Annotated in this window: 49 protein-coding genes, 2 other RNA genes and 1 pseudogene (2 of these 52 only partly in view); 23 read left to right on the forward strand and 29 right to left on the reverse strand. The window is 59.2% G+C overall.

Going from position 1 to position 57671, the window contains the following annotated elements; genetic code table 11:
- From fliF to ACZZ0Q_RS15435, 10 genes are all read right to left on the reverse strand, one after another.
- Nucleotides 1-179: the start of a flagellar basal-body MS-ring/collar protein FliF gene (gene fliF, locus ACZZ0Q_RS15390; RefSeq protein ID WP_463382275.1), read on the reverse strand. Its footprint begins 1618 nt before the window's first position; 179 of the gene's 1797 nt are visible here — the first part of the coding sequence; it begins with the start codon at nt 177-179; the stop codon falls past the left edge of the window.
- 72 nt (nt 180-251) lie between these two features.
- Nucleotides 252-581, reverse strand: coding sequence for a flagellar hook-basal body complex protein FliE (fliE, locus tag ACZZ0Q_RS15395; RefSeq protein WP_122496946.1), 330 nt, complete (start codon nt 579-581; stop codon nt 252-254).
- A 455-nt stretch (nt 582-1036) separates the two neighbouring features.
- Nucleotides 1037-2185 carry an acyl-CoA dehydrogenase family protein gene (locus ACZZ0Q_RS15400; RefSeq protein WP_463541708.1) on the reverse strand — a complete coding sequence of 383 codons (1149 nt, stop codon included), beginning with the start codon at nt 2183-2185 and terminating at the stop codon, nt 1037-1039.
- Nucleotides 2186-2326: 141 nt separating this feature from the next.
- Entirely contained in the window at nt 2327-4831 is a 2505-nt protein-coding gene (locus ACZZ0Q_RS15405) for a TonB-dependent siderophore receptor (RefSeq protein ID WP_463541707.1), read from the reverse strand.
- Between the two features lie 111 nt (nt 4832-4942).
- A complete protein-coding gene (locus tag ACZZ0Q_RS15410; protein ID WP_463541706.1) occupies nt 4943-5896 on the reverse strand; it encodes a FecR domain-containing protein in 954 nt (317 codons plus the stop codon).
- Nucleotides 5893-6402, reverse strand: coding sequence for a sigma-70 family RNA polymerase sigma factor (locus ACZZ0Q_RS15415; protein WP_463541705.1), 510 nt, complete (start codon nt 6400-6402; stop codon nt 5893-5895). Before ACZZ0Q_RS15415 ends, ACZZ0Q_RS15410 begins: the two co-directional genes overlap by 4 nt.
- Nucleotides 6403-6489: 87 nt before the next feature.
- Entirely contained in the window at nt 6490-7089 is a 600-nt protein-coding gene (gene recR, locus ACZZ0Q_RS15420) for a recombination mediator RecR (protein ID WP_463541704.1), read from the reverse strand.
- Between the two features lie 227 nt (nt 7090-7316).
- Nucleotides 7317-7643: a YbaB/EbfC family nucleoid-associated protein gene (locus tag ACZZ0Q_RS15425; RefSeq protein WP_122451450.1), complete on the reverse strand. Its 327-nt coding sequence runs from the start codon at nt 7641-7643 to the stop codon at nt 7317-7319.
- Between the two features lie 27 nt (nt 7644-7670).
- Nucleotides 7671-9725 carry a DNA polymerase III subunit gamma/tau gene (gene dnaX / locus ACZZ0Q_RS15430; RefSeq protein ID WP_463541703.1) on the reverse strand — a complete coding sequence of 685 codons (2055 nt, stop codon included), beginning with the start codon at nt 9723-9725 and terminating at the stop codon, nt 7671-7673.
- 197 nt (nt 9726-9922) lie between these two features.
- Nucleotides 9923-10468: a WG repeat-containing protein gene (locus tag ACZZ0Q_RS15435; protein ID WP_463541702.1), complete on the reverse strand. Its 546-nt coding sequence runs from the start codon at nt 10466-10468 to the stop codon at nt 9923-9925.
- Nucleotides 10469-10582: 114 nt separating this feature from the next.
- Between ACZZ0Q_RS15435 and ACZZ0Q_RS15440 the strand changes: the two genes are divergently transcribed.
- Together ACZZ0Q_RS15440 and ACZZ0Q_RS15445 are read left to right on the forward strand one after the other, a co-directional pair.
- Nucleotides 10583-11977, forward strand: a complete 1395-nt coding sequence (locus ACZZ0Q_RS15440; protein ID WP_463541701.1) for a DUF1254 domain-containing protein — start codon at nt 10583-10585, stop codon at nt 11975-11977.
- Nucleotides 11978-12285: 308 nt separating this feature from the next.
- On the forward strand, nt 12286-13569 hold the full coding sequence (locus ACZZ0Q_RS15445; RefSeq protein ID WP_463541700.1) for an arsenic transporter: 1284 nt from the start codon (nt 12286-12288) through the stop codon (nt 13567-13569).
- A gap of 17 nt (nt 13570-13586) precedes the next feature.
- Here ACZZ0Q_RS15445 and ACZZ0Q_RS15450 read toward each other — a convergent pair whose 3' ends face one another.
- Both ACZZ0Q_RS15450 and ffs (ACZZ0Q_RS15455) read right to left on the reverse strand, forming a co-directional pair.
- A complete protein-coding gene (locus tag ACZZ0Q_RS15450; protein ID WP_463541699.1) occupies nt 13587-14279 on the reverse strand; it encodes an endonuclease in 693 nt (230 codons plus the stop codon).
- 229 nt (nt 14280-14508) lie between these two features.
- Nucleotides 14509-14605, reverse strand: an RNA gene (gene ffs / locus ACZZ0Q_RS15455) — signal recognition particle sRNA small type.
- Nucleotides 14606-14844: 239 nt separating this feature from the next.
- Between ffs (ACZZ0Q_RS15455) and ACZZ0Q_RS15460 the strand changes: the two genes are divergently transcribed.
- Nucleotides 14845-15315, forward strand: coding sequence for an endonuclease VII domain-containing protein (locus tag ACZZ0Q_RS15460; protein ID WP_463541698.1), 471 nt, complete (start codon nt 14845-14847; stop codon nt 15313-15315).
- Nucleotides 15316-15461: 146 nt separating this feature from the next.
- Entirely contained in the window at nt 15462-16064 is a 603-nt protein-coding gene (locus tag ACZZ0Q_RS15465; protein WP_463560728.1) for a hypothetical protein, read from the forward strand.
- Nucleotides 16065-16130: 66 nt separating this feature from the next.
- Here ACZZ0Q_RS15465 and ACZZ0Q_RS15470 read toward each other — a convergent pair whose 3' ends face one another.
- Complete coding sequence (locus tag ACZZ0Q_RS15470; RefSeq protein WP_463541696.1) at nt 16131-16871, reverse strand: toll/interleukin-1 receptor domain-containing protein; 741 nt, start codon at nt 16869-16871, stop codon at nt 16131-16133.
- Between the two features lie 8 nt (nt 16872-16879).
- Nucleotides 16880-17128, reverse strand: a complete 249-nt coding sequence (locus tag ACZZ0Q_RS15475) for a hypothetical protein (protein WP_463541695.1) — start codon at nt 17126-17128, stop codon at nt 16880-16882.
- Between the two features lie 1518 nt (nt 17129-18646).
- Between ACZZ0Q_RS15475 and ACZZ0Q_RS15480 the strand changes: the two genes are divergently transcribed.
- A complete protein-coding gene (locus tag ACZZ0Q_RS15480; protein WP_463541694.1) occupies nt 18647-19336 on the forward strand; it encodes an ImmA/IrrE family metallo-endopeptidase in 690 nt (229 codons plus the stop codon).
- On the opposite strand, the gene ACZZ0Q_RS15485 is transcribed toward ACZZ0Q_RS15480, so the two are convergent.
- From ACZZ0Q_RS15485 to ACZZ0Q_RS15495, 3 genes are all read right to left on the reverse strand, one after another.
- A complete protein-coding gene (locus tag ACZZ0Q_RS15485) occupies nt 19333-20184 on the reverse strand; it encodes an AbiJ-NTD4 domain-containing protein (protein WP_463560730.1) in 852 nt (283 codons plus the stop codon). The two genes, ACZZ0Q_RS15480 and ACZZ0Q_RS15485, sit on opposite strands and share 4 nt — an antisense overlap.
- A gap of 50 nt (nt 20185-20234) precedes the next feature.
- The gene (locus tag ACZZ0Q_RS15490) at nt 20235-21953 is read right to left on the reverse strand and encodes an ATP-dependent nuclease (RefSeq protein ID WP_463541692.1); all 1719 of its coding nucleotides are present in this window, start codon (nt 21951-21953) and stop codon (nt 20235-20237) included.
- 202 nt (nt 21954-22155) lie between these two features.
- Nucleotides 22156-22941 (reverse strand): abortive infection system antitoxin AbiGi family protein, encoded by a 786-nt coding sequence (locus tag ACZZ0Q_RS15495; protein WP_463541691.1) that lies wholly within the window; start codon nt 22939-22941, stop codon nt 22156-22158.
- Nucleotides 22942-23433: 492 nt separating this feature from the next.
- Between ACZZ0Q_RS15495 and ACZZ0Q_RS15500 the strand changes: the two genes are divergently transcribed.
- The 5 genes from ACZZ0Q_RS15500 (at nt 23434) to ACZZ0Q_RS15520 (ending at nt 26647) form a co-directional block, all read left to right on the forward strand.
- The gene (locus tag ACZZ0Q_RS15500; RefSeq protein ID WP_463541690.1) at nt 23434-24003 is read left to right on the forward strand and encodes a recombinase family protein; all 570 of its coding nucleotides are present in this window, start codon (nt 23434-23436) and stop codon (nt 24001-24003) included.
- Nucleotides 24004-24290: 287 nt separating this feature from the next.
- The gene (locus ACZZ0Q_RS15505; RefSeq protein ID WP_463541689.1) at nt 24291-24548 is read left to right on the forward strand and encodes a hypothetical protein; all 258 of its coding nucleotides are present in this window, start codon (nt 24291-24293) and stop codon (nt 24546-24548) included.
- Complete coding sequence (locus ACZZ0Q_RS15510; RefSeq protein ID WP_463541688.1) at nt 24545-25345, forward strand: hypothetical protein; 801 nt, start codon at nt 24545-24547, stop codon at nt 25343-25345. The genes ACZZ0Q_RS15505 and ACZZ0Q_RS15510 overlap by 4 nt, the downstream gene beginning before the upstream one ends.
- 353 nt (nt 25346-25698) lie before the next feature.
- Nucleotides 25699-26199 (forward strand): ribonuclease H family protein, encoded by a 501-nt coding sequence (locus ACZZ0Q_RS15515; protein ID WP_463541687.1) that lies wholly within the window; start codon nt 25699-25701, stop codon nt 26197-26199.
- Between the two features lie 181 nt (nt 26200-26380).
- Nucleotides 26381-26647, forward strand: a complete 267-nt coding sequence (locus ACZZ0Q_RS15520; protein ID WP_463541686.1) for a type II toxin-antitoxin system Phd/YefM family antitoxin — start codon at nt 26381-26383, stop codon at nt 26645-26647.
- A 54-nt stretch (nt 26648-26701) separates the two neighbouring features.
- Here ACZZ0Q_RS15520 and ACZZ0Q_RS15525 read toward each other — a convergent pair whose 3' ends face one another.
- The 5 genes and pseudogenes from ACZZ0Q_RS15525 to ACZZ0Q_RS15545 all read right to left on the reverse strand — a co-directional run.
- Complete coding sequence (locus tag ACZZ0Q_RS15525; protein ID WP_463560733.1) at nt 26702-28111, reverse strand: DUF6538 domain-containing protein; 1410 nt, start codon at nt 28109-28111, stop codon at nt 26702-26704.
- Between the two features lie 82 nt (nt 28112-28193).
- Nucleotides 28194-28290: signal recognition particle sRNA small type (gene ffs, locus ACZZ0Q_RS15530), an RNA gene on the reverse strand.
- A gap of 123 nt (nt 28291-28413) precedes the next feature.
- The gene (locus ACZZ0Q_RS15535; protein ID WP_463541685.1) at nt 28414-29847 is read right to left on the reverse strand and encodes a PAN domain-containing protein; all 1434 of its coding nucleotides are present in this window, start codon (nt 29845-29847) and stop codon (nt 28414-28416) included.
- A gap of 155 nt (nt 29848-30002) precedes the next feature.
- Nucleotides 30003-30782, reverse strand: coding sequence for a methyl-accepting chemotaxis protein (locus ACZZ0Q_RS15540; protein ID WP_463561028.1), 780 nt, complete (start codon nt 30780-30782; stop codon nt 30003-30005).
- A gap of 126 nt (nt 30783-30908) precedes the next feature.
- A pseudogene (locus ACZZ0Q_RS15545) lies at nt 30909-31763 on the reverse strand (MCP four helix bundle domain-containing protein); the annotation flags it as partial.
- 121 nt (nt 31764-31884) lie between these two features.
- On the opposite strand from ACZZ0Q_RS15545, the gene ACZZ0Q_RS15550 reads away from it, so the two are divergent.
- Nucleotides 31885-32163 (forward strand): HU family DNA-binding protein, encoded by a 279-nt coding sequence (locus ACZZ0Q_RS15550; protein ID WP_463541684.1) that lies wholly within the window; start codon nt 31885-31887, stop codon nt 32161-32163.
- Nucleotides 32164-32255: 92 nt separating this feature from the next.
- Here the strand turns inward: ACZZ0Q_RS15550 and ligA are convergent, their stop codons facing one another.
- From ligA to ACZZ0Q_RS15570, 4 genes are all read right to left on the reverse strand, one after another.
- The gene (gene ligA / locus ACZZ0Q_RS15555) at nt 32256-34628 is read right to left on the reverse strand and encodes an NAD-dependent DNA ligase LigA (protein ID WP_463541683.1); all 2373 of its coding nucleotides are present in this window, start codon (nt 34626-34628) and stop codon (nt 32256-32258) included.
- 135 nt (nt 34629-34763) lie between these two features.
- Nucleotides 34764-35597, reverse strand: coding sequence for a cell division protein ZipA (gene zipA, locus ACZZ0Q_RS15560; protein ID WP_122496915.1), 834 nt, complete (start codon nt 35595-35597; stop codon nt 34764-34766).
- 199 nt (nt 35598-35796) lie between these two features.
- Complete coding sequence (smc, locus tag ACZZ0Q_RS15565) at nt 35797-39294, reverse strand: chromosome segregation protein SMC (protein ID WP_463541682.1); 3498 nt, start codon at nt 39292-39294, stop codon at nt 35797-35799.
- Between the two features lie 26 nt (nt 39295-39320).
- Entirely contained in the window at nt 39321-39977 is a 657-nt protein-coding gene (locus tag ACZZ0Q_RS15570) for a GntR family transcriptional regulator (RefSeq protein ID WP_463541681.1), read from the reverse strand.
- Between the two features lie 293 nt (nt 39978-40270).
- On the opposite strand from ACZZ0Q_RS15570, the gene ACZZ0Q_RS15575 reads away from it, so the two are divergent.
- Nucleotides 40271-41404, forward strand: coding sequence for an alkane 1-monooxygenase (locus tag ACZZ0Q_RS15575; RefSeq protein ID WP_463541680.1), 1134 nt, complete (start codon nt 40271-40273; stop codon nt 41402-41404).
- 496 nt (nt 41405-41900) lie between these two features.
- On the opposite strand, the gene ACZZ0Q_RS15580 is transcribed toward ACZZ0Q_RS15575, so the two are convergent.
- The gene (locus ACZZ0Q_RS15580; RefSeq protein WP_463542313.1) at nt 41901-43520 is read right to left on the reverse strand and encodes a phosphoethanolamine transferase; all 1620 of its coding nucleotides are present in this window, start codon (nt 43518-43520) and stop codon (nt 41901-41903) included.
- A gap of 368 nt (nt 43521-43888) precedes the next feature.
- On the opposite strand from ACZZ0Q_RS15580, the gene xdhA reads away from it, so the two are divergent.
- From xdhA to guaD, 5 genes are all read left to right on the forward strand, one after another.
- Nucleotides 43889-45340, forward strand: coding sequence for a xanthine dehydrogenase small subunit (gene xdhA / locus ACZZ0Q_RS15585; RefSeq protein ID WP_463560735.1), 1452 nt, complete (start codon nt 43889-43891; stop codon nt 45338-45340).
- Nucleotides 45333-47729, forward strand: a complete 2397-nt coding sequence (xdhB, locus tag ACZZ0Q_RS15590) for a xanthine dehydrogenase molybdopterin binding subunit (protein ID WP_463541679.1) — start codon at nt 45333-45335, stop codon at nt 47727-47729. Before xdhA ends, xdhB begins: the two co-directional genes overlap by 8 nt.
- A gap of 112 nt (nt 47730-47841) precedes the next feature.
- Nucleotides 47842-48009 (forward strand): hypothetical protein, encoded by a 168-nt coding sequence (locus ACZZ0Q_RS15595; protein WP_463541678.1) that lies wholly within the window; start codon nt 47842-47844, stop codon nt 48007-48009.
- Nucleotides 48006-48839 (forward strand): xanthine dehydrogenase accessory protein XdhC, encoded by an 834-nt coding sequence (gene xdhC / locus ACZZ0Q_RS15600; RefSeq protein WP_463541677.1) that lies wholly within the window; start codon nt 48006-48008, stop codon nt 48837-48839. The genes ACZZ0Q_RS15595 and xdhC overlap by 4 nt, the downstream gene beginning before the upstream one ends.
- Nucleotides 48840-48915: 76 nt before the next feature.
- Nucleotides 48916-50217: a guanine deaminase gene (gene guaD / locus ACZZ0Q_RS15605; protein ID WP_463541676.1), complete on the forward strand. Its 1302-nt coding sequence runs from the start codon at nt 48916-48918 to the stop codon at nt 50215-50217.
- Between the two features lie 447 nt (nt 50218-50664).
- Here the strand turns inward: guaD and ACZZ0Q_RS15610 are convergent, their stop codons facing one another.
- Nucleotides 50665-51432 carry a GntR family transcriptional regulator gene (locus tag ACZZ0Q_RS15610; RefSeq protein WP_463542312.1) on the reverse strand — a complete coding sequence of 256 codons (768 nt, stop codon included), beginning with the start codon at nt 51430-51432 and terminating at the stop codon, nt 50665-50667.
- A gap of 611 nt (nt 51433-52043) precedes the next feature.
- Between ACZZ0Q_RS15610 and ACZZ0Q_RS15615 the strand changes: the two genes are divergently transcribed.
- Nucleotides 52044-53387 (forward strand): NCS2 family permease, encoded by a 1344-nt coding sequence (locus ACZZ0Q_RS15615; RefSeq protein WP_463541675.1) that lies wholly within the window; start codon nt 52044-52046, stop codon nt 53385-53387.
- A gap of 79 nt (nt 53388-53466) precedes the next feature.
- Nucleotides 53467-54096, forward strand: coding sequence for a LysE family translocator (locus tag ACZZ0Q_RS15620; RefSeq protein ID WP_463541674.1), 630 nt, complete (start codon nt 53467-53469; stop codon nt 54094-54096).
- A gap of 148 nt (nt 54097-54244) precedes the next feature.
- On the opposite strand, the gene uraH is transcribed toward ACZZ0Q_RS15620, so the two are convergent.
- Nucleotides 54245-54598, reverse strand: a complete 354-nt coding sequence (gene uraH / locus ACZZ0Q_RS15625; protein WP_463541673.1) for a hydroxyisourate hydrolase — start codon at nt 54596-54598, stop codon at nt 54245-54247.
- Nucleotides 54599-55004: 406 nt separating this feature from the next.
- On the opposite strand from uraH, the gene puuE reads away from it, so the two are divergent.
- The 4 genes from puuE to ACZZ0Q_RS15645 form a co-directional block, all read left to right on the forward strand.
- The gene (puuE, locus tag ACZZ0Q_RS15630; RefSeq protein ID WP_463541672.1) at nt 55005-55934 is read left to right on the forward strand and encodes an allantoinase PuuE; all 930 of its coding nucleotides are present in this window, start codon (nt 55005-55007) and stop codon (nt 55932-55934) included.
- A complete protein-coding gene (gene uraD / locus ACZZ0Q_RS15635; RefSeq protein WP_463541671.1) occupies nt 55931-56446 on the forward strand; it encodes a 2-oxo-4-hydroxy-4-carboxy-5-ureidoimidazoline decarboxylase in 516 nt (171 codons plus the stop codon). Before puuE ends, uraD begins: the two co-directional genes overlap by 4 nt.
- A gap of 56 nt (nt 56447-56502) precedes the next feature.
- Nucleotides 56503-57498 carry an allantoicase gene (gene alc, locus ACZZ0Q_RS15640; RefSeq protein WP_463541670.1) on the forward strand — a complete coding sequence of 332 codons (996 nt, stop codon included), beginning with the start codon at nt 56503-56505 and terminating at the stop codon, nt 57496-57498.
- A gap of 157 nt (nt 57499-57655) precedes the next feature.
- Nucleotides 57656-57671, forward strand: partial view of an ureidoglycolate lyase gene (locus ACZZ0Q_RS15645; RefSeq protein WP_463560737.1) — the beginning only. It continues 488 nt past the right edge of the window; the window shows 16 of its 504 coding nt (coding positions 1-16); its start codon is at nt 57656-57658; its stop codon lies off the right edge, out of view.

Below are 57671 nucleotides of genomic sequence, written 5' to 3' on the forward strand. Positions count from 1 at the left end.
GACCACAGCACCACGGCAAAGCCAATGGCCACGCTCGCCGCCAGACCGACCAAGAGGCCGACCTGCCGCAGCATGGTCATCTGCGACAGGTTGTCCAGGAACGCCAAGCCGAACAGCGGCTTCTTGGGCTCGTTGGAATCTGCCTTGACGGGTACGTTGCTGATCGCTGCTTCTGCCATGTTTTAACTCACTGTTGCGTCTTGCTGCTTAACCCGTTGCGGGCCCTGAGTTTGCTGGATAACGCCAACCACTCAGACGGGCATTTGCATGATGTCTTGGTACGCCTGAACCAGCTTGTTGCGCACCTGCGTAATGGCCTGGAAGGACACGCCGGCCTTCTGCGAGGCGATCATCACGTCAGTGATATCCACGCCGCTCTTGCCGATTTCAAAGGCCTCGGCCAGTTGGCTAGAAGCTTGCTGGGTTTCGTTCACCTTGTTGACGGCTTGGCCGAGCATGTCCGAAAAGCTCGGCGCCCCGACTTCTGCCGGTGCTGCCGCGACTTTAGGACGGGCCATGGCCTCCATTTGCATGGAGCGCATTTCCAACATTAGGCGATTGAACTCGACACCCTGACTCATGACGCTTCTCCGGTGACCGCAGGTTTTTTGACGCAATGCGGTAGGTAACCGGGTGAGTGCAACAAGAGTGCCAAAAGAGGAAACGGACTACAGGGTTTGGGGAATAGAGATGGTTTTGTTGGTGAAAACCACCCTGCCCTGTGGGAGCGGCTTTAGCCGCGATGCTCTTGGTTTCTGGCCGTAAGTGGGGCGGTGGGCCAAAGGCGAAGCCCGACAGTGCGGGGTGGGTGTGATTAACGACCGAAGATTAGTCCGAAACTCTGGATCCCCGCGTTCGCGAGGATGACGGTGGGCTTAAGAAAAACTCCTTCATTCCTGCGAAGGCGGCCCTCCACAAGGATGACGGTGAGCTTAAGGAAAACTCCGTCATCCTCGCGAATGCGGCGGTCCGACGATTCGGGATCCAGAATTTCAAGCCAAGCGCAAAAGCTGAACCCAGCGCTCTAGCCCCACCCCTAAATCCCCATCTGCTTACTAATAATCTCGTTCATCACCTCCCGCGTCCCTCCCCCAATAGAAAGGATGCGGTTATCGCGATACAGCCGCTCCACCAGGCTCTCGCGCATAAAGCCCATGCCACCGGCCACCTGCACCGCGTCATAAACGATGCGGTCGGCAACATCAGTGGCGAAGTTCTTGGCCATGGAAATTTCCTTAATCACCGACTTGCCCGCCGCCATCTTCGCCGCCTGGCGGTAGGTGAACTCTCGGGACACTTCCAGCTGCGTGGCCATTTCCGCCAGACGGTGTTTCAACACTTGGAATTTGCCGATGGGTTTGCCAAACGCCTCGCGCTGCCGCGCCCAGCTCAGGGATTCTTCCAAGGCCAGCTCGGCGGTCATGTTGGCCATGATCGCCAGCGCCAGTCGCTCCGACTGGAAGTTGGCCATGATGCCGGCAAAGCCCATGTTCTCGGCGCCGATCAGGTTGCCCACCGGCACTTTGCAGTCGTCGAAAAACAGCTCGGCGGTGTCGGACGCCCACCAGCCCATTTTTTTCAGCTGCCGGCCCACGGTGAAGCCGGGCGTGCCCTTCTCCACCATCAGCAGACTGACGCCACCAAAGCCTTCGCCGCCGGTGCGCACGGCCACGGTGTAGTAGTCGGCGCGTACGCCGCTGGTGATAAAGGTTTTGCTGCCCGTCACGCGGTAAAAATCACCGTCGCGCACGGCGCGGGTTTTCAGGCTGGCCACATCGGAGCCGCCGCTGGGCTCGGTAACGGCCAGCGCACAGATTTTTTCGCCGCTGAGCACTTGCGGCACCACCCGGTCGCGCACTTCCGGGCGGGCCCATTTGAGAATTGGCGGCAGGCCGATATCCAGCGAGCCCAGGCCGGCGACCAGGCCACCGGAGCCGCAACGCATCAATTCCTCGCTGGCCGCGACCTTGGCGAACAAGTCGCCTTCATGGCTGCCGCCGAACTGTTCCGGGTAACCAATCCCCAAAATGCCCGCAGCCCCAGCTTTCAGGTACAGCTCGCGAGGAAAGCTTTCCGCCTCTTCCCAGTCCGCTACATGAGGAAGGATTTCGCGCTCAACGAACCGGCGTACCGAGTCGCGAACCAGTTGGTGCGAGTCGTCGAAGTATTCTTGAAAGGCAGACATGGCGAGCTCTCGGAAAGGTTTGGCCGACCTTACCGAGCGCTTGCTTGGTTTTCAACACGGATCTGGCGGCAGTTCGGCCAAAGTCGAGATCGTGGTTCGCCATTGGGTTGAGCCGCAGGCGAAGCCCAACAGCTGGATCAGTCAAAACTTCTGAATAACCGTCGCCATCACGTTGCGTTCTTCGCCGTAGTAGCAAAAGTTGAGGTTGCCGCAGGAAGCCACGTATTTCTCGTCGGTGAGGTTGTTGGCGTTAACGCGCACAGACGTGCCCTTCAACCCCACTTCGGAAAGGTCATAGCTGACGGAAGCGTCATACAGCGTGTACGACGGCACATAAACGGTGTTCTCCGCATCCGCCCAGCTTTTGCCGACGTAGCGCACGCCAGCGCCCACGCCCAAGCCGGCAAGCCCGGTGCCGTCAAAGCGGTAATCGGCCCACAGGCTCGCCATATGTTTTGGCGTTTGCGACGGCGTGTTGCCCTTCACGTCGCTCTCGACGCCGAGGCTGTCAAAGCTGAAGTAGCTCTTGGCGTACTCGACCTTGGTGTAGGTGTAACTGCCGAGCAACCGCAGGCTGTCGGTAATGTGCAGACGCCCTTCCAGCTCGACGCCTTTGGATTCCACTTCGCCGGCATTGCGGTAGAAGTTCTCGTTGGCCAGCTTGGTCGCCACGTTTTCTTGGCGAATGTCGAACAACGACAGCGTGTACAGATCGTCGGTGTCGGTCGGCTGGTATTTCAGCCCCACTTCCCACTGTTTGCCTTCCGACGGCTCGATCAGGCTGCCGGCCGCGTCGCTGTAGGTAGACGGATTGAACGACTCGGAATAGCTGATATACGGCGCAATGCCGTTATCGAACTGGTACAGCACGCCCGCGCGGCCGGTGACTTTGCTGTCGGTCAGCGAATTCTCGGTGCCGGCCGGACGGTTCACCAACCCGGTGCTGGCGCTGAATTCATCGACGCGGTTTTCTTCCGACACGTCGAACCAGTCCTTGCGCAGCCCCAGCGAGATATTCCAACGGTCGAGTTCGATCAGGTCCTGCACGTAAGCGCCAGTCTGCTCTTTGCGGCGCAGGTAGCTGTTGAGCTGGAAGTTGGGCGTGAAGGTGATGCTGTCGTCGCCGTATTGCGGGTCGAAGGCGTTCAGCGTGCTGGCCGTGCCGTAGGGCCAGTCGACGACGTTTTTGATCCGCTGGTAGTCCAGGCCGGTGACCACCGTGTGCTCGGCGGCGCCGGTGAAGAATTCGGCTTGCAGCATGTTGTCGACGATCCAGGAATGCAGCTTTTCATCCGCTGCCGAATACGGCCGGTACAGCTCATCGCCCGCCGCATAGCCATAGGCGTAAACCTGCTTCTGCTCCAAGTCGGAATCCAGGTAACGGAAGTTTTGCCGCACGCTCCATACGTCGTTGAAGCGGTGCTGCAACTCGTAGCCGAACATTTGTTGCTCGCGCTTGGCGGTGTCGTTGCCCGGTTCGCCCTCGAAAAACGAGGTGGAGATGCGCTTGCCGTTGCGTGTGTACAGCGTGCCCGAGGCCGGCAGACCGCCGTGGTAGCCGGCTTGCGGGTCGCTCTGCAAATAGGCGTAAACATTCAACGAGGTGTCTTCGCTGAAGTTGACCAGCAGGCTCGGCATCAGGGTGTAGCGGGTTTCTTCGGTGTAATCGAACTGGGTGTCGGTGTCTTTGGCAAAGCCCACCAGGCGATAGGCGATGTTCTCGGTCAGCGGCCCGGTGGTGTCAAAACCCAGCGCTTTGTAGTCGTGGCTGCCGGCTGAAAGTTGCACCTCATTGCTGGCCTCGAACTTGGGCCGCTTGGTGGTCAGCGCCACCAGGCCGCCGGGGTTGCTGCGGCCGTACAGCACGGAGGACGGGCCTTTGAGCACGTCGATGCGCTCGATGAAATAGGGGTCGACTTGCAGGCTGCTGTAGGTGCCGGCGTCACTCATCGACTTGAGGCCGTCGACGATGATGTTGTCGACCGAGCCGTCGTTGAAACCGCGCATGGCCACGTAGTCGTAGCGATGCGTCGCGCCGTAGGGGTTGGTCAATACGCCCGGCACATAACGGATGGCTTCGGAAACGGTTTGCGAACCCTGATCGTCCATTTGCTCGCGGGTCACCACCGACACCGATTGCGAGGTGTTGACCAACGCCTTACTGGTTTTGGTCGCCACGCTGCTGTGGGTGGCGTTGTAGCCTTCCATGCTGCCGAGGGCGTTGCCCAGGGCGAAGGCCTTGACCGACGCCGCAGGCAATTCCACCGCGGCCCCGCTATCGCCGCCGCTCAAGCTGTAGCCGCCCTGGCCATCGCCAATTGCGCGCAAACCGCTGCCGGCGAGCAAACGGTTAAAGCCTTCGTTAACGCTGACGCTGCCTTGCAAGCCCGGCGTAGTTTTACCTTCGGTCAAGCGGCCATCCACCGACAGCAACACGCCCGCCTCGGCGGCGAAACGGCTCAGTGCTGAGGACAGCGGCCCGGCCGGAATCTGGTAACTGCGTACGGTTTGCTCGCTGGCCGGCGCTTCGGCGGCCTGGACCACAAGCGGCGCCAAGACGGTCATGGGAAGTGCAAGCAGCGCCAGGCGCACAGCCGGGCGCAGGCGGCGGGTGGTGACAGCTAACGCGAAGGTATTGGAAGCCATGGACTGTTCCGTTTGGTGGGTGGCTGCACGCGTTGCGCATGCCCTACGCACCTGAAGCCAAGCGAACGGCAAAAAGGGGAACCGCCAGGTGAAAATAATTTTCGCGCCGCCTTAGGCGGGCTCAACCGTGGTCCACCAAGGCGTGCGTTGGCGAATGCGCACCGGCAGGCTGGTTTGCAAGGCGGCGAAAATCTTTGCGCGGTCGGCCAAGGGATACGCGCCCACCAGGCGTAAATCGGCAATACGCGGATCGCAGCCCAGATACCCCGGCGTGTACTCGGCCAGTTCGGAAATGAAATCGCCCAGGCGCATGTTGTCGGCCAGCAGCACGCCCTTGCTCCAGGCTTGGCGCCCGGCCTCGGCGAGCTGCACCGCGCCATCGCCTGAAGCGGCGAAACGCAGCTGTTGGCCGGCGTCGATAACCCGGATGGCGCCACCTGCTGCTGGCGTAATTTCTACTGCGCCGTTGAACACGCTGAGCTGGGTGATGCCCTCGCCCTGACGCACGCTGAAGCGCGTACCGAGCGCCCGCAGACGGCCTTGCAGCGTATCGACCACCAGCGGGCGTAAGCCGTCGTGGGCGCTTTCGAGCAACAGCTCGCCACGGAACAACCGCACGCGACGCAGGCTGGGGCTGTAGTCGATGTCGGCGGCGCTGTTGCTGTTCAGCCACAGTTGCGTGCCGTCGGCCAGGCGCGTTTCGCGCACTTCGCCAACCGCCGTACGTTCGCTTGCCACCCACGCTTGCAAGGTGCTGCGGCGAACGGTGGCCAGGCCTAACACGCCACCACCGCAGAGCAGCGCCAGCATGCCAATCGCCCGGCGCCTGCTCTGGCCGGCGACGCTTAGCGCCTGCCCGGCCGCGCGGCGGCGCTCGCTGGGCAGGCGCTCGAATTGACCGCTAATGGCTTCTACCCGCTGCCACGCGGCGGCGTGGTCCGGGCTGGCCGCCAGCCACAAGCGCCACGCTTGGCGTTGATGCTCGCTGACGCCACCGTCACTCAAGGCGGCAAACCAGTCGGCGGCCTGTTGTAGCACTGCATAGTCGAGCGTGGACGAGGTCATGCGCCCTGCTCCAACATCAGGCAATGCAACATCGCCTGCGCCATGTACTTCTTTACCATGCGCTCGGACACCTGCAAGCGCGTGGCAATGGCGGCGTAGGTCAGGCCGTCCAGCTGAGACCAGAGGAACGCCTGGCGCACCTTGCTCGGCAAGCGCAGCAGCATGGCGTCGATGGCCAGCAAGGTTTGCATGATCAATTCGCGCTCCTCCGGCGAGGGCGCGTAGTGCTCGGGCTGGGCGGCCAGGGCGTCGAGATAGGCGCGCTCAAGGGCTTGGCGGCGCCAGAAGTTGACCAGCAGCGAATGGGCGATGGTCGACAAGTAAGCGCGCGGCTCGCGCAGCGTCGGCAGGTCGCTGTCTTTGCTGAGCACGCGCAGGAAGGTGTCTTGCGCCAGGTCCGCCGCATTCTCGGCGCAGCCCAAACGCTTGCGCAGCCAGCCGCTCAGCCAGCCGTGGTGCTCGCGGTAAAGCTGCTGCAGGGATTGCTCGGCGGCGTGTGACTGCACCTGAAGATCCATTGCCCAAGATTAATGCGCAAATGGTAATTCTTCTCAAGCGCGAATTGCTAGCTCTAGATGTGCCGAGCCGCAAAACTACAGATTGATCGGCCGCCGCCCCGCCAGCGCGTGCGCCAGGGTGCCGCCATCGACCAGCTCCAGCTCGCCGCCCAACGGCATGCCGTGGGCAATGCGCGAGGCGATCAGGCCTTTGTTGCTGAGCAATTGAGCGATGTAGTGAGCCGTGGCTTCGCCTTCAACCGTCGGGTTGGTGGCCAGAATCACCTCGGCGAAAGTGCCCGCCTCGATGCGAGCCAGCAGCTCGGGCACACCAATGGCTTCCGGGCCCAGGCCGTCGAGCGGCGAGAGGTGGCCCTTGAGCACGAAGTAGCGGCCACGAAAGCCCGTCTGCTCGACCGCGTTTACGTCCATCGGCCCTTCCACCACGCACAGCACGCTGTCGTCGCGACGCGGGTCTTGGCAGGTTTGGCAAATGGCATCTTCGCTCAGCGTTCGGCATTGTTGGCAATGGCCGACGCCCTCCATCGCCTGGGTCAACGCCTGCGCCAGGCGCAATGCGCCGCTGCGATCACGCTCCAACATCTGCAACGCCATGCGCTGCGCAGTCTTCTGCCCAACGCCGGGGAGAATGCGCAGGGAATCGATGAGTTGGCGGATCAGCGGGCTGAAGCTCATGGGTGGGAATCCAGAATGAACAATAACGGGACATAAAAACATCGCGGCTAAAGCCGCTCCTACAGGATCAGCGCTTTGTTGCGAGAGAGGCTTCAAGCATCCGGCGTGCTCAGGCGATGTACAGGGCAAGGCGCCGGTGAACGAGGCCCCGCAGTGGGCTCAAGCCCATGAGGACGCCGAGCTCACCGGCAACGCCGCCCTGTGCATCGCATGGGCGCGTCGAACAATTAGAAAGGCATTTTGAAGCCGGGGGGGAGCTGCATGCCGGCGGTCATGCCGCCCATTTTCTCCTGGCTGCTCTGCTCCACCTTACGCACCGCATCGTTAACGGCCGCAGCAATCAGGTCTTCGAGCACTTCCTTGTCTTCTTGCATCAGGCTGTCGTCGAGGGTGATGCGTTTGACGTCATGACGCCCGGTCATCACCACGCTCACCAGCCCAGCGCCGGCTTGGCCGGTCACTTCGGCGTTGGCCAGTTCTTCCTGCATCTTGGCCATCTTTTCTTGCATCTGCTGCGCCTGCTTCATCAGGCCGGCCATGCCACCTTTCATCATGGGAATCACCTCAGGTTAAGTAATGCTTCACGACGCCACGGGGGCGTCCACAGGCTCAATAGTGCCGTCGCGAATGGTCGCGGCGAATTGCTGAATCATTTCTTTGATCAGCGGATCGTCATGAATCGACGCCTCCGCCGAACGCTGCCGGTTGGCGCGCTTGCGAGCTGCGGCCTGGGCCGGGGTTTCCTGCTCGGGCGTGCGCAGCTCGATTTCCAGTTTGATCGGGCGCTTGTGATAGGCGTCCAGCGCCTCGTTCAAACGCCGCTGCTGAGTGGCATTAAAGAGTGCGCTTTGGCCGGGGTCCAGGTGCAGCGTCCAGGTGTCGCCGTCTACCGCCACCAGGCTGCAGTTGGCGGCAATGCTGCCGGTCAGGCCGGTAATGCCCAGACGCGGAAACAGCTCCAGCCACTCGGCAGCCAGACCCGTGGCCGGTTTGGCGGCAGGCAATGGCGCCAGTTCCGCCGGGGCTGGGGCATCAATGCCCATGGAATCCAGCGCATCGAGGTAGGCGTCGGTTTCGCCTTCGGCAATGTAGTAATCGTCGTCGCCGGGTGGCGGCTCGTCGTCATCGTCGTCGCTGACATCGACCGGCGTGTTGATGACCACGGCGGCTTCGGTTTGCACGGCAACTGGCGCAGGCGTAGGCAGCAATGGCGCCGGCGCGACGTCGGCTGGCACGTTGATCAATTCGGGAACCGGCACCGCAGCCACGACGGCAGGCTTCTGCTCTTCCCACGGCAAATCGATAGGGGCAGCGGCGACAGGTTCGGGCTGCGCTTGCGGCTCTGGCTCTGGCTCTGGCTGAGGCTCGACCACGGCCGCGACGGGCTCAGGCTCAGGGATCGGCGCTGGCGGCGGCGCGGCCGGTTCAGGCGCTGCAATAGGAGTAACCGGCGCGGCCATAGCTGCGCCGGCCACTGGTTGAGGTCGGGGATCAGCAGTGGCCTGGCTAATCCCGAGTGGCTTTAGCGCCACCCTCGGCACATCGCCCGTATCCGCCGGGCGGAACGCCAACATGCGCAGCAGCACCATTTCAAAGCCACCGCGCGGGTCCGGCGCCAGCGGCAAATCGCGGCGGCCGATCAGGCCCATCTGGTAATAGAACTGCACGTCTTCGGCGGGCAATGCCTGGGCCAGCGCCAGCACGCGATCGCGGTCGCCCTGGCCGTTGTCCACCGCTTCGGGCAAGGCCTGGGCGATGGCGACGCGGTGCAACACGTTAAGAATTTCTGCCAGCACGCCGGCCCAGTCCGGGCCCTGCTCGGCCAGGTGGCGAATGGCTTCGATCAGCGCACGCGCATCGCCTTCCAGCAGCGCGTGCAACACGCCGTATACCTGGCCGTGGTCCAGCGTGCCGAGCATGGCGCGTACGTCGGCGGCCAATACTTTGCCCTCGCCAAAGGCGATGGCCTGGTCGGTGAGGCTCATGGCGTCGCGCATCGAACCATCGGCGGCGCGGCCCAGCAACCACAGGGCATCGTCTTCAAATGGCACCTGTTCCACGCCCAGAACGTGAGTCAAATGCTCCACCACACGCTCAGGCGGCATGTTCTTCAGCGAGAACTGCAGGCAGCGGGAAAGGATGGTGACGGGCAGCTTCTGCGGGTCGGTGGTGGCCAGCAGGAATTTAACGTGGGGTGGCGGCTCTTCGAGGGTTTTAAGCAAGGCGTTGAACGAGTGCGACGACAGCATGTGCACTTCGTCGATCAGGTAAACCTTGAAGCGACCACGGCTGGGCGCGTATTGCACGTTGTCGAGCAGCTCGCGGGTGTCTTCCACCTTGGTGCGGCTGGCGGCGTCGACTTCAATCAGGTCGACAAAGCGGCCTTCATCAATCTCTTTACACACCGAACAGGTGCCACACGGCGTAGAGCTGATGCCGGTTTCGCAGTTCAAGCATTTAGCGATGATGCGCGCGATGGTGGTTTTGCCCACCCCGCGGGTGCCGGTGAACAGATAGGCGTGGTGCAGGCGCTGGCTGTCCAGCGCGTTGATCAGAGCCTTGAGCACATGGGTCTGGCCGACCATTTCGCGGAACGAGCGCGGACGCCATTTACGTGCAAGAACCTGATAACTCATCGAAAACCGTCGCAACTGGGGGGCAAGAAAAGTGGGGGTAATCCTAGCGGAGCACGGGGCAAATTGCATCCGACTTGGCGCACAGCCCGGCAGGCCGTGGCTTAACGCCTTGGTATGTCCTTTCTCGGTGGCAGCGAGGGGGCGGCCCAATCAAAAAAGCTTCGCGAGCACGCTCGCTCCTACAGGGACCGAGGGGCCTAACGCAACGGCTCCACCAACTTCCCGGTACGGTCAATTACGCCCCACTTCCCGCCGCCCATTGCCCAATGCCCATCGCCATCGGACGGGCCGCGGCTGCAGCCCTGGCACACCTGCGCGCGGCCTTGTTCGAATGGCGTGCCCCAGTCGTAGGTGGCTGCAATAACGGGGTTCAGGTTTACGTCGTAATAACCGACCTTGCCGTTGACCCAGGCGCGCACCAGCCCCTCTTCGAAATAGTCGGCGCCGTTGTCGAAGGTCAGCACATGCAGGAGCTTGGCCTGGCGGTTGATGTAGTACATGTCGCCGTCGATGGCCACGCTGGCAAGGCCGTTTTTGTCAAAGTCCATGCGTTTGAAATGCTCAGGCGCCAGTTCTACGGCAGTGCCGGTGCGCCGGGCGCAGTGTTCAAATGGGGTCAGGCCTTCGTCGCTATCGCCCGGCGAATAAAAGCACTGCAGCGGCCACTCGGCTGCCTGCGCGCCGCTGATAAAAAGCACAAACACCAGCGCCGAGCGCAAGAGTGCGGCGGGAATGCTAGACATATACACGGAACCCCCTCAACGGAACGCTGCTCTTTATCCCTGAAGCCAGGACGGTTCGACAATGGCAGTGCAGCGAATACGTGAAACCGCCCTCATCTGCTACAGGCGCCCTGCATGAAATCACTCGCGTTGCTTGCGCTGTACCTTGGCCTGTCGTTGGCCAATAGCGCCCAGGCCGAAGTAAAAGTTGAGCCATTGGAGGCCGAGGCCATCGCCAAAGACGCCTACATTTACGGCTACCCCATGCTGGAGATGTACGAGACGCTGTACATCCAGGCCGTGGACACCGAAAGCACCGCGTACCAGGCTCCGTTCAATCGGGTGTCGCACAACAGCGATGTCTACAACGGCAAAACCACGGCGGTGCAGTCACCCATTGCCGACACCCGCTATTCCTTCGCCTGGCTTGATCTGCGCGCCGAACCCATCGTCATGACCTTGCCGGCAGTGGACAGCAACCGCTATTTCTCGGTGCAACTGACCGATATTTTCACCCACAACTTTGCCTACCTCGGCAGCCGCACCACCGGCCGCAAAGGCGGACGCTACCTGATCGCCGGCCCCGAATGGCAAGGCGCGACACCGGCAGACGTTGACCAGGTAATCCGCAGCGAGAGCAGCATCGTTTACGCGCTCTACCGCACCCAACTGTTCGACCCCAGCGATATGGCCAAGATGCGCCGCGTGCAGCAGGGTTACACCCTGAAACCGCTGAGCAGCTTCCTCAAGCTGGAGGCCCGGCCCACGGCGCCAAGACTCGACTGGCCGGTGCCAAGCCCCGACACCACTGCCACGCCGACGGCCTTTCGGCTGATGGATTTTCTGCTGCGCTTCGCACCGCCGCACCCATCTGAAGTCGGCTTGCGTCGGCGCTTTGCCAATATCGGCATCGACAGCGACCAGCCGTTTATCGAAGACCGCCTGACGGCCACGCAGTACAAAGCGCTGCAAGCCGGCATCGACGCGGCGCGAGCCGAATTCGCCGCGTTTAAAAGTTCGGAAGTCGACACCGGGTTGATTCCCACCACCGAGCTGTTTGGCGACCGCGAGCATCTGGCCAACAACTACCTAGGCCGTTACGCCGGCGCCGCTGTTGCACCGTTTGCTGCCTCGGCCGACGAGGCGAATTTCATCGGCTACTTCAACGACGAATACCAGCAACCGCTTAACGGCCTGCGCAAGCGATACGCCCTGCACTTCGCCAAAGACCAATTGCCGCCCGTGGATGCGTTCTGGTCGCTGACGTTGTACGACGCCAACACCAAACTGCTGATCGACAACCGCTTGAACCGCTACCTGGTGAACTCGCGAATGCTCAACCGCCTGCAACGCGACCCTGATGGCGGCCTGACGCTGTACCTGCAACGCCTCACGCCGGGCATCGCGCTTGAAAGCAACTGGCTGCCCGTGCCGCCAGGCCCGTTCTACGGCGTACTGAGGTTGTACCAACCCCAACCCGAAGTGGCCAACGGCCAGTGGAAGCCACCGGTCATTACCGTGCAGCCCTAACTGCTGCGTAAAGACAGCAAGCCAAAACTCCAAATCGTCCGCCCGCCGCCTACGCAGAAATAACGAAAGTTCCCGACACAACCACCGTCATCCTCGCGAACGCGGGGATCCAGAATTCCGAACCGGACCACGCCTCCGAAAATCCCGCGCCACCCTGTAGGAGCGGCTTCAGCCGCGATGCCTTTTAGCGCGCCACCGCTCCCGAATCACGTCGACCACCCAGCCACCCCCGCCTCCCAAACAACGCCGCTTGCGAACCCGCACGAAATACGCTGATATCCCCCACCCGCCCCCGCCCGAGCCAAACCATGCTGACCGCTTTCCTCATCTTCGCCTTCACCATGCTGCTGGTTATCTGGCAACCCAAAGGCCTCGGCGTCGGTTGGTCGGCGTCGGTTGGCGCGCTGCTGGCGCTGGCGTTTGGCGTGGTCGGACTGCATGACATTCCCACGGTATGGGCGATTGTCTGGAATGCCACCGCCACCTTTATTGCCCTGATCGTGATCAGCCTGATTCTCGACGAGGCCGGTTTTTTCGAGTGGGCGGCGCTGCATGTGGCGCGTTGGGCGCGGGGCAATGGCCGGCGACTGTTTGCCTTTACCGTGCTGCTGGGGGCGGCGGTGTCGGGCCTGTTTGCCAACGACGGCGCGGCACTGATTCTGACCCCTATCGTTATTTCCCTGCTGCTGGCCCTGCGCTTCTCCCCGGCCGCGACCCTGGCATTTGTGATGGCAGCCGGCTTTATCGCCGATACCGCCAGCCTGCCGCTGGTGGTGTCGAACCTGGTGAACATCGTCTCGGCCGACTATTTCAAGCTCAGCTTCAACGACTACGCCGCCGTGATGGTGCCGGTGAACGTGGTCAGCGTCGCCGCCACGCTGGGCGTGCTGTACCTGTTTTTCCGCCGCGACATTCCGCTCAACTACGCCACCGAAGACCTCAAGCTGCCGGCCGATGCCATTCGCGACCGCCCGACCTTTGCCGTCGGCGTCGGCGTGCTGGTGGTGTTGCTGATCGGCTTGTTTGCGCTGGAACCGCTGGGCATTCCGGTGTGTGTAATTGCCGGTGTCTGCGCCGCCGCGCTGTACGCCGTGGCCGCCCATGGTCATGTGATTCCCACACGCCGCGTGCTGCGCGACGCACCGTGGCAAATCGTGGTGTTTTCGCTGGGTATGTATTTGGTGGTGTACGGCCTGAAAAACGCCGGCCTTACCGCCTACCTGACGCAACTGCTGAATTATTTCGCTGAGCATGGCGTGTGGGCTGCGGCCATGGGCACCGGCGTGACCACGGCGCTGCTGTCATCGGTCATGAATAACCTGCCCAGCGTGCTGATCGGCGCCTTGTCGATTCAAGACTCCGCCGCCGTTGGCGTGGTGCGCGAAGCGATGATTTACGCCAACGTCATCGGCTGCGACCTGGGCCCGAAAATCACCCCCATCGGCAGCCTGGCCACCTTGCTCTGGCTGCATGTGCTGGCGCGCAAAGGCATTCGCATTACCTGGGGTTATTACTTCAAGGTCGGCATCGTGCTGACCTTGCCGGTGCTGCTGATCACCCTCGCCGCCCTGGCCGTGCGCCTGGGCGGCTGACAGCGCTCAAGGCGTGTTCAGCGACACGCCTTGAGGTCGACCTTGCCGACATACGGATTGCCGCGCCCCATCACGCACGCCACCTTCTGATTGCGCGCCAATTCCCACGGCTTCACCGGGTACTGCTTATTCCACGCCGCATAAAGCTGCTTGTCCTGCTTGGACAAACGCAGGCCGTAACGCTGGCTCATATAAAAATACGTGCGCGCCACCATGCCGCGCACCTGCGGCCGGGGCATGGCCTTGCGCGCCTTGAAATCCACCACCATCGGGCAGGCGCCGTACTGCGTTGGTTTTTGCGGCAGCCAGCCGTAGCCGAAATTGCTGCGGTCGCCGTTCACCTCGCCAACGCTGGGCACCAAATTGTGCAAATCGGCCTCGGCCAGGCGATAGGTCTGGTCGGAGCGCGCACAGTTGGAACGTCCACCCTTCTGCCAACACTGGCGCTGATGCCCAATCACCCACGCCGGCACAATATGCTCCCACTCCACCCGCGAAGCCCGCTGGGCATTCTTGCGCGGCACGTACCCGCAGCTTTTCAAATCCACCTTGTTCCCGGAAAACCGACACCCGCAATAGAACTCAACCGGGTTGGAGGCATACAGCTTCCAACCGGCTTTCTTGGCTTCGGCAAACGTACGGGGCGCGGCGTGGGAAACATTCAGGGCGAGGGAAAACAGCAGGCACAACAGGAGCAAACAACGCGACATCGGGGCGTGTCCTTGGCAGCGAGGGAGAAAGCGAAAGACTGTATGCGCATACAGCTATTTCGTAATCTTCCTACAAAGCTGTAGGACCGTTCAATGGTGGCAGATTAGTTTCCGGGCGCTGGATAGCGAGACACGCACACGCGGGACGACAAAACGCGCGCCGGACAAAGCGTTTTTACAGGAGAGGGAAACAAGAGAGAAAAAAACCAGGACTTCAGAAGGAGGCAACCCCCACCAGCCACACCCCGGCACACAATGTTCCCGCTGTGGCTGCTTCCTTCCGGACCTGACCAGGTTAACGGGTAATCGTTGCGGGGGGACCGATGGGGGTCACCATAACGCGTGCCTACGGCGTTCTAGAGCCTTTCGAAGCCGAGGCTAGCGTCTTAATTCGGTTCTTCACCAACCACACGAAATTGAATTCGGCGCCATTGTAGGCTGACCACCAGGGAGGCCAGCAAGCCCTGTTTGTACCACCAACATGCCCCACTTTTGTACCACTTGAGGGACAACGCGTCGATTCGCTTGGTATAGAGCAGCGAACAAAACCCGACGAAGGAATCACATGGTTTACGCGATGCAGAACAAGCCCCAGGCGGAGATGACTGCCAGCCCCAGCAAGTACCCACAGGGCTACTTCAAGCCCAAGCCCTGCCGCGAGTGCAGCGCCACCTTCAGACCTCAAGCTCCATCTCACCTCGCCTGCAGTCAACAATGCGCAAACAGGATGCTTACTAGCCGCTACCTTCAACGCAACTACGGCATGACGCTGAAGCAGTACGAGGAGCTGCAACAGAAGCAGGGAAGCGTTTGTGCAATCTGCAAAGGTGAAGGCTTCATCATGGCGAGCCACCACAAGATGAAGCTGGTTGTAGACCACTGCCACGCTAGCGGTCTCGTCAGAGGCTTGCTCTGCCACAACTGCAATAGGGCGCTGGGCCTGCTTAAGGACTCAGATGCGGTGCTTCATCGCGCAATCAGCTACCTCAAGGAGACGACGGCGAGGCCCCCATTCCAGAAGGGTTTGGATAGCTGAGTCAGCGGGAGTAATGGACCGCCGGAATGCCATTGCTAGGACCTTTTCTTACGGCGTGCCCCTGCAGACACCTAAAGTAAAACTACCTCATGCATGTGGGTAGTATGCGGGCCAGCGACAAGTCGATATTTATTGGAGGGGGGATTATGGATGCAAAAGAGGCTCTGCAATTGGTACGCGATGAAGTGGTTAAGGCGCGAGATGTCTCGTGCGTTACATCCATCCCCCCAGATAACGTCCTAAAGCTACTCGATGCCGTTCGCAAACGAGTAGAGGGAGTAGAACCAATCGAAGCCTACAACCGGGAGTTCCACCGGTTGAATGCTGAGCACGAGCACTCCTCGAATCTAGAGTTGTTTCGATCGACAATTGCAGCTGGCCAAAACGCCTTGAAGGCAGCTTTTATTGTAAGCGGAGGGAGTGCAGCGGCACTGCTAGCATTCGCGGGATCGACATGGTCGGCGCTAAAACCGGAAGGATTAGCACTGCTGGCCTACGCGATGGTATTGCTTTCTTTCGCTCTTTTGCTCAGCACGGTTTCTGCGGGATTTAACTACCTGGCCCAGTCGTCGTATATGGATGGCCTGGGGAAGGACGATGACTGTGCCGAAGATAAGCGGGGCGACCGCTTTAATTTCATGTCCTGTGGGCTGGTCATCGTTGCATATTTGCTGATCTTCTCTGCATACGTGTGCGCTTTTTTCATGCTGCAAGAGTTCAACATCACTCCCGCAATTCTTATCAGGTAGAAACTGGCCAACCAGAGAGTGAGGACGCTGAAAAAGCCGTCCTCTTTGGCCTAGGGGCTTAAGGCGCTATTCCTCGTATGTCAAAACGGCGGCCGCAATCTTCTCCGCGATATCCGAAACAGAATCATGAAGAGTCGTAAAGCCAGCAAGGTCGGGAAGTATGCCGCTGTACTGCTTCACGTCCTCGAAGGTAACGCCATGCAGAACGGGGATGAGAGTGGATTTATTTAACAGGGCACCCAACTCACGCTCAGTCCAAAACCTTCCCGTCAAATATGCTGGAGTCAGTAGAGCGATACCGGTCCTCGCCTTCCTCAACCCCGCGTCCATTTGAAGAGACTGGCTACGCCCTGGAACGATGGCTACTTCGTCAAACCAGACAGCGACTCCAAGCTCCTCAAGGCGGTCCCGCAACTCATTTGCAACCTGAGCCCCATCAATACGGGCGTAGCTCAGAAAAGAGTCGTACTCACGAGGATCGGAGTGAGCAACCGCCTGGTGTACACGGTCCGCTAACTGCCGCTCTGCTGGGGTGTATTGCTGACTACTGTTGGCAGACCGCAAGGTCCGATTGAGGTCCGCAATAAGTTGTTTGTTGTGGGCATTTGCTCGACGGTTTTGGGCGTTAATCGCCGCATTATGCTGGGTGATGACTCTCTTGTTATGCGCTTCTACTTTCCTATTGTGAAGATCAACCTGCTGTTTGTTTTGACGATTTACACGATCAATTTCGCGGTTAACCTGTTGCACAGCTTTACGTTGCGCTTCACGCACCCGGCGCAAAATCTCGGATTGACTAATAGCCATAGGTCACCTCAGCGCTTTTTGTTTGACTGAGAGAGAGCGGAGGCTGCAAGTGCCTTGGTCGCTTCGCTATATTTCCCTGACTGGAGTACTTGTGAAGCCTTGGTCTCCATACTCGCGCCAGTCTCCTTAGAAGACCCGCTCTGAGAGAGGACGGAACCTGCCAGGCTTTTTGCGATAGCCGAAGCGTTGGGGTCGCGCAATGTGTCAGCAGCCTGTTTTGCGAGGGTTTCGGAGGTTTTTTTGCTGTTGTTGCTCATGGTACATCTCCTAAAAAAGGAAGGTGAACCAGCCTCCAAAAGTACTAGCCATTCAGCAGTGAGCCGTTGACGAAGTGGTCATGGTTTGGCTCAATGCGAACTCATTTAGGGGCCGGACTGAAAGCTGGTTTTGGTTTCTGATGAAGCGGGTGGGTACGTCTTCGGTCGCCACAACTTTCGGCGTACTCACTCGCAGCCTTTCCTTTCGGCAGCCTACCAATAGGCGCGCCACCTTGACCCGAAAACCCTACATCTAGTGTTTCGTCTTCGGTCTTTTCAAAAGATAAAGCGCCATTTCGCGCATTGCAAGGCGACTGTTACACACAGCCTGTGGATAAAGCTGTGGGTTACTTTGGGGTAATCAGGCCCGGCCCGCCTGGGCTCTAGCGCTTCGCCTTATCTACCACTCATCGCTACCACTGTAAAAATATCCACCAGACAGCAGTCGCAGTCGGCGTTTTATCGCAAACCACTACATATAGTGTTTAAAAGCGAGAGTTGGCATGCGCTGTGCAATTTGCCGCGCCTGAGATGTAAGCCGCACGAACTGGTCAGCAAGGGGCCAGTACCATGGGCGCAGGACTTGTTCTGTAGACCCTGCTGAATGAAGTTGGATGTACTGGTGAGCAGTTCGAGACCGCCGACGTCATAGCATATATGTGCTCTGACGCAGCCCACGTAACGGGGGCTGTTCGGCGAAGGCGAGACAGGGCTAACCCTCGCGGTAGTGCAGGTCTGCCGGATCTAATTCCTTCAAGGTGGTCTATTAACTCCGCATCCGGGGGAAGTAAATCCGGATCGTCAACCTCAACCTCAACCTCTGTTCCCTGCCCAAGACCGATCTGGAATTCGATCAGCATGACCGCTTGCAACTGTCGCCGTTCTACGACCGCGCTGTCGGCGGCATGAAGGAATTCGTGAGGTATACCCTGCGGATACGCGAGCGCGCCAAAGCTGGTCGACTAATACTCCGACCGATGGGGCACGGCAAAAGATGTGCCCAGAGGGTGGATCAACGGTCCATTTTATTTTGGAGCCGATAGACATGCGCATATAGGCCGGTGTGGAAAGCGAGCACACAACTGGCACCGCAGCGATACACCCATTAAGAATCTGAAGAGGCTTCAAATGCCCTAAAAGATGAATCACTCAACGGCCTGGCAGATGCAGAGACCAAATTCGAACTCTCGATCCTATCTCGCTGTCGCCAACCCCAGTAAATACGGGGCTTTCAACCCATCCTGCTGGCGTTCTGTGTACGCACACTGGGTACGCATTGCCGAGCCGCCGTGGACAGCCTATTCGGCTCTGCAATTTGCAGTCAACCCGTCGCTATCACCATCTTAAAAACTTCCCCTTATTCTGAGCCTCAAGCGCCGTTGCGCACGATTCGTCGGCCTACATTGCCACACCGATTACAGGCGCCCAACACCTGGTTAAAAAACAGCCAGAAAATCTTGACATCACTACATCATGTGCCAGTATTACACTCACAACACAACATGTAGGGAGAGCCCTATGAATCGCCTGGCCATTCAAGAAGAAGCACTCTGGATCCAGAACAAGATCTGGAAAGAGCGAGACATTCTGTGGCCAGACGAGCAACGCAATCACATACAGGTACTCCAGCCGTCAGCAGCGGCTTTGCTACTGGGCGCGACCTATCTAGAACTCCCAACCTTAGGGTCACCACTTTTCACGCCTGGCGGCCGCCGTTTTCAACCAGCCGGGATTCTGGACAGGCAAGCGCAACGTATAGCGGTTTCGACAGAGTTCGCCCCCCACGTCATGCGCTTCACTGGGGCTCACGAGATCGGGCACTGGATGCTCCACGACCAGACAATCATGCACCGCGACCTTCCGCTTGACGGCTCGCAAGCCGCCCACCATGACCCACTTGAGCAGGAAGCCAATTACTTCGCTGGTTGCTTTCTCCTTCCTGAGCGGCTGCTTCGCCATCTATTTGGGTTGCAATTTCAGGTCCGGGACCAACTGGCTTTTACCGATATTTGCGCATATCACCTCAATCCCGAGGATCCTGAGCAGCTTCTAAATGCCGGAGTTGATTCACTCGACCGGGAGTTGGCGCTTGCTCGCTGCACTCTCTATAACAGCCGCCACCTCGTATCCCTGTCGCATCAGTTCGGAGTGTCGAACATCGCCCTAGCTATACGTATCAAAGAACTGGGACTTTGTCGCTGGCCTTAGTCTCGAAGGCTATCAATAGCAAAATTCGTAAATGCAGAACAACAAATCAACATGAAACGTGCATCCGCGCTTGTGAACTTTTCCACGTCGTTCATTAGCGAATGGCGAATCCCATCTTCATCATTTGTATATCCATAAAGCGACGAAAAAGCACTCTTGAGACTAGGGTGCAACCCATGCTTTTTTTCCAAGACTTTTAGCGCGTGGCCCAGGGTGGCTGACGGATCTCCGGTTAAGTGTCGAGCTAGAGACTCCACCGCACTTATAGACTCCTTCATAGAGTTTCTATAATCCGGGCTTTGCCTATCGCTCAGCATCCTAAGAGCTGTTCCTAAGTGCTCACTTACTCCGGCATAACTAGCGCCTACCAAAAGCGCTTCTTCTATCTCAAGTATTTCTTGCGGCGAAGTGATGGCCGTCACTTGGCCTCCCACTATTCGAAATCCACTTCCTTCGACCTCTAGGGCTTTGTTAAGTCCATCGGCGAGACTAGCCTGATATCTTTCCGCGACAGTCTTCAACATAAACTCAATGAGACTATAAATTCTGTGCCATTCTAAAGTTGAGAAAAAATCTTGTCTTAAAGCCATATAAAAGTCATTCCACCTGGTTGGGATTTTGTCCACAGGGCGTTTGACAAAATCCGCATAATACCTAACGGCAAAATACTCTCTATTGGAGCCCCTTACATTTGGATATGTGCTCCCCGCCTTCTTAGCATATCCATTCAAATAATGAATGGTTAATTCATTCCAAATTGCAGTACGTAAGGCCTGATTCACCTCTTGCAACTGAATTTCGGGCCTGAGCGGAATAAAGCCCATCCGCTGAGAGAAATCACCTTCCATATTGCCCCCTGCATTAAAGAATAAGAAAACCTTAAACTATCAATTTCACATCATAAATCGTCGTCATTCCACTCCTGATGCAGGGCGCCTTTCGGCCATAGCCGTTTTATACCCGCTCGCAAAGCGCTCTCTAGCGTTTCTATTACAGGCTCAAATTTCTCAAGAAAACCGTAATCAGTAGCATCATCCATCCTCTCAACCATCGCTTCCATAAACTGTTTCTTATGTATACCTGAAACTTTGAACTCGCTTACCCCGCCGGCGGCATCAGGAATGTAGAACTCAAACCAACCCGGATTGCTTTTACTAAGATCCACTATCCATTCATCAGGAAATAGCCCTTCAATTGCTACCTTATTTGGCACTACGACGTAATCAATATTTCCGTGGAAACAGTTTTTCTTGCCGAAATATCCTGATAGCTCCTGCACACTTTTACGCCCAGCGTCATCTCCGTCAAACAGTGAAACGACAGCAACCTCTTTCCGTATCAGCTCGTAGTTTGCTCTTAAAAACCCCTTAAGCTCTGTCACCCCACCAAACTCTCGATACTGCAAAACGTCCGACGCGAGCAAAAGCTTTTTCCCGAGTGCATGCTGAGCGTGAAGAGCAACTTCGATCAGATAAGTTATATCTGTCTCTCCTTCTACGAAGATATTAAGATTCGTCAGCCCGAAATAATCGGAGAACTTTACGCCTAGGGAGACCCTGATATCCTCTGTTGCAGCTTGGAGAGAGCCATAGCTGCTTAGGCGTGTTCCAACTCCACGTGAGCCAATAGTAACACCCTGTACACCTGCTACAGATTGAGGCATAAAACTCAATGAGTGAGTCGTCTTGATAACTGTAGAAACTTCAGAAAGCTGATCGAGTATTTTAGAGCTTTGATATGCGAGGGACGGATGCATATAAGTTTCTGGCTCCTCGATTAGCCAAATTATCGACTTGTCAGGGCTTTGTTGCGTTATCCACTTAAAAGATGAAAGTAACACTGCCGACTGTAGCCCCATACCTTTCGTAAAAATTGAACTTTTACTATTATCACTCACCATCAACTCAAAGCCGGAAATGAGATGCTCTAATGAATTTTTGGGGTATTCGAGAAAAGCGCTAACCTTTGCATCTTTATGGCTTAGACCAGAGGATGCCAACTCAACATTCATACTATCCGTCAAGGATGATATGCTGGCTCGAATATTTTCGTCATAAGCACTAAGAGCGACCGCAACTTTCTTTTTCACAAAAGGCGATACAAATTCGTCATAGAGCTGAGCAATCGATTTATTTGAGGGAATGTAATAACACTGAAAAAAATCTAGCACACTTGTGATTATTGCTTTTTGCATGGTGGAGTACTGAGGTGACTTACCTTCCGCTTTTTTTGCTCCAGGATAAACTTGATACACAGGAAGCGCACGATTGAAATAGACATTTATAGAAAACACGTTTTCCGACGCTTCGACCTTTGGGACCTTAAGCATTTGGCGAAGTTTCTTCAATTTTTCTATTATTTCTTTATCCGCGTCAGGATCAGCATGAAAAAAACACGTTAGACTTGTTTGAATTTTCTTTGAGCCAAAAGGTAAGTCGCGCTCGGGATCATAATTATATTTATTTTCATGACCTGTAAAAAAATAGTACAGAGCTAAAAGCGCGTTTGTTTTCCCTGAGTTATTCGGACCTATTAGAGTAATACCATCAGATATGTTCAAAACTTGCTCAGTCGTAATTGTACGGAAGTTTTTTATTCTTATACTGAAAATTTTCATGCGTCTTCCTTAACTACCAGTTTACAAAAGACAACGGCGTATGCTGTCCTTAGGCCATACGCCTATAAGTACTACATTGTAGGTAGTCAACGCTATCCCCAATCGCTGTCGATACCCCCAAACCCTCTGCGCTAGCTACAGGAACTCCTGGCTCATTAAATAAACCTTATGAGCCATACCGGCAGGCCGGTAGTCCGTCGTGTCAGCGCACTTCCTTTATCTGAAACCGCGACGCACTGGGGACTTCATCGAGAAGCCTTTGGGCATACCCCTTGGCCACGATGATTGTGGTTACCTTGGGAGGCGCTATTTCTACATTGCCAAGCAAGCGCCACTCTCGCTCCATGTAGTAGCACTCTGGATGGTCAAAGGGGAGACTGCTGTCATAGGGTTTGATGTACGCGGCAACGTCCCTAGTGAGCATGTTGTTCAGCCCGGACCAGGGGTGCGGATTTTCGACAGTCGATATCCCCGATTCGTCTGCCGGATTGTGCTCATCCTCCCAGGCATCTACTTCGGCATAAACCCGCTTTATCTCATCGGTCATATTGTCCAGAAGCCCTCCGCCTATGTAGGTAGGGAACACCCCGCCGTTGTTCTGAACAGGCACATAGCTAACAGGTCTAGCACCCAAGGCTACCAAATGCCTGGCTGAGACCCCGAACCCGAACGTTCCGTACTTGCTCGCATGCAGGGCAATGCAGTCCAGCGGAATGTCGGCATAGCAGGTGATGTCACCCTTCACCAGAAAGCCGCCGAAGTCGCCATTTCGGAGGTGGCCCTTCGGGTTGGTGGTGACACTGACCAAGCCCTCCTTTTTGACAAAGTCACCGTCCGCATTTCTACCTGCGATGAAGCCGAAGCCAAGGACGAACTTCAACATCTCGAAGCACCTTTCCTGCTTCTCTTCAGGTGCAATGTTGTCGTCCTTCAAAATGCCGAAACCGACCATGTGATAGAACGTATCTGAGGTGTACTGCCTGTCCATAAGCCTTTCTCCAGTTGTGCAATCCTTCGGGGGGCTGGGTAGTTTGCCTTATCGGCGGGCGCCGTATGGCAGGGCATGTTTTGGATCAAAAATCTGAACGGCCTTTGTATATAGTGAAGTGCGCAGTCCCCCCCCTCTGCCCCCCACTGCAGCTCCGTTTCACGTCAGCCAGGATTTACCACCTGTCTTACCGTAACGACACCCCTCGCTCCCCTTCAGCCCCGCCGCTCTCCCCCTCCGACGCTACTTACTGCCCCTCTAAAGCCAACCAGCCAGCTGCAAGTCCATCGAAGGTATGGCGAGCGCCTGAATACCCTTCGATGCGCGCGTCACTGCGACATGTGGCTCACCGTTGCGTTGGACCTTGCCCCAGTGCAACGACGTGAACTGTTGCAGGATCTGTTGCACAGAAGTTGACTTTGCTATTCTGCAACATCATGCTTTTCACATCTTTAGATTTCATTGCAACACTTAAACAACGGAGAACCCGCCATGCGGATCGGATACGCACGAACGTCGACACTGGAGCAAGCAGCTGGCTTTGAAGCACAGGAAAGAGAGCTAACTGCTGCAGGTGTGGGGCGTATCTACCAGGAGCAGGTCTCTTCCGTTGCTGCTCGACCCGAACTAGAGAAGATGCTGGCCGACCTTCGCCCGGGAGACGTCCTGGTTGTCACGAAGTTGGATCGACTAGCCCGAAGCGTGCATCACTTAGGCGAGATACTGAAACACTTGGACGACCTCGGCGCCGGACTGAATATCCTCGGCATGGGCATCGACTCCACCACAGCAGCAGGGCGCCTCATGCTCAATGTCCTCGGCTCGGTAGCCCAGTTCGAGCGCGAGATGATGCTGGAGCGGCAGCGAGAAGGCATCGACAAGGCCAAGCGTGATGGGAAATACAAGGGCCGCAAGCCTAAGGGGTTGCCGCTGCAAGAGCAGATTCTGGCCATGAAGGCCGAAGGTCGCGGGGACACTGAGATCGGACGCCTTCTAGGCATCGACCGCGCGACGGTCTTCAGGACGCGGAAGGCTGCCGAATCGCAGACGAAGCCGGCGTGAAGGACTCATTTTCCTACATCTCACCATAGCCTGACCTGAATTACTGCCAGTCTAAGCACAGACAGCCATCTTGCGCAGAAGAGCCCCAACGATCCGGTCCTTCGTCGCGCCAAAACAATACGGCCAGTCTAAGGGCTACCAACCGGCTTGCCCGCCTCATCTAGCACCTTCGGCAGCCATCCTGAGCTGCCTGCTGCACAGAAACCCTCACTGAAAGCGACCCGCCCCCTGCTCGGACTCACCCAGGCGGGGCGTACTCGCACACCTATCAAAAAGGACCTCTATCCATGAACACCCCACAGAAGCTGGTGCGCCTCAACCTGCACCTTCGCTCCGACCATCTAAGCCGGCTGACCACCCTGGCCAAGGCCCTAGGCACACGTAAACGCCGCGACACACGCCTTGCTGAAGCAATGGACCTAGTCCTGGCCGCCGGCCTTGCCTGGGACGATGGCGACCTCCTTGACCTCGCTAAGACCGACCGGGAGGAGCCGTGCTGGTTCGCCATAGGTCCAATAATGCGGACACGGATGGCCAAGGCATGAACGTCCACATGAAGCCGGAATCACTGCAGCAGCCTGAAGCCTTGCTATTGACCCCGTTTGAGCTTGGCGCACTGTCGGCAAGGCTTGCAGCGAACGCCGACCGTCTCATCCAACAGCATCAAGCAAAGCAGGCCGAGCGGAGTATCAAACAGTCGACAGTGCCAAAAACCAAACCCGCCGGCCAGCGAGGAAGACCAGCCAAGCGGGTAACCAACCCCTTCTGCGGGCTGATTGGCCCGACAACCGGCTACAGCCGATACCCATACTTCTCGGCGGAAATCATTGAAGGGATCGCCCGCCTTGACTGGCACGACCGACCAATAGGTGAAGGGGGATCGTCCAAGCCGCTATCCGTGCGGTCCTTGATGGTCGTCCTGGAGGAGGTCGAAGAGGTCACGACCGAAAGCGTCGCGGCTATCATCGGGACAAAGGCACGACAGGCCCAGCGCTACGTCAAAGCCATCGAGTTGGCCATGCCCTTCCTGTTGAAGTCACGACCGAAGAAGCTGGTCTACGAAATGGGCTTGCCAGAAGACGAGTTTGTTAACGCTGCCTATGAAAAGGATATCCGCGCAACCCACCTTGAGCTGCTGGACGACGTGTCGCCGCCCTCACGGGAAGACCTCGCCAAGCTGCGCACAGACCTAGGTGAAGACGCCTTCGATCCTGACCACCGAATTAACGCCGCATACTTTAAAGAAGATGCACCTAAGGGAGACCATGAGGGCCTACGGCCTAGGACGGCGTCCTCCTTTGACAGACCACAGAGGGACGGCGCGGCACAGGCAGTCGCGTAGCGGCTGGCTGGGGCCGTAGAGCCGTACCAACAGTAAGACACTGGAGGGGGAAGACCAGGATGACCTGGTTTGTAGTCCATCCACCCTCATCCTCAATCCGCGTTACTGTGCTTGGTCTCTTCGGAAAGCCGACAGCCGCTGCGCGACTGCCCGTCTTCCACGACCGCCCTGACCTAGTTCCACCCCCGCAATGACTTGGTCCTCCGCCAGAGCGGACCACCTATATGTATGTCGGGAATTGGTCCGCCAACCAGGTCTCACCCGCTCCATAACCAACCACCGTCCCCTATCACGCGTCCTCGATCCCGAGGCTGCGGGACTACTCACATCCATACACCACAAGGAACATCAACATGACCACAAACACCTACACCGCATACGTCGACGGCGCCTGCATCAACAACGGCAAGGCCAATGCGCGTGGCGGTTGGGGCGCCCTCCTGCGCAACCCTCAGGGTGTAACCCTGGAAATCGCCGGTCCCCTCGATGGCGAACGCCAGACCAATCAAAGGGCTGAGCTAACCGCCTTCATCATGGCCCTGAAGGCCGTTAAGAAGCCGGCCCAGTTCGAGGTCTACTCCGACAGTCAGTACGTCGTGAGGGGCATCAATGAATGGATGGAGGGGTGGAAAGCTCGAGGTTGGAAGAAACCTGGGAACAGGCCATTGGACAACTCGGACCTGTGGCTTGAGGTCGACAGCTTGCTGAGCTTTCATCAGGTCAGCATTGGCTGGGTGAAGGGCCACAGCGGCCATCCAGGCAACGAGAAGGCCAACACCTTGGCGGAGAACGCAGCTATGTTTCAGAAGCCGTATCGTGTAAAGACCAGCGCAGAGCCCATGGCCAACGCGTAGTCGATACCTGGGGCCCCTCACGGGGTCCCTTGGCGGAGGCCTGTGTCTTCGGCCCCCTGTTGTTTTCACCAGGAAACTCAACGTTCAGCCTGTACAACCTGGTCCAGCTATCAGCGCGTCCATAGCGCCCGCGCCTTTGGTGACGTAGGCTTTAGTGACCGCATGTTGGAGAGAGCGCTATATGACCAGCAAGGAAATCGACGTAGCTGACCTGCAGCAGGACCTGGAAGCCATCGTGAACTCCCTAGCCCCAGGGGATTCGATTATCGTCACCAAGGACGGACAGCCCCATGCTCGCCTTGAGCCTATCCGCAACCGTATTGAATACGGGACACTCGCCGAGTACGCCGTTCCCGACGCAGACATAACGGACATGGACCCGGAGATTGAGGCGATGTTTGAAGGCCGGGAGTTCACGATGATTGACGAGCGAAGCAAGACGGAATGACCACCTGCTCAAGCATGCCGCTGTCTCGGGAGCCGTCCCCACCATTGGTCCGACCTAGAACGACTCCAAACTGACTTGTTCTATCACGTCGACCAGCACCTCCGGCCTGAAGTCCTTCCCATACCGGCCGAACGTAATCCCCCCAGTAAGGTGCCCCAGAACGCCACCGACCAAAGCCTCAGCCACGCCCTTCTGCTTCAGGTGGTCGGCCAATGTATGGCGGAAGCTGTGAAAGTCCTTCTTCGCGCCGTCATCCCGGAAGCCGTGCAGCTCCCGCACACGGGTGAACCACTTCGATGGCGCCGCGCTATAGCCATGCTTCTTGTGGCAGGTCAGCTCCGGGAATACCCGTTGGTGACCGAGATCTTGCTGTGCCTTGATGAACTCAGGGAACCCCAACTCCCGCAGCTTGGAGTGGATCGGCAGCAGGCGCTCGGAACCTACCGTCTTCAGCTTCTGGTCCGGCCTGGTTTCACGGAAGTGGATGCACTGAATGCCATTCACTGTGACCACGTCGTCCAGGTAGAGCTGGCAAAGCTCATTCATCCGTGCGCCGGTATACAGCCCCAGGAGTGGCAGCCAGTACTTGTGCGGCTGAGGGGAGTTCTTCGGTGCGTAGGTCACCTTGCTGAACAGCTTCTGCAGGTCCTCGGTAGAAAACGCACTGCGTTCTTCACTGACCTTCCGCCGCTGCCGTACTCGCAGCCCAAGGAATGGGTTACGTGGGCAGTAGCCCTCTCGGACGGCGTAGTTGAAGAACGACGTCAGGTTCTTCACGTAGTTGTTGAAGGTGGTCAGGCTGATGGTGGTCTTAGCCTCCGCGATGGTTTTCTCAAGTGGCTGCGCAGGCAACTGGTGCATACGGGGCGGCAGCTTGAGGGCGGTCTCCTTGAACTGGTGGGCGTGCTTGCGGGTTACTTGGTCAATGGGCAGATCGCCGATGATTCGGGCGCACAACGTCGCGACGGCGCGCTTGTCATCCAGGGTCTTGATAGGTAGGCCTTCGCGCTCCTGGTTCTTGAGGTGTTCGTCAGCCACCTGGAGCAGCGTTAGAGGGGCGCAGGGAGCTTCCTGCTGCACTGGTATGGGTTTAACAGGAGCGAGCGTCTGAGGCGGTTCTGCGGGCCTTTCGGACCATGCCGGCAGCACGCGTGAGGACAACGATTCGAGCTGCTGTTGTCGCAGCCACAGCGCCCAGCTGGCGACCCTTTTGCCGCCCGACTCCCACGCTCCACGCAGCCGCTCGACGGCAGGCTTGATGCCCTGAAACGCCTCGGTGAAGAGCCGCTGAACCTGGAGCAATAGCTCCCGTCCACGTATCAAAGCTTCGCGTCTGCAGCGGGTCTGGAGGGAGCGCCGTATCTCCCTGCGGGGAAACAATGGGCGAAGAACATCCGGCACCACGATTCGGAAGTAGTAGACCGAGTGGCGGGATAACAAAAGGTAGGTTGGGACGGTCGACACGGTTGTATCACTCCTTGTACCACCGTGTGGTTTCGGAGCGAAAAACCTTTATAAATCAACCAGATAGAAGACTGGAGGCAACCCCCACCAGCCACACCCCGGCACACAATGTTCCCGCTGTGGCTGCTTCCTTCCGGACCTGACCAGGTTAACGGGTAATCGTTGCGGGGGGACCGATGGGGGTCACCATAACGCGTGCCTTCAAGGCTGAAGGCCGCGCCATTGTACCGGCTTGTTTAGAACTTACAACCGCCTCGTGCGGTTTAAAAACGCATCCACTACAAGCACTTGCGATGCACGCCCTATTGGCCGCAGCCGGCGTATTTATGCCCGGCGGTGGCGTTCGGCAGGCCGAGGAAGTCGAGGACGTGCGGCGTCACGCCATCCACTTGCAAGAGTGGGGTGGCGCTCAGATCGCCGACGCAGTACGCGGTTTTGCCAGGGTTCTGGTAGCTATTGTTGAGGATCAGGATGGTGCTGCGCTCGCCAGCGCTCTGGCCGCCGTGACCGCTACCGGTGCCGCCATGATCGGAGGCAACCACGATCAGCCATTCTTCGTTGGCGTAGTTCGGGCGCGCAGCCAGGGTGTCGAGCACTTGTTGAATTTGCGTATCTTCGCCGCGGATTTTGCTCTGGTAGAACGCGTTCAACGGCTCGTAGCTGGCGGCGTGAATGTCGACGTTGTGCAGGTAGTAGAAAATCGCGGTCGGTGGGTTCTTCCAGCCAAGCCAGCCCTTCACGGTGTCGGTGGCCTGCTGGGAATTTTTCGCGCTGTTGGCGACCACAAAGTCGGCCCCCACGGGCTTGAGGTTGTGGGTAATGTTGAACCAGTCGCCCACCACGCCGACGGTGGCCGTTGGGTAGCGCTGCTTGAGCAGGTCGAACACGTGCGGCTTGAGCATGGGCAGGTCGGTGGCGTTGCTGGTTACGCCATGAGCGCTGGCCCAGAACCCGGTGAAGGCGGTGGCCCAACCAGGGCCGCTGAAGGTGTCTTGCACGCCGCCAGCCAATACGTTGCGGTGAAAGGCGCCGCCATCGGCCAGCGCACTGAGGGCTGGCGTGGCCGCGCAGCCCGGGCAGAACAAGGCATCGCCGCGCAGGCCGTCCATGCCAATAATCAGCACGTGTTTGTTGCCGGGCACCGGGTTGGCGATGCCTTCACCGGCTACCAGAAAATAGTGGTCGTACGGGTTGCCGGCGTAGTTGGTTTTCAGCCCGCCGACGTCACTGGCGCGTTTGTCGCTGAGGTCGCAGGCGCTGGTGGTTTTGTTGAAGTCGAAGGATTTACACCAGCTGCTGCGGCTGGCGTCGGTGCAGGCGGCTGCGCAGTCTTTAGGCGTGACGTTTTTCAGATTCTCGACGTTGTAGCCCGAAATGGCGGCGTTGGTGACGCGCGAGAAATTTACCAGCGGGTCTGGCTTGAGCGAGTAGTGGTCGTAGGGGTTGCCGCTGTAGTCGGTTTTCAGCCCGCCCACGTCGCTGGCGCGTTTGTCGCTGAGGTCACAGGCGCTGGTGGTTCGGTTGAAGTCGAACGACACGCACCAGCCAGCGCGTTCGGTGCTCTGGCAAGCATCGGCGCATTGCTGCGTAGTAACGGCTGTGAGGTTCTCGCGGTTATAGCCGGAAATGGCGGCGTTGGGGGTCAGGGTGAAATCGGCGAGCCCGCTGGCGTGGACAGCGGGTGCCAGCCAGGCGGCGGCGAGGGTTAAGGTCAGGCGCAGAAAGACAGGTTTCATGGCGGTTCCGTGGCGATGAAGGGAGCTCGCACGGTAGAAAAGCCAGATGACCGGGACGCTATCAAATCCATACGTAAATTGGCGGTTAAGTATTGAGCTGAGCTATGTCAACTGTGCTGTAGGAGCCACCAAGGGGCTCCTACGACAAGCGCGCGCTAAACGCGGAAGCTGCCGACCAATTTCGCCAATCCCGAAGACAACTCCGACAGCCGCTGACTCGCCTCGGTGCTTCGCTCCGAAGTGCTCGCCGCTTCGTTGGAGAGTTCGCGAATGTCGCTGATGTTGCGGGCGATTTCTTCGGTGACGCTGCTCTGTTCCTCACAGGCCGTGGCGATTTGCGCGGCCATGTCATTGATGCGTCCGACCGAGTCGCTGGATTCGGACAGAATCTGGTCGACACCCGCCGCGCGGTCGACGCTGTCCCGCGCTTTGATGCTGCCCGAGTCCATCGCCTTCACCGCGTTCTGCACGCCCACTTGCAGGCGTTCGATCATGTTCTGAATGTCTTTGGTCGAGTCTTGCGTGCGGGCGGCCAGGGCGCGCACTTCGTCGGCGACCACAGCAAAACCTCGCCCCTGCTCCCCTGCCCGCGCGGCTTCGATAGCAGCGTTCAGCGCGAGCAAGTTGGTCTGTTCGGCGATGCCTTTGATCACCGCCAGCACAGCGCCGATGTTGGCGGTTTCCTGTTCAAGGGTCTGGATGGTGCCGGAAGCGCTTTCCACTTCCTGGGCCAGTTGACGCATGGCACTAATGGTCGCGCCGACCACCTGAGCGCCTTCGCGCGATTGCACTTCGGCAGTGCGCGCGGCGTCGGCGGCATTCTGGGCGTTGCGCGCCACTTCGTTGACCGCCGCACTCATTTCGGTGGCGGCGGTGCTGACCTGGTCGACGGCGGCGTGTTCGCTGCTGATCAAGCGGTCGTTGGCGGCGGCCATGCCGGCCAGGTTTTGCGCGGAGGCCGCCACTTCGCCGGTAACGCGGCCAACCTCTTTGATCAGTGGCTGCAGCTTGTCGAGGAAACGGTTGAACGCCGCGCTGAGTTTTCCCAATTCATCGCGGGACAACACGTCCAGACGCACGCGCAAATCGCCGTCGCCATCGGCGATTTGTTCAATGCGATGCAACAGGTTTTCCAGCGGACGAGTCACCAGAATCGGGAAGCCCACCACCAGAATCAGGCACACCAGCAGGCCGAACGCGACGATGCCGCCTTGCTGCCAGCTGAGTTCTTGGCCTTGGGTAATGGCGGCGGTGCCTTCGGCGTTGGCGGCGTTGTCTTCGAGCTCACCGAGTTTGTCGATGGCGTCGCGCATGGCGTCGAACTGCGTTTCGCTGGTGCCGAAGCTCAGCGCGCTGGCGGCGTCGGGGTCGCTACTTGCCAGTTGCACGACTTGTAGCGTGGTGGCTTTCCACGTGGCGTAGCCCTGATCGAACTGGGCGACCAGCGCTTTGGCTTCCGGGCTGGGGTCCATGGCGGCGTACTTGTGTACGCGGTCGTAGGCTTGTTGCAAATTTTCGGCGTGGGAGCTTTTCAGCCCATTGATGTGCTCGCCAGCGGCTTCGTCGAGCAGGCTGCGCTCGGCCACAAAGGCTTGGTAAAGATCGCGATCGGCGTTGAGCAGCAGGCTGATGGCGGGCAAATAACGGTTGGTCAGTTTGCCGCTGGAGTCAGCCACATGGGTGATGCCTCGCACGCCGAGCACGCCCATCAGCACCAACAACACAGCCAGCACCAGAATGGGCAAGGCGATTTTCCAGCGAAACCCCAAGTCGGCAAACACGCGCAGCATGATGATTCTCCAAGCGACAGGACAACTAATTGCAAGCGTAGACGCTCGCCGCGTTTTTATCGGGCGCGCTGCAGGCTTTCTGGAAGCGTTGTCGCGCGCCACGCTTGCCAGGCTATCGGCCAGCATTCGCGGTGCCTGAAGGTCAGAGGGAAAAATACCCGAGGTGCCTGATTGCTCAGGGCTTTTGTGCTAGCGTGCCGGCTTTCGCGCAGCACCCTTTCAGTAATCGTTTAAAGGAACAGCCAGCATGGCCATGAGCAAAGACCAGTTGATCAGCGATATCGCCGAAGCCACCGACGCCTCCAAGGCGACCGTTCGCGCGGTGTTGGAGCAACTGAGCGAGATCGTCAGCGACGCGCTGGAGAACTACGACGAAATCACCTTGCCGGGCATCGGCAAACTGAAAGTCGCCGACCGCCCTGCCCGCACCGGCCGCAACCCGCAGACCGGCAAGGCAATCGAAATTGCCGCGAAGAAAGTGATCAAGTACGTGCCGGCCAAAGCGTTGAATGACGCGATTAACTGAGGATTGGCTGTAAAGCATCGCGGCTAAAGCCGCTCCTACATTGCACCACCTGTAGGAGCGGCTTTAGCCGCGATTTCCTGCAACCCTCGGCTCTACGCCTGAATCCCATACCCCGCCAACGCCTGCAAAAACTCGGCTTCGTCGAGCACCTTCACACCCAGCTCATTGGCCTTGGCCAGCTTCGAACCCGCCCCCGGCCCGGCTACCACGCAGGTGGTTTTCGCCGATACCGAGCCCGCCACCTTGGCGCCCAGGCTTTCCAGTTTTTCCTTGGCAATGTCGCGGCTCATGATTTCCAGGCTGCCAGTCAGCACCCAGGTTTGCCCGGCCAGCGGCAGCCCTTCGACCACGCGCTTTTCACTGTCCCAGTGCATGCCAAATTCGCGCAGCTGCGCTTCTATTTTCAGGGCACGTTCGCGGTTTTCCGCGACGGCGAAGAACTCGCGCACGGCATTGGCGGGTTTTTCGCTTAGGGCTTGGCGCAGGTCCAGCCAGTCGGCCTCGAGCACTTTTTGCAGCGACTCGCCAAACTTCGCCGCCAGGGTCTTCGCGCCGGTGGGGCCAACGGAAGCAATATGCAGTTTGTCGAGCAACCCGGCCAGGGTGGTGCTGGCGGCATACTCGGCGCCCAGTTCGCCCTGGCCCTGAATATCGAGCACCTGTTCAAGCTGCTCGATCACGCTCTGGTTGTGGCTGTCGCTGAAGAATTCGTGAATTTCATAGGCCACTTCCAAGCCCACGTCTGGCAGGTAGGTGAGTACTTCGGGTAACGCTTGTTTGATGCGCGCCACCGAGGCCAACGACCGGGCCAGCACCTTGGCGGTTTCTTCGCCGACGTCGGGAATGCCGAGGGAAAAGATGAAGCGCGCCAGGTCAGGCTTGCGGCTGTTTTCGATGGCAGCCAGCAGGTTTTTGCTCGACAGCTCGGCGAAGCCTTCGAGTTCGACGATCTGTTCGAAGGTCAGTTTGTACAGATCAGCCGGCGAATGGATCAGGCCTTCGTCCACCAATTGCTCGATGGTTCTGTCGCCCAGCCCGTCGATGTCCATGGCGCGGCGCGAAACGAAGTGGATGATCGCCTGCTTGAGCTGAGCGCCACACGCCAGGCGGCCGACGCAGCGGTACACAGCACCTTCGCTGATGGTTTCGCGGCCTTTGCTGCGTTTGATCAGTTGCGTGCGCTCCACGTGCGAGCCGCACACCGGGCACTGCTCCGGCACGTGCAAGGGTTTGGCATCGGCGGGCCGGCGGTCGAGCACCACTTGCACCACCTGCGGAATCACGTCGCCGGCACGGCGGATGATCACGGTATCGCCGACCATCACGCCCAGGCGCGCCACTTCGTCCATGTTGTGCAGCGTGGCGTTGGCGACCATCACGCCGGCCACTTTTACCGGCCGCAGGCGCGCCACCGGCGTAACCGCGCCGGTGCGGCCGACCTGGAATTCCACGGCGAGCAATTCGGTGAGTTCTTCGCTGGCGGGGAATTTATGGGCGATGGCCCAGCGCGGTTCACGGGCGCGAAAGCCCAGCTCGCGCTGCCAAGCCAGGTTGTTGACCTTGAACACCACGCCGTCGATTTCGTAGGCCAGCGCGTCGCGCTTCTCGCCGATGGCGCGGTAGTAGTCCAAACATTCCTGCGCACCCTTGGCCAATTTCAACTCGCGACTGATGGGCATGCCCCAGTCTTTGAGCGCATTGAGAATGCCTATGTGCGTGTCGGGTAATTCGCCTTGCACCTGGCCGATGCCGTAGCAGCAGAATTCCAGCGGGCGCTTGGCGGTGATGCTGGAGTCCAGCTGGCGCAAGCTACCAGCGGCGGCGTTGCGCGGGTTGGCGAAAGTCTTGCCGCCCTGCTCCAACTGGCTGGCGTTCAGGCGTTCGAAGCCGGCGCGCGACATAAACACTTCGCCACGCACCTCCAGCACGCTGGGCCAGCCGCTGCCGTGGAGTTTGAGCGGAATGTTGCGCACCGTGCGCACGTTGGCGCTGATATCTTCGCCGGTGCTGCCGTCGCCGCGCGTGGCGCCGCGCACCAGTTTGCCGTCGCGGTATAGCAGGCTTACGGCCAGGCCATCGAGCTTAGGTTCACAGCTGTACTCCACCGTGGCACCGGCACCGAACAGGTCGCCAGCCGGAAGTTCATCGGCCAGGCCTTCACGAACGCGGCGGTCGAAATCCAGCAGGTCTTCTTCGGCGAAGGCGTTGCCGAGGCTGAGCATCGGCACCTCGTGCTTCACTTCGCCAAAGGCCGATTGCGCCAGGCTGCCGACGCGTTGCGTGGGCGAGTCGGGGCTGACCAGTTCCGGGTGTTCGGCTTCCAGCGCCTTCAGTTCGTGGAACAGGCGGTCGTACTCGGCGTCCGGAATGCTCGGTTCGTCCAGCACGTGGTAGCGGTAGTTGTGCATGTCCAACTCGCTACGCAGTTGGGCGATACGGGTGGCGGCGGTTTGGGCGTCGGTCATAACGGAAGTCTCGAAACGAAAAAGAGCAGCCGAAGCTGCTCAGTCATTCTAGATCTGCGTAGGAGGTAGCTTGCTGGCGATTGCTCTAACAGCTTCGCGAGCAAGCTCGTTCCTACAAAAAACAGCGGCCGGCTATCAGCGCTTGTTGGTCAGCGCTTTGCGCTCGAATTCAACGATGCGCTGGCGATAGTGTTCGATGGTTTGCGCAGTCATCACACTGCGTTGGTCATCTTTCAATTCGCCGCTCAATTCATGGGCCAACTTACGGGCCGCAGCGACCATCACGTCAAATGCCTGTTTCGGATGACGTGGCCCCGGCAAGCCAAGGAAGAAACTCACGGCGCGGGTGCTGAAGTGGTCGATGTCGTCCAAGTCAAACGTGCCGGGTTTAACCCCGTTGGCCATGGAGAACAACACTTCGCCATTGCCGGCCATGCTTTCGTGACGGTGGAAAATATCCATCTCGCCGAAACGCAGGCCACTTTCCAAAATGTTCTGCAACAGTGCCGGGCCATTAAAGCCCTCGCCCTCGCGGGCAACTACGTTGATGACCAACACTTCTTCAACGGGCGGAAGATCTTTGCTTTCTTGCGGCACGCTGGGATTACGTTTTTTCGGCTCAACGTCATCAACCGGATTAAGCAGGGTCGGCACCGGCTCTTCGATGCCCAAATTCAAATCGCCCTGGCTTGGCTCAACCACTTTGCCGCGACGACGATTCAATTCGCGCGGGCTCATGGCCGGCAAATCTTCTTCTTCGACTTTGGGTTCAGTGTGGCGGTCGAGAACACGCGGCGGGCCCAGCAGTTCAGGGGCGCCGTCATCGTCCGGAAGGTTGGAGAAACTGCGGTCCAACTTGAATTTCAACTTGCCTTTACCACCGCGCATGCGCCGCCAGCCATCAAACAGAATGCCAGCGATAACAATGATGCCGATGACGATCAGCCACTCCCGCAGACCGATTTCCATGTAATTCTGTAGCCCCTGAAAAAATAATAATAAAGAAGGGCATCCGCCCTGTGACTCAACCCGATGATCCGATAAAAACTGCCGTCAGAACTTCAGCCTGCGTGTATCAACTCCATGTTCTGACAGACATTTCCCGCATATAAAAAATAGTGGGCAATAAGCTAGCACGACGAAAGGCAACTTTACACCGCTGTACGCGTTATGCCTCCACCAAAGCCAAGGCTTCTTCGACATCTACTGCGACAAGCCGCGAGCAGCCAGGTTCATGCATTGTTACGCCCATCAACTGATCGGCCATTTCCATGGCGATTTTGTTGTGGGTGATATAGATGAATTGCACCGTCTCGGACATCTCTTTTACTAGCCGCGCATAACGCCCAACGTTGGCGTCGTCCAGCGGCGCATCCACTTCGTCGAGCATGCAAAACGGTGCCGGATTGAGTTTGAAAATGGCAAACACCAGGGCCAACGCGGTGAGTGCCTTTTCGCCACCGGATAACAGGTGGATGGTGCTGTTCTTCTTGCCTGGCGGGCGCGCCATGATGGTAACGCCGGTATCGAGCAAGTCTTCGCCGGTCAGTTCCAGGTAGGCATTGCCGCCGCCAAACACTTTCGGGAACAGGGCCTGCAACCCGCCGTTGATTTGGTCGAAGGTTTCTTTGAAGCGGTTGCGGGTTTCTTTGTCGATTTTGCGGATCACGTTTTCCAAGGTGTCTAGCGCTTCAACCAGGTCGGCGTCCTGCGCATCGAGGTAGCGCTTGCGCTCGCCCTGCTGTTGGTACTCGTCGATGGCGGCCAGGTTGATCGGCCCCAACCTTTGAATACGCGCGGCCAGGCGCTCGAGCTCTTCTTCCCAGGACTTTTCGTTGGCCTCGCTCGGCAACGTGCCCAGCACGCCGTGCAGGTCGTAGTTGTCTTCCAGCAGCTGGTCCTGAATGGCTTTGCGGCGCACGGTCAGCGATTGCCATTCCATGCGCTGCTGTTCCAGCTGGGTGCGCAGCAATTGCGACTGCTGCTCGGCCGAGGTGCGGCGCTTTTCGGCGTCGCGCAGTTGACGGTCGGCGTCTTCCAGGGCCAGGCGGGCGAACTTCAGTTCGTCTTCCACACCCATGCGTTTGTCGAGCAACTCTTCGAGCTTCATGCGCAGCTCTTCCAGCGGCGCGGCGCCCTCGTCGAGGTTGAGGTTCAGCTGCTCACGTTTTTCGTGCAGGCGTTCGGCCTGCAATTCCAGACGCTCAAGCGCCTGGCGCGTGGAGTCGTGTTGCGCCTTGAGCGAGCCGAGGCGCACGGCCAACTGGTGCGCATGGTCTTTATGCTGGCGGGCTTCCTGGCGCACACGGTCGAGGCGTTCGCGCAGGGCGTCGCGCTGGGCCATCAATACTTCGCGTTGTTCGGTGTCGAGGGCCATGGCGTCGAGCGCATCTTGCAGCTGAAGACGCCCTTCGCCGAGCTGTTCGGCCTCGATGGCGCGCTGCTCGCCCAACTCAACCAGTTCTTCGTCAAGCCGACGACGGCGCAGGGTCAGTTGTTCGACCTTGGCTTGGCCTGCAGACAATTGCGCCTTCAGCTCGCCCTGACGGCGCGCTTCGTCTTGCAGACGGCGCCGTTGTTCTTCGCGGCTTTGTTCATGTTGCTGCTGGGTTTCGCGCAGCGTTTGCAAGCGTTCGTCGAGGCTCGCCAGGTTGGCTTCACGCTCATCGCGCTCAAGCCCCAACCGCTCAATTTCCTGACCGCGGGCCAGCACGCCACTTTCGGCTTCGCTGGCGCGACGTACCCGTAGAAAGTGCCGGCCGACCCAGTAGCCATCGCGGCTGATCAGGCTCTCGCCCTCGCCCAACTGCGCGCGACGCGTCAACGCGTCATCCAGCGTGTTGACCGGTTTGACCTTACCCAGCCAGGGCGCCAGATCGACACTGGCTTCGACTTTATCGAGCAGGCTGCCAGCCACCCGCGCGCCGCCCTTGGCGGGACTGAGCAGGCGCAGATCACCTTGGTCGAAGCTAACGAAATCGAGCGCACCTAGCTGCTGCGAATCGTCCAGCAACACGGCTTGCAGATCGGCGCCTAGCACGGTTTCCACCGCCAGCTCCCAGCCGGCTTCGACCCGCAAGCCTTCGGCGAGCCGTGGACGTCCGTTGAGTTGTTGTTCGCGCAGCCAGTCGGCGGTGCCCTTGCCAGGGTCGAGCGCGGCTTGTTGCAGCGCTTCCAGGGAGGCCAAGCGGCCGTTCAAGCGTTGCAGCTCGCCTTGGGCTTGCTGCTGCGCCTGACCGGCTTGCAGCAGTTCGCCACGCAATTGTTCCAGGCGTTCCACCATGGCCTGCTCGGCGTGTTGCAGCTCTTCAAGGGTCAGTTCGCTGCTGGCCACTTGCTCGCTGAGTTCGAGAATGGCGGCGTCTTCGGGGTCTGCCGAAAGCAACACCAGCTCGTCGTTCAGCCGACGCTGGCGCTCGGCCAGGCGTTCCAGGCTTTGTTCCAATTGCTGAATGCGCGACTGCTGCACCTCGGCCTGGCGCCGTGGCTCGGCGGAGCGCAGGTTGAAATCGTCCCACTGGGCTTGCCAGCCCTGCATGGCGCTTTCGGATTCTTCCAACGCGGCAGCGGCTTCTTCGGCGGCGGCGTGGGTGATTTCCTGCTCAGGCTCCAGCAGCGCCAACTCCTCGCCGAGGGTGGCGAGCAAGGTGCGGTCGTGGCCCAGGTGAGATTCGGTTTCCAGGCGCGCGCGTTCGGCTTCGTTGAGGTCGTCTTGCAACTGGCGCAAGCGTTGCTGGCCGTGCTGAATGCTTTGCTCGACGCGGGCGATATCGCCGCCCACGGAGTAAAAACGGCCCTGAACAAGGTTGAACCGCTCAGACAATTCGTGGTGGCCATCGCGCAAGCGCTCGATGCTGGCATCAGCGTTGCGCTGCTCGGCCACCAAGGCTTCGAAACCGATTTCCTGGTTGCCGATGATTGCTTCGCGCTGCCCCACTTGCTCGTTCAGCGCCTGCCACTTGAGCGCCGACAATTGCGCTTTGAGCTGACGCTCTTCGGCTTTGTATTCCTGGTACTTCTCCGCCGACTGCGCCTGGCGATGCAGACGGTCGAGTTGGCGTTCCAGTTCTTCACGCAAGTCGGTCAGGCGCGCCAGGTTTTCGTGGGTGCGGCGAATGCGGTTTTCGGTTTCGCGGCGGCGTTCCTTGTACTTGGAAATGCCGGCCGCTTCTTCGATGAAATTGCGCAGGTCTTCGGGCTTGGCTTCGATCAGCTTGGAGATCATGCCCTGCTCGATGATCGAGTAGCTGCGCGGGCCCAGGCCGGTGCCGAGGAAAATATCGGTGATGTCGCGGCGCCGGCATTTGGTGCCGTTGAGGAAATAGGTGTTCTGGCTGTCGCGGGTGACGCGGCGGCGGATGGAGATTTCGGCGTAGCCGGCGTACTCGCCCACCAGGGTGCCGTCGCTGTTGTCGAAGATCAGCTCGATGCTGGCTTGGGTGACCGGCTTGCGCGTGTTGGAGCCGTTGAAGATGACGTCGGTCATCGACTCGCCGCGCAAATTCTTCGCCGAGCTTTCGCCCATCACCCAGCGCACGGCGTCGATGATATTGGACTTGCCGCAGCCATTGGGCCCGACCACCGCCGCCATATTGCTGGGGAAGTTCACCGTAGTGGGGTCGACGAAGGATTTGAACCCCGCCAGCTTGATGCACTTGAGCCGCATAGCGCGCTGTCCTTAGCCGGGTACGGTTAGCGTTCTGCCATGGCGGCAAGCACCATCTGGCAGTTGTGTTGGCTATAGGCCGTGAGGGTTTCGCGCGCCTGGGCCGGGTCGCGTGCGATCACCGCTTGCAGCAAGCCGGCAAAGGCATTGAGGAACTGGCTCATCTCGCTTTTGCGTTTTTCCAGCGCCAGGTGATACGTGCGGCTCATGGCCGGCAGCAGATTTTCCAGGGTTTCTTGCAAATACGGGTTGTTGGCGAACGGGAACGCAGCGCGCATGACGTCGAAGCTGCTCTGCACAAAGCTGTCGATATCGCGGGCTTCGGCGTGGGCCATCAACTGCTGCTGGATGGCCACGAAAGGCTGCAGATCGGCCTCGGTTTTCCAGCGCTCGGCCACCGCGTAACCGAGCAGGATGTAAAGCTCGATTACCAGGGCATAGAGGCTTTTGACGTTATGTGGCGTCAGCTCGCTAACGTGCGCGCCACGACGCGGAAGAATGGTGATCAGGTGGCGACGCTCGAGAATCAGCAGCGCTTCGCGTACCGAGCCCCGGCTGACATTCAACGCCAGGGTGACCTTCTGCTCCTGGATGCGCTCACGCTCTTTCAGTTCCCCACGAATGATGCGCTCGGCCAGGTGATGGGCAATTTGCTCGGCAAGGCTGTCAGGTGCTTTGAACATAAGCGTCCTTAGGGGAAAGGTAGTTGCAAGCGTAGCGAGCGACGGGTCGCCAAGACAAAAAGCAGGCTATAGCCACTGTGCTTTTTCACCTGCTGCAAAGCCGCAAAACCGAGCGCAGTAGCTTGCCAAAACGGGCGCGAGTGTAACACAGCGTGTTACCGCTCCAAGCGGCGGCAAGCGTTACAGCCAAGCGGCTTGCCGTCCAAAAGGTGGGGCCTGGAAGGGCTTTTCGCGGAGGTGATTGTCCTACAATTTCAGATGTCGACTCCCCCATAAAAACAATGGAGCTCACCATGTTTGCTTTCCTGCCCTCCTCTTGGATGATCGCCCTGAAAAAAGCCGGTTATTGGATTTGGCTGATCCCCGTGCTGGGCGTGCCCATGAGTTATTACTGGTCGCTGGGTAGCGCCCATGCCGACGCCTGGGCCTACCTGGTGGTGACCGTGGTCTTCGGCGTTATCCCGATTCTGGACGCCATCGTCGGCCGCGACCCGGCCAACCCCGATGAAGTGGCCGACGTGCCGAAAATGGATAAACAGGGCTACTACCGCCTGCTCAGGCTGGCCACCGTGCCGTTTTTGCTGGGCATGTTGGCGTGGGCCGGCTGGGCGTTCGTGTATTACGAAGCGTGGAGCTGGGTCGGCCGGCTGGGTTGGATTCTGTCGGTGGGCACGGTGACGGGCGCCATCGGCATTACCGTGGCGCACGAGTTCATTCACAAAGACCCGCAACTGGAACAGAACGCCGGCGGCTTGCTACTGGCGGCGGTGTGTTATGCCGGCTTCAAGGTGGAGCATGTGCGCGGCCATCATGTGCATGTATCCACGCCCGAAGACGCGTCTTCTTCACGCTTCGGCCAGAGCCTGTACGCCTTTCTGCCCCACGCCTACAAACACAACTTTTTGAATGCCTGGGCGCTGGAAAAAGAGCGCCTGCAACGCCGTGGTTTGCCGGTTCTGCATTGGCGCAATGAGCTGATCTGGTGGTACGCCACCAGCAGTGCGTTTCTGCTCGGCTTCTGCCTGGCGTTTGGCTGGATGGGCGCGCTGTTTTTCCTCGGCCAATCGTTTGTCGCGCTGACGCTGCTGGAGATCGTCAACTACGTCGAACACTACGGCCTGCATCGCCGTAAACAAGCCAACGGCCGGTATGAACGCACCAACCCGCATCACTCATGGAACAGCAATTTCCTGCTGACCAACCTGTTCCTATTCCACCTGCAACGCCACTCCGACCACCACGCCTACGCCAAGCGCCGCTATCAGGTGCTGCGCCATTTTGACGACAGCCCGCAGTTGCCCAATGGGTATGCCGGAATGATTGTGCTGGCCCTGTTTCCGCCGCTATGGCGCAAGGTGATGGACCCGCGCGTGCGGGCGTATTACGCGGGGGAAGAGCATCAGTTGAGTGAATCGCAGTTGGCCTAACAAACTCAACTGCTCTGCTCCCCTCGCCCGTTTACGGGAGAGGGGCCGGGGGTGAGGGCTGGGCCCGACGCAAAGCTAAAATCAAAGGCCCCTCACCCTAACCCTCTCCCGCAAGCGGGCGAGGGGACTCGACCGTACGCGATTCTGCTCCCCTCGCCCGCCTGCGGGAGAGGGGCTGGGGGAGAGGGCCGGGCCCAACGCAAAGCTAAAATCAAAGGCCCCTCTCCCTAACCCTCTCCCGCAAGCGGGCGAGGGGACTCGACCGTACGCGATTCTGCTCCCCTCGCCCGCCTGCGGGAGAGGGGCTGGGGGAGAGGGCCGGGCCCGACGCAAATCTGAAATCAAAAGCCCCTCACCCTAACCCTCTCCCGTAAACGGGAGAGGGGACTCAACCGTACGCGGCTCCGCTCCCCTCGCCCGCCTGCGGGAGAGGGGACTCGACCGTACGCGATTCGCTCCCCTCGCCCGCCTGCGGGACTGTCGGGGACAACGGTCGTTACGTCCGGCACCCAGCAAACATATCCAGCCCCTTGTCGTACACCTTGGTATTCACCTGCAACAACCCAAGCATCGAGCTGAACAGGTTGTCCTGGCTCACCGGCTGCTCGCGCTGGCCTCTCAAGCAATCGGCGTTGAGCTGAAATTCCTGCTGATAGCTGTCGGAAAACCAGGCCAGCATGCCGATGTGTTTCTGCTGGTCGGGCGCCATCATGTACGGCGTGCCGTGCAGGTACAGGTTGTATTCGCCTAGCGACTCGCCGTGGTCAGACATGTACAGCATGGCGCTGTCGACTTTGTCTTGGTTGGCGCGCAATACGTCGATCAGGCTGGAGAGCACGTGGTCGGTGTACAGAATGGTGTTGTCGTAGCCGTTGACGATGCTTTCACGCGAGCACTCGTTCAGCGCGTTGCTGGTGCACACCGGGGTGAATTGTTCGAACGCTTTGGGGTAGCGCTTGAAGTATTCCGGGCCATGGCTGCCCATCTGGTGCAGCACCAGCACGGTGTCGTCTTTCAGGTTGTCGAGGGTGTTCTGCAAACCTTGCAGCAGAATTTCATCGTGGCATTCGCTGTTGGCGCACAGGGCCGGGTCTTTGAGGTCGCTGACGTCGACGAAATTCACTCGGTCGCAGGTGCCTTTGCAGCCGGACTGGTTGTCACGCCATTGCACGTTGAGGCCGGCGCGTTTCAACACGTCCAACAGCCCTTCCTGGGAATAGGCTTTGCCCGCGCTGTAGTTGCTGCGGCCCAGGTTGGAGAACATGCAGGGCACCGACACGGCGGTTTCCGTGCCGCAGGAATGGGCGTTGGGGTAAGCGATAACGCCAGGCTGGGCTTTGAGTTTTGGCGTGGTGTCACGGTCGTAGCCCAAAATGCCGAAGTTGTCGGCGCGGGCGCTCTCCCCGACCACCAGCACGGTTAACGACTTGTGCCGATGGCTCTGCCAGGCCGGCGCTTTTACCGCGTCTTCGCCAAGGGTGCGAAACGGCTGCTTGCCGGTGGCGATTTCCTCGCGCAGCAGGTTGAAGGAAGCGCCCACGTAGTTGCTCGGCACCACCATCAAGCGCAGCTCATGGTGGTTGCGGAAAAACGAGGCCAAGCCTTGGTAGTTAGCCATCGCCACCACGCCCAACACGGCCACGCAGCCCACCGTTACCAGCAATTTGCTCAGCAGCTCACGCGGCCAGGAGCGGTAGTTCACCGGAATTCGCCAGAGCAACAGCACCGGCAGAATGCCCAAAAACAGCACATAGGCCGCCAACTTGAGCGACAACAGGTCACGCACTTCGGTGGCGTTGGTTTGCGCGGCGTTGCGCAGCATGTTCAGGTCGATGACTACGCCGTACTGGCTCATGAAGTAGGCGACGCCAGCGCTGATCAGCAGCAGCACGGTGAGCACCGGCTTAAGCACCCAGCGAAACGCCAGCAGCGTGAGCACCAGATTAAACAGTGTGAACACGATCAGACCAAAGGCCACGCGGGTGATCAAACCCGCGCCTGTGCTCGGCGTAATGCTGAACACATGCGCCCAGAGCACGGAATTGCAGGCTAATAACAAAAAGGCGCTGCCGACCAGGGTCAGCAATTCAGGGCGTATGGCCTTTACTTTAAGCAGTGAGTTCACGGTGCGGTTCCGCCCAGATTCAAGTGGGGCAGATGCTAGAAACGCAACGATCAAAAATTCGTTAAAAAAACCTCAACGTTTGGTTGGCCGGAAAATACTTACAGCCAGGAAAGACCGGCCTTACGGCGCCGTCGGAAATCCCGGCTTGTCGGGCACGCAGATTGCTTGACCAAAGAGTCAAATATTTTATTGACCCAAAAGTCAGAATTCTCTAAATTCAGCCAAACAGACTCAACGGCTGTGCACCCCTCTACCGCTTGCGGGAGAGGGGCAGGGGGTGAGGGCAAGCCGTTACGCAAGCCTCACCCCGCCCAAACGTCGCGTGCCATAAAAAACAAGAAAGTGCCTGGAGGTCGTCCTTGATCCAGTTTTTACTCAATCGTGAGCTGCGCACCGAGCAGCGTCTCGACCCGAATGTCACCGTGCTGAATTACCTGCGTGAGCACCTGGCCAAACCCGGCACCAAGGAAGGCTGCGCTTCCGGCGACTGCGGCGCGTGCACCGTGGTGGTGGGCGAGTTGGACGAGTCGTCCGGCACCCCGCGCATTCGCTACCGCACGCTCAACTCCTGCCTTACGTTCGTTTCCTCGCTGCACGGCAAACAGTTGATCAGCGTTGAAGACCTCAAGCATCAAGGCCAACTGCACAGCGTTCAGCAAGCCATGGTCGATTGCCACGGCTCGCAATGCGGCTTCTGCACCCCAGGTTTTGTGATGTCGCTGTTCGCGCTGCAAAAAAACAGCGACGGCTTCGACAAGGCGCAAACCATGGAAGCCCTGGCCGGCAACCTGTGCCGCTGCACGGGCTACCGCCCGATCATCGACGCCGCCGAGCAAGCCTGCTGCCAGAAACAGCCGGACCAATTCGACGCTGCTGAAGCTGAAACCATCGCCAAGCTGCAAGCCATCGCCCCGCAAGAAACTGCCGAACTGAACAGCGGCGACAAGCGTTGCCTGCTGCCGCTGACCATTTCCGATCTCGCCGACCTTTACGCCGCCAACCCGCAAGCACGCCTGCTCGCCGGTGGTACCGACCTGGCGTTGGAAGTCACCCAGTTCCACCGCGAGCTGCCGGTGATGATCTACGTTGGCCACGTGGAAGCAATGAAACGCGTTGAGTTCACCGACGATGCCATCGAGATCGGCGCCGCTACACCGCTGTCCGACTGCTACGGCGCGTTAGCCAAGGAATACCCGGACTTCGGCGAACTGCTGCACCGCTTCGCCTCGCTGCAAATCCGTAACCAAGGCACCTTGGGCGGCAACATTGGCAACGCCTCGCCCATCGGCGACGCCCCGCCGCTGCTGATCGCCCTCGGCGCTCGTGTGGTGCTGCGCAAAGGCAACCAGAGCCGCAGCCTGCCGATCGAAGATTACTTCCTCGATTACAAAGTCACCGCTCGCCAGGAAGCCGAGTTCATCGAGAAAGTCGTGGTGCCGCGTCACCAGAGCAATCAGGCGTTCCGCGCTTACAAAGTGTCGAAACGTCTGGACGACGACATTTCCGCCGTGTGCGCCGCCTTCAACGTGGTGGTTGCCGATGGCGTGGTGCAAAGCGCCCGTGTCGCCTTTGGTGGCATGGCCGCCATTCCGAAACGCGCCGCCGCCTGCGAAGCCGCGCTGCAAGGCGCCAAGTGGAACGCGGATGTAATCGAACTGGCCTGCGACGCGCTGGCCAACGATTTCAGCCCGCTGAGCGACTTCCGCGCCAGCAAGGAATACCGCCTGCTCACCGCACAGAACCTGCTGCGTAAATTTTTCCTCGAGCTGCAAACTCCAGACGTCGAAACACGGGTGACCGCTTATGTCTAACCACCACGCCCCGAAAAGCCAGGAAGAACTGGCCGAACTGTTCCGTGCCGGCATCACCACCGGCGTAGGCCGCAGCGTTAAACACGAAAGCGCCGACAAGCATGTGTCGGGCGAAGCCGTATACGTTGACGACCGCCTGGAATTCCCCAATCAGCTGCACGTGTATGCCCGCCTGAGCGACCGCGCCCATGCTCGCGTGACGAAAATTGATGTGTCGCCCTGCTACCAAGTGCCAGGCGTGGCCATCGCCATCACCCATAAAGATGTGCCCGGCCTGCTCGACATCGGCGCCGTCGCGCCTGGCGATCCGCTGCTGGCCGACGGCCTGGTGCAGTACGTGGGTCAGGTAGTGATTGCCGTCGCCGCCGACACCCATGAAAACGCCCGCAAAGGCGCCATGGCTGCGATCATCGAATACGAAGACCTGGAACCGGTGCTCGACGTGGTCGAGGCACTACGCAACAAGCATTTCGTGCTCGACAGCCACCAGCACCGCATCGGCGATTCGGCCAGCAAGCTGGCCACCGCCCCGCGCCGCTTGCAGGGTTCGCTGCACATTGGCGGCCAGGAACACTTCTACCTGGAAACCCAGATTTCCTCGGTTATGCCCACCGAAGACGGCGGCATGATCGTCTACACCTCCACGCAAAATGCCACCGAAGTGCAGAAGCTGGTGGCCGAAGTGCTGGACGTACCGATGCACAAAGTGGTCATCGACATGCGCCGCATGGGCGGCGGTTTTGGCGGTAAGGAAACCCAGGCCGCGAGCCCGGCGTGTTTGTGCGCCGTGATCGCGCACCTGACCAAGCGCCCAACCAAAATGCGCTTGCCGCGCGTTGAAGACATGCAAATGACCGGCAAGCGCCATCCGTTCTACGTTGAGTACGACGTGGGCTTTGACGAAAACGGCCTGCTGCATGGCATCGAAATCGAACTGGCCGGCAACTGCGGCTACTCTCCGGACCTGTCGAACTCCATCGTCGACCGCGCCATGTTCCACTCTGACAACGCCTACTTCCTCGGCAACGCCACGGTGAACGGTCATCGCTGCAAGACCAACACCGCCTCGAACACCGCCTACCGCGGCTTCGGCGGCCCGCAGGGCATGGTCGCCATCGAGCAGATCATGGACCACATCGCCCGCGACCTCGGCAAAGACCCGCTGGAGGTGCGCAAGCTCAACTACTACGGCAAAACCGAGCGCAACGTTACGCACTACCACCAGACCGTCGAGCACAACGTTATCCACGAGATGACCGCCGAACTGGAAGCCAGCAGCGACTACGCCAAGCGCCGTATCGAAATTGCCGAATTCAACAAAACCAGCCCGATTCTGAAAAAAGGCCTGGCCCTGACGCCGGTTAAATTCGGCATCAGCTTTACCGCCAGCTTCCTCAACCAGGCCGGCGCGCTGATCCACATCTACACCGACGGCAGCATCCACCTGAACCACGGCGGCACCGAGATGGGCCAGGGTCTGAACACCAAAGTGGCGCAGATCGTTGCCGAGGTGTTGCAGGTGGACATCGCCCGCATCCAGATCACCGCCACCAACACCGACAAGGTGCCTAACACCTCGCCGACTGCGGCCTCCAGCGGCGCCGACCTCAACGGCATGGCGGCCAAGAATGCGGCGGAAACCATCAAGGCGCGCCTGGTGGATTTCCTCACCCGCGAATACCGCGTGACGCCGGAAGACATCGAATTCCGTAACGGCCAGGTGCGCGTGCGCGATCAGTACCTGTCGTTTGAAGAAATGATTCAGAAGGCCTACTTCGGGCAGATTTCCCTATCGGCCACCGGTTTCTACCGCACGCCGAAAATCTTCTACGACCGCAGCAAGGCAGCGGGTCGGCCGTTCTACTACTTCGCCTATGGCGCGGCGTGCATTGAAGTGATCGTCGACACCCTCACCGGCGAATACAAATTCCTACGCGGCGACATCCTCCACGACGTGGGCGATTCGCTGAACCCGGCCATCGACATTGGCCAGGTGGAAGGCGCGTTCGTGCAAGGCCTGGGTTGGCTGACCATGGAAGAGCTGGTGTGGAACGCCAAGGGCAAGCTGATGACCAACGGCCCGGCGAGTTACAAGATTCCCGCCATCGCCGACATGCCGCTGGACCTGCGCGTGAAACTGGTGGAAAACCGCAAGAACCCGGAAGACACCGTGTTCCACTCCAAAGCCGTGGGCGAGCCGCCGTTCATGCTCGGCATCGCCGCCTGGTGCGCCATCAAAGACGCCGTCGCCAGCCTGGCTGACTACCGCGTACAACCCCTAATCGACGCCCCCGCTACACCGGAGCGCGTGCTGTGGGGTGTGGAGCAGATGAGGAAGGTGATGAAGGAACAGAAAGCCAAGGCTTCGGCCGCAGTCGAGACCGCCTAACGCAAACCACTGTAGGAGCGGCTTTAGCCGCGATGCTCGCGAGATAACAAGCATCGCGGCTAAAGCCGCTCCTACAGGAACGAAGATTGACCAATAAAACCGGTGAACAACAATGACAACACACACCGCACAGACAACCGCCCCAGCCGCACCGCAGAGCCCCGAAGCCCTGCCGCGTCTGGTGTTACTGGAACAGCCCGCCACCGCCTCGAAAGCCGATGACGACTGGCGCCTGTCCCGTTCCGCAACACCGCTTCGCACCTGGAGGCTGAGCAAATGAGCTGGATCAGCGCCCTCGCCGACTTGCAGCAACAGGGGCAACCCTGCGTGCTGGTGACCATCATCGAAGAACTGGGTTCTACGCCGCGCAATGCCGGTTCGAAGATGGTCGTCACTGCCGACCGCATCTACGAAACCGTGGGCGGCGGGCACTTGGAATTCAAGGCGATGGAGCTGGCCCGCGAGATGCTCGCCAACCGCACCCAGGACACCCGCCTGGAACGCTTCAGCCTTGGCGCCAGCCTCGGCCAATGCTGCGGCGGCGCCACGGTGCTGCTGTTCGAGCCCATGGGCCAGCCGCAAGCGCAAATCGCCGTGTTCGGCGCGGGCCACGTCGGCCGCGCGTTGGTGCCGCTGCTGGCGAGCCTGCCCTGCAAGGTGCGCTGGATCGATTCGCGGGAAAACGAGTTTCCCGAACACATTCCTCAAGGCGCCACGAAAGTGCTGAACGACGAGGTGGTCGATGAGGTGGAAAACATGCCGCCCGGCAGTTACTTCATCGTCATGACCCACAACCACCAGCTCGACCTGGAACTGACCGCCGCCATCCTCAAGCGCAACGACTTCGCCTACTACGGCCTGATCGGTTCGCAAACCAAGCGGGTGAAGTTTGAACACCGTCTGCGTGATCGCGGCTTCAGCGCCGAGGTGATGCAGAAAATGCGCTGCCCCATGGGCATTGCCGAAGTGAAAGGCAAGCTGCCCATCGAGATTGCCGTGTCCATCGCTGGCGAGGTGATCGCCACCTATAACGCCAAATTTGGCCAGGGTGAAAAGAGCGGCGAAAGCGTCGCCAAACTGCTGCCCGCCTCGCGTCGCGCCAAGGCGTAGACCGCTTTATCGGGCTGAGCCGCACGCGACGCCCAACGACACCGCATACCAATAAATACGTACAACGAGACTGCCCATGACAAGCCACGTGAAAGCCTACCGCGCCGCCATCCTGCACAGCATTGCCGACCCCGCCCTGGTGGGCGACGCGCAGTCCTATGAGTATTTCGAAGATGGCGTGCTGGTGGTCGACAATGGCCACGTCGCCAAGGTCGGCCACGCCAAGGATCTGCTGCCCACGCTCAACGGCGTGGAAGTGATCGAATACCGCGACGCGCTGATCACCCCGGGCTTTATTGACACCCACATCCACTACCCGCAAACCGGCATGATCGCCGCCTATGGCGAGCAGTTGCTGGACTGGCTGAACACCTACACCTTCCCCACCGAAAAACAATTCGCCGACCCGGCTCACGCCGCCGATGTCGCGAATATTTTCCTCAAGGAACTGCTGCGTAACGGCACCACCACCGCCCTGGTATTTGCCAGCGTGCACAAGCAATCGGTGGACGCCTTCTTCACCGCCAGCGAGGCGCTGAACCTGCGCATGATCGCCGGTAAAGTGATGATGGACCGCAACGCCCCGGACTACCTGACCGACACCGCGCAGTCGAGCTACGACGACAGCAAAGCGCTGATTGAGCGCTGGCACGGCAAGGCGCGTTTGCACTACGCCGTGACCCCGCGCTTCGCCCCGACCAGCACGCCCGAACAGCTCACCGCTGCCGGCAAGTTGCTGCAGGAATACGACGGGCTGTACATGCACACGCACTTGTCCGAGAACGTCGACGAAATTGCGTGGGTTAAGTCGCTGTTCCCGCAGCAGAAAGGCTATTTGGATGTGTACGACCACTTCCAACTGCTCAGCGAGCGCTCAATGTTCGCCCACGGTGTGCACCTGTGCGACGAGGAATGCCAGCGCCTGGCAGAAACCGGTTCCGCTGTGTCGCACTGCCCTACCTCGAACCTGTTTCTGGGCAGCGGCCTGTTCAACCTCAAGCAGGCTGAACAGTTCGGCGTGAACGTAGGCCTGGGCACCGACGTTGGCGCGGGCACCAGCTTCTCCATGCTGCAAACCTTGAACGAGGCCTACAAAGTGCAGCAGTTGCAGCGCAACAAACTGAGCCCGTTCAAATCGCTGTACCTCGCCACCCTGGGCGGCGCTCAGGCCCTGCGCCTGGACGACAAAATCGGCAGCTTCGCCAGCGGCAACGACGCCGACTTCATCGTGCTCGACTACCACGCCACGCCGCTGCTGTCCTACCGCTTGCAGCAGGCCAAGGATTTGGAAGAGAAACTGTTTGTGCTGATGACCATTGGTGATGATCGTGCCGTGAAGGAAACGTTTGCGGCTGGGCAGAGTGTGCATAAGCGCTGAAGGCGATTGCTGGCAGGTTTCGTGGTTGACCGACAACTACGGTCAGTCCCCTCTCCCGCTTGCGGGAGAGGGGCAGGGTGAGGGCAGCGATGTTCGACTCATCCAAAACTCTGGATCCCGAATCGTCGGACCGCCGCGTGCGCGAGGATGACGGATGTTTAAACTGCGCGCACATATTCCTGTGGGAGCGGCTGGGCGGCATTCCGATTAGCCGCGATGCTTTTGATATGTGTCGCCGAGACCGTCATGCGCGGACCGATCGCACCCACAATCAGTCCCCTCTCCCGCTTGCGGGAGAGGGTTAGGGAGAGGGCAGCGATGTCCGACTCATCCCAGATTCTGGATTCCGAATCGTCGGACCAATCACCCTAACCCGCCGCACCGGCGCTCCAAGTAAGCCCCAAAAAAAACCGCCCAATGAGGCGGTTTTTTTATACCGAAAACAACCTACCGAGGCGCCGCCGAGCGCGGTGCCTTCTTCTTGGTTTGCAGCAAGTGCGAGAACACCGCATGCAAATCATCCGAGGCGCTGTCTTCGTCGAGGTTGAGCTTGCTGTCGATGTGATCCATGTGATGCATCATCAGGCTCACAGCCTTCGTCACGTCACGCGCTTCGATGGCGTCGATCAACTGATTGTGCTCATCGTAGGAACAGTGCGAGCGGCTGCCGCTTTCGTACTGGGCGATGATCAACGAGGTCTGCGACACCAGGCTGCGCTGGAAGCTGATCAGCGGCGCGTTCTTCGCAGCTTCGGCCAGTTTCAAATGGAATTCGCCGGAAAGACGAATGCCAGCACCACGATCCCCACGGGAAAAGCTCGCTTGCTCATCCGCCACCATCTGGCGCAATTCAGCCAGTTGCTCGGCGCTGGCGTGTTCGACGGCCAGTTCGGTAATGGCGCGTTCAACCAGGCGGCGCGAGTAGAAAATCTGTCGTGCATCTTCAACGCTTGGGCTGGCCACCACGGCGCCACGGTTGGGGCGCAACAGCACCACACTTTCGTGAGCCAGGCGCGACAGCGCGCGACGAATAATGGTGCGGCTTACGCCGAAGATTTCGCCCAACGCTTCTTCGCTCAGCTTGGTGCCGGGCGCCAGGCGCTGTTCCAGAATCGCATCAAAAATATGCGCGTAAACGACGTCATCCTGAGTGCCGCTGTGGCTGGCTTTGCCAGTACGCGGTTGCTTCTTGAGGGGCTGCAATTGTTCGTTCATTCGGGCTCGCGTCAGAAGTTCTGCGGTCATGCGCGACTCTACTGCTTCTCCCCCCTGGGCTGGCAAGCCTCGGCGGGTAAATAGAGAGGGTAAAAATACCGGCGCATTGTACACAATCTAGCCAGCAGCTCCTAACGGAGCGCACGAGACGTCAGAGAGATCACCAGCCAAATACAGACCCCACCTACAGCCGTCTTAGTTTTTTCGGGCGTAACCGGACAAAAACGCCGGCGTTTTTACGCTTAAAACGTCCCTAGCCAGCTGTAACCGAGGCGCGAATGGCCACTCCTCACCCGACCACCCCATACGCCAAAAATCTATACGCCATTGATTATTAACGGATTAAACCAAAAGCATCGCCGGAACTGTCGCGTACAATCCGCTTATCCCTTCGCGAACAATCAATCCGTTCGTTTTGCGCAACAATAAAAACATTAATTGCTTTTTTTGTATACAAACGCATAATCGCGCTCGAGTGACTTCCTGACCAAAGAGTCAACAAAGCACCTGCAAGCGCACCACGTAAGCCACCTACCTCAGAGCACCGCCACCCTTCTTACAGGCGCGCAGTACTCGGTGACCAAAATAAGAGAAATGAGGAGTACCCCGCTGTGGAAAGCACCAAACAAGAACAACTTTATGCTGCGAAGCCCGCGCGCACTGGCCTGTTGGAACGGCTGTTCAAGCTGTCCTTTCATGGCACCACTGTCAAAACCGAGCTCGCCGCCGGCCTGACTACGTTTATCACCATGGCGTACATCATTTTCGTTAACCCCAACATCATGGCCGACGCCGGCATTGATCACGGTGCGGCCTTCGTGGCCACCTGTATCGCCGCCGCGTTCGGTTGCTTCCTTATGGGGCTCTACGCCAACTGGCCGGTCGGCCTGGCGCCGGGCATGGGGCTGAACGCGTTCTTCACCTACACCGTGGTCGGCACCATGGGCTACAGCTGGCAGATCGCGCTGGGGGCGGTATTCCTCTCGGGCATTCTGTTTATGATTCTGACCTTCTCGCGCATCCGCGAATGGCTGCTCAACAGCATTCCGGCGAGCCTGCGGTTTGCCATGGGCGCCGGGGTTGGTCTGTTTCTCGGGCTGATCGGGTTGAAGACGGCAGGCATTGTGGTGGCCAGCCCTGAAACCTTGCTGAAGATGGGCGACCTCACCGCCGCTGGCCCGCTGCTGGCTGCCATCTGCTTTCTGATGATTGCGGTGCTGGAATACCACCGCGTGTTCGGCGGCATTCTGATCAGCATTCTTACCGTCACGCTGGCGGGCTGGGGTCTGGGTATCGTCGAGTTCGGCGGCATCTTCTCCATGCCACCGAGCCTGGCGCCAACCTGGCTGGCGATGGACATTTCCGGCGCCCTTAACGTCGGCATGATCAGCGTGGTGTTGGCCTTCCTGTTCGTGCACATGTTCGACACCGCCGGCACCCTGATGGGCGTGGCGCAACGGGCGAACCTGGTGGACGAAAACGGCCATATCGAAAACCTCAGCCGCGCCATGAAGGCAGACAGTACCTCCAGCGCCTTCGGTGCCCTGGTGGGCTGCCCGCCGGTGACCAGCTACGTAGAAAGCGCCGCTGGCGTGGCTTCGGGCGGTCGTACAGGGCTCACGGCGGTAACCGTTGGCGTGCTGTTTATTGCCGCGATGTTCTTCGCCCCGCTGGCCGGCATGATTCCCGCCTACGCCACGGCCGGTGCGTTGATTTACGTGGCCATGTTGATGATGAGCGGCATGGCGCACATCGACTGGGACGACCACACCAACACCATCCCGGCGATTATCACCGTTGTAATGATGCCGCTGACCTTCTCGGTTACCGACGGCCTGGCCATGGGCTTTATCACCTACGTGGTGCTCAAGCTGGCCACCGGCAAACACAAGGAAATCACCCCGAGCCTGTACGTGCTGGCGATTATCTGCGCACTGAAATTCGCCTTCTTGTAATCTTCGCCAACGCTCAAAACTGCTCCACGAGCCCCGACGTTAAAGCGTCGGGGCTTTTCTACATCTGAAGAGGCCCGCAATGAACCTGGACACCTGGCTGTTATTTAGCAGCGCCGCGCTGATCGTCATTCTGATTCCCGGCCCGTTGTCGCTGTTAATGGTCAGCAACAGCCTGAACTACGGCTTGCGCCGCTCAGCACCGGCCTTTCTCGGTGGCGTCAGCGCCTCCATCTGCCTGCTCAGCGCTTCCGCACTCGGCCTCGGCGCCCTGCTGCTGGCGTCGGAAAAACTGTTCAGCATGCTGAAAGTGCTGGGCGCGTTGTACCTGTTCTACCTCGCCTACCAGAGCTGGCAAGAGTCGCGCGAAGCGGCGAAACCGGCCAAGGCTGACGACCAACCGCTGACCGCACCGAGCCGGCGCAGCATGTTTCTGAAAGCGTTTGGTTTGGGCGCGAGCAACCCGAAAGACATCCTGTTCTTCGCCGCCTTTCTGCCGCAGTTCATCAGCGCCGATCAGCCCATGGGCAATCAGCTGATGGTGATGATTGCCACCTGGGCGGCATTGGATTTGGGCTGCAAGTTGTTCTACGGCCTGAGCGCACGCGGCGCTGCGACATTTTTGCGTTCGGGCAAGGGGCAGGTGTGGTTTAACCGGGTCAGCGCGGGGTTGTTTGCGGGGGCGGGGACGGCTTCGTTGTTGAGTCGCTGAGGAAGCGGCTGAGAAGTCGCGATGCTGGTGGATCAAGAGCATCGCGACTGAAGTCGCTCCTACACGAATGTTGCCATCCGCAGCAGCGCCGGACCCGCCACTCCCCCTGTAGGAGCGACTTCAGTCGCGATGCTCTTGATCTAACGTTCTAGCTACCGCGATACGTCGAATAGCTATACGGCGAAATCAGCAGCGGCACATGGTAGTGGTCCTGGCCGGCATCGATGCCGAAGCGCAACACCACCACATCCAGGAACGCGGGTTCTGGCAATTGCACACCACGGGCGCGGTAATAATCGCCGGCGTGGAAATGCAGCTGATAAACGCCCGAAGCGTAGTCCTCACCCTGTAGCACTGGCGAGTCGCAACGACCGTCGTCATTGGTGTGCAGGGTGTTGATCAACACCACGGACGACCCTTCTACGCGATACAGCTCAACTTTGATATTGCTACCTGGGCAGCCGTGAGCGGCGTCCAAAACATGCGTGGTTAAACGTCCCATCGGTTCCGGGCAACTGCGCCAAACGCAGCCGCCGCGCCTCCTCTATGCAGGTGAATTCGGAGCGCCACACCAGCCACAGGCCTGGGCGCGGCTTGGAGCATAGCATGTGCGCCTGAAATTTCGAGACATTCCACGAAGAAATTGTACACAATCAATGCCAACAATTTTCCTGCGCGCGAGCTGCCCAATCCGAGCGCGTCCGTTTCTTGGACGCACTGCCTTGGCGCACCGCAAGGTTAAGGGCGGGCGTTGAGCTACGCTGAAAGGCATCACGTAAACGGAAAAAACAGCGAAATTTTCCATTTACAAAACACCTATCACTTTGTATACAATCAGCCCATCACGGTTGCCCACGCTTACCCAGCGTTCTCTGCGACCGCACCATTCATAAGAAGGAACACCTGCAGTGAGCGCTGACTACCCTCGCGACCTGATCGGTTACGGCAACGACATCCCCCATCCGCATTGGCCGGGCAACGCCCGCATCGCCATTTCCTTTGTGCTCAATTACGAGGAAGGCGGCGAGCGCAACGTGTTGCACGGCGATAAAGAGTCCGAGGCGTTTCTCTCGGAAATGGTTGCCGCTCAGCCGCTGCAAGGCGAGCGCAACATGAGCATGGAGTCGTTGTACGAATACGGCAGCCGCGCCGGGGTATGGCGCATTCTCAAGCTGTTCGAGAAAACCGGTATTCCGCTCACTGTGTTTGCCGTGGCCATGGCCGCGCAACGCCACCCGGATTTGATTCGCGCCATGGCCGCTGCGGGCCACGAAATTTGCAGCCACGGCTACCGCTGGATCGACTACCAGTACATGGACGAAGCGCAAGAGCGCGAGCACATGCTGGAGGCCATTCGCATCATTACTGAAATTACCGGTGAACGCCCGCTGGGCTGGTACACCGGCCGCACCGGGCCGAACACCCGGCGCCTGGTGATGGAGGAAGGCGGCTTCCTCTATGACTCCGACACCTACGACGACGACCTGCCCTATTGGGAACAGAACAACCCGACTGGCAAAGCCCATCTGGTGATTCCGTACACCCTCGACACCAACGACATGCGCTTCACCCAGGTGCAGGGTTTCAACAGCGGCGATGACTTTTTCAACTACCTCAAAGACGCCTTCGACGTGCTCTACGCCGAAGGTGCCGAGGCGCCGAAAATGCTGTCCATCGGCCTGCATTGCCGCCTGATTGGCCGCCCTGCCCGCCTGGCCTCATTGCAGCGCTTTATCGAATACGTGCAGGGCTTCGAACAGGTGTGGTTCGCCCGCCGCGTCGACATCGCCCGCCACTGGCACGCCACTCACCCCTTCAGCCAAGAGAGCGCGAAATGAGCCGCTTCCAGACCCTGACGCCTTCCACACTGAGCCGCGAAGATTTCGTGCGCGCCTTTGCCGATATCTACGAGCATTCGCCGTGGGTGGCCGAGAAAGCCTACGACCTGGGCGCCGACAGCAGCCTTGACGACATCGAGGGCCTGCACAGCCGCATGGCCGACATCCTGCTCAGCGCCGATCACGCCGCCCAGTTGGCACTGATCAACGCTCACCCGGACCTCGCCGGCAAAGCCGCCGTGCGCGGCGAATTGACAGAAGCCAGCACCTCGGAGCAATCCGGTGCGGGCATCCACGAATGCACGGCTGAAGAGTTTCAACGCTTCACCGAGCTGAACGACGCCTACAAAGCGAAGTTCGCGTTTCCCTTCATCATGGCGGTCAAGGGCAGCAATCGGCACCAGATTCTCGCAGCGTTCGAGGAGCGCATTCACAACTCCAAGGAAGCAGAGTTCGAGCGGGCGCTGGCCGAAATCAACAAGATCGCGCTGTTCCGTTTGCAGACCCTATAAGGCCTGCAGTTCCTGACGCCGCCACCTCTCCCCGCCCCATCTAAGGCAGACAAACAATGAAAGCTTACGCCGTACCCTTCGAGAAATACGTCAACCTCGCCGACGCCCGCCTGGGCACCAAGGCCATCTCGGTTACCGATGACTGGTTCGCCGACGTCAACCGCCTGTTCCAGCCGACTCCGGCCGTGTGGAAGGAGGGCGTGTTCGATGACAACGGCAAGTGGATGGACGGCTGGGAATCGCGCCGCAAGCGCTTCGAAGGCTACGACAGCGCGGTGATCAAACTCGGCGTGCCGGGCTCGATCAAGGGTGTGGACATCGACACCAGCTTCTTCACCGGTAACTTCCCGCCATCGGCGTCCCTGGAAGGCTGCTTTGTAGCCGAAGGCGACCCGAGCGACAGCACCGAGTGGACCGAAGTATTGGGCGCTGTGGAGCTGAAAGGCGACAGCCACCACTACCACGAAATCGCCAGCAGCCAGGCGTTCACTCACCTGCGCTTCAACATCTACCCGGACGGCGGCGTGGCGCGTCTGCGCGTATACGGCGTGCCGTTCCGTGACTGGTCGAACGTGGGCGACAACGAACAGGTCGACCTGGCCAGCGCCTTGAACGGCGGCCGTGCCTTGGCCTGCTCCGACGAACACTTCGGCCGTATGAGCAATATCCTCAACCCGGGCCGTGGCATCAACATGGGCGACGGCTGGGAAACCGCACGCCGCCGCACGCCAGGCAATGACTGGGTCATCGTCGCGCTGGGCCACCCGGGCGAAATCGAACGCATCGTGGTCGACACCCTGCACTTCAAAGGCAACTACCCGGACAGCTGCTCGATTCAAGGCGCGTTCGTTAAAGGCGGCACCGACAGCCAGATCGAAACCCAAAGCCTGTTCTGGCGCGAACTGCTGCCAAGCCAGAAACTGCAAATGCACGCCGAGCACGAATTCGCCGAGCAGATCAAAGCCTTGGGCCCGATCACCCACGTACGTTTGAACGTGTTCCCGGATGGTGGTGTTAGTCGTCTGCGGTTGTTTGGCAAGGTTGCGAAATAACACACGGTCAGTCCCCTCTCCCTCAGGGAGAGGGTTAGGGTGAGGGGCTTTTGCGGGTCAAGATTCGCGTTTGACTCAGCCCTCACCCCCAGCCCCTCTCCCGCACGCGGGAGAGGGGAGCTTTAAAGCCTCACTCACGAATAATGTAGAAACCAACATGCGCACACTGATCA

The organism is Pseudomonas sp. AC070, from assembly GCF_979258635.1.

Excerpts from the sequence above, each read along its gene's own strand:
- recR (WP_463541704.1), bottom strand. The coding sequence starts at position 7,089 with ATGAGCTTCAGCCCGCTGATCCGCCAACTCATCGATTCCCTGCGCATT.
- zipA (WP_122496915.1), bottom strand. The coding sequence starts at position 35,597 with ATGGAAATCGGTCTGCGGGAGTGGCTGATCGTCATCGGCATCATTGTT.
- ACZZ0Q_RS15440 (WP_463541701.1), top strand. The coding sequence starts at position 10,583 with ATGAAATCACTCGCGTTGCTTGCGCTGTACCTTGGCCTGTCGTTGGCC.
- ACZZ0Q_RS15450 (WP_463541699.1), bottom strand. The coding sequence starts at position 14,279 with ATGTCGCGTTGTTTGCTCCTGTTGTGCCTGCTGTTTTCCCTCGCCCTG.
- uraH (WP_463541673.1), bottom strand. The coding sequence starts at position 54,598 with ATGGGACGTTTAACCACGCATGTTTTGGACGCCGCTCACGGCTGCCCA.
- ACZZ0Q_RS15495 (WP_463541691.1), bottom strand. The coding sequence starts at position 22,941 with ATGGACAGGCAGTACACCTCAGATACGTTCTATCACATGGTCGGTTTC.
- ACZZ0Q_RS15400 (WP_463541708.1), bottom strand. The coding sequence starts at position 2,185 with ATGTCTGCCTTTCAAGAATACTTCGACGACTCGCACCAACTGGTTCGC.
- dnaX (WP_463541703.1), bottom strand. The coding sequence starts at position 9,725 with ATGAGTTATCAGGTTCTTGCACGTAAATGGCGTCCGCGCTCGTTCCGC.
- ACZZ0Q_RS15470 (WP_463541696.1), bottom strand. The coding sequence starts at position 16,871 with ATGGCTATTAGTCAATCCGAGATTTTGCGCCGGGTGCGTGAAGCGCAA.
- ACZZ0Q_RS15575 (WP_463541680.1), top strand. The coding sequence starts at position 40,271 with ATGTTTGCTTTCCTGCCCTCCTCTTGGATGATCGCCCTGAAAAAAGCC.
- ACZZ0Q_RS15610 (WP_463542312.1), bottom strand. The coding sequence starts at position 51,432 with ATGAACGAACAATTGCAGCCCCTCAAGAAGCAACCGCGTACTGGCAAA.
- ACZZ0Q_RS15475 (WP_463541695.1), bottom strand. The coding sequence starts at position 17,128 with ATGAGCAACAACAGCAAAAAAACCTCCGAAACCCTCGCAAAACAGGCT.
- alc (WP_463541670.1), top strand. The coding sequence starts at position 56,503 with ATGAAAGCTTACGCCGTACCCTTCGAGAAATACGTCAACCTCGCCGAC.
- ACZZ0Q_RS15445 (WP_463541700.1), top strand. The coding sequence starts at position 12,286 with ATGCTGACCGCTTTCCTCATCTTCGCCTTCACCATGCTGCTGGTTATC.
- ACZZ0Q_RS15480 (WP_463541694.1), top strand. The coding sequence starts at position 18,647 with ATGAATCGCCTGGCCATTCAAGAAGAAGCACTCTGGATCCAGAACAAG.
- ACZZ0Q_RS15460 (WP_463541698.1), top strand. The coding sequence starts at position 14,845 with ATGGTTTACGCGATGCAGAACAAGCCCCAGGCGGAGATGACTGCCAGC.
- ACZZ0Q_RS15500 (WP_463541690.1), top strand. The coding sequence starts at position 23,434 with ATGCGGATCGGATACGCACGAACGTCGACACTGGAGCAAGCAGCTGGC.
- uraD (WP_463541671.1), top strand. The coding sequence starts at position 55,931 with ATGAGCCGCTTCCAGACCCTGACGCCTTCCACACTGAGCCGCGAAGAT.
- xdhB (WP_463541679.1), top strand. The coding sequence starts at position 45,333 with ATGTCTAACCACCACGCCCCGAAAAGCCAGGAAGAACTGGCCGAACTG.
- ACZZ0Q_RS15595 (WP_463541678.1), top strand. The coding sequence starts at position 47,842 with ATGACAACACACACCGCACAGACAACCGCCCCAGCCGCACCGCAGAGC.
- ACZZ0Q_RS15435 (WP_463541702.1), bottom strand. The coding sequence starts at position 10,468 with ATGTCTAGCATTCCCGCCGCACTCTTGCGCTCGGCGCTGGTGTTTGTG.
- ACZZ0Q_RS15540 (WP_463561028.1), bottom strand. The coding sequence starts at position 30,782 with ATGGCCGCCGCCAACGACCGCTTGATCAGCAGCGAACACGCCGCCGTC.
- xdhC (WP_463541677.1), top strand. The coding sequence starts at position 48,006 with ATGAGCTGGATCAGCGCCCTCGCCGACTTGCAGCAACAGGGGCAACCC.
- ACZZ0Q_RS15485 (WP_463560730.1), bottom strand. The coding sequence starts at position 20,184 with ATGGAAGGTGATTTCTCTCAGCGGATGGGCTTTATTCCGCTCAGGCCC.
- ligA (WP_463541683.1), bottom strand. The coding sequence starts at position 34,628 with ATGACCGACGCCCAAACCGCCGCCACCCGTATCGCCCAACTGCGTAGC.
- ACZZ0Q_RS15505 (WP_463541689.1), top strand. The coding sequence starts at position 24,291 with ATGAACACCCCACAGAAGCTGGTGCGCCTCAACCTGCACCTTCGCTCC.
- guaD (WP_463541676.1), top strand. The coding sequence starts at position 48,916 with ATGACAAGCCACGTGAAAGCCTACCGCGCCGCCATCCTGCACAGCATT.
- ACZZ0Q_RS15465 (WP_463560728.1), top strand. The coding sequence starts at position 15,462 with ATGGATGCAAAAGAGGCTCTGCAATTGGTACGCGATGAAGTGGTTAAG.
- ACZZ0Q_RS15535 (WP_463541685.1), bottom strand. The coding sequence starts at position 29,847 with ATGAAACCTGTCTTTCTGCGCCTGACCTTAACCCTCGCCGCCGCCTGG.
- ACZZ0Q_RS15410 (WP_463541706.1), bottom strand. The coding sequence starts at position 5,896 with ATGACCTCGTCCACGCTCGACTATGCAGTGCTACAACAGGCCGCCGAC.
- ACZZ0Q_RS15550 (WP_463541684.1), top strand. The coding sequence starts at position 31,885 with ATGGCCATGAGCAAAGACCAGTTGATCAGCGATATCGCCGAAGCCACC.
- ACZZ0Q_RS15620 (WP_463541674.1), top strand. The coding sequence starts at position 53,467 with ATGAACCTGGACACCTGGCTGTTATTTAGCAGCGCCGCGCTGATCGTC.
- smc (WP_463541682.1), bottom strand. The coding sequence starts at position 39,294 with ATGCGGCTCAAGTGCATCAAGCTGGCGGGGTTCAAATCCTTCGTCGAC.
- ACZZ0Q_RS15510 (WP_463541688.1), top strand. The coding sequence starts at position 24,545 with ATGAACGTCCACATGAAGCCGGAATCACTGCAGCAGCCTGAAGCCTTG.
- ACZZ0Q_RS15515 (WP_463541687.1), top strand. The coding sequence starts at position 25,699 with ATGACCACAAACACCTACACCGCATACGTCGACGGCGCCTGCATCAAC.
- ACZZ0Q_RS15405 (WP_463541707.1), bottom strand. The coding sequence starts at position 4,831 with ATGGCTTCCAATACCTTCGCGTTAGCTGTCACCACCCGCCGCCTGCGC.
- ACZZ0Q_RS15520 (WP_463541686.1), top strand. The coding sequence starts at position 26,381 with ATGACCAGCAAGGAAATCGACGTAGCTGACCTGCAGCAGGACCTGGAA.
- ACZZ0Q_RS15490 (WP_463541692.1), bottom strand. The coding sequence starts at position 21,953 with ATGAAAATTTTCAGTATAAGAATAAAAAACTTCCGTACAATTACGACT.
- fliE (WP_122496946.1), bottom strand. The coding sequence starts at position 581 with ATGAGTCAGGGTGTCGAGTTCAATCGCCTAATGTTGGAAATGCGCTCC.
- ACZZ0Q_RS15570 (WP_463541681.1), bottom strand. The coding sequence starts at position 39,977 with ATGTTCAAAGCACCTGACAGCCTTGCCGAGCAAATTGCCCATCACCTG.
- ACZZ0Q_RS15425 (WP_122451450.1), bottom strand. The coding sequence starts at position 7,643 with ATGATGAAAGGTGGCATGGCCGGCCTGATGAAGCAGGCGCAGCAGATG.